This window comes from Leifsonia sp. CL147, assembly GCF_900114565.1.
Taxonomy (GTDB): domain Bacteria; phylum Actinomycetota; class Actinomycetes; order Actinomycetales; family Microbacteriaceae; genus Leifsonia.
The window spans coordinates 1-55,492 of the sequence record NZ_FOTM01000012.1 but is presented as its reverse complement, the minus strand read 5'-3'; the positions used below and the strand labels follow the sequence as shown (position 1 = coordinate 55,492).

58 protein-coding genes (1 of these 58 cut by a window edge) are annotated in these 55,492 nt (G+C 68.5%); 18 read left to right on the top strand and 40 right to left on the bottom strand.

Annotation, left to right across the window (positions count from 1 at the left end; translation table 11 throughout):
- Nucleotides 1–1,226 carry the 5' portion of a signal peptidase I gene (lepB, locus tag BM287_RS11455; protein ID WP_244528173.1) on the bottom strand. Its footprint begins 103 nt before the window's first position, so 1,226 of the gene's 1,329 nt are visible here — the first part of the coding sequence; the start codon lies at nt 1,224–1,226; its stop codon lies off the left edge, out of view.
- A gap of 272 nt (nt 1,227–1,498) precedes the next feature.
- Here lepB and BM287_RS11450 point away from each other — a divergent pair, with 272 nt between their 5' ends.
- The 6 genes from BM287_RS11450 (at nt 1,499) to BM287_RS11425 (ending at nt 5,735) form a co-directional block, all read left to right on the top strand.
- A complete protein-coding gene (locus BM287_RS11450) occupies nt 1,499–3,088 on the top strand; it encodes a SpaH/EbpB family LPXTG-anchored major pilin (RefSeq protein WP_139230662.1) in 1,590 nt (529 codons plus the stop codon).
- Nucleotides 3,089–3,174: 86 nt separating this feature from the next.
- Nucleotides 3,175–4,137 carry a class C sortase gene (locus BM287_RS11445; protein ID WP_090039629.1) on the top strand — a complete coding sequence of 321 codons (963 nt, stop codon included), beginning with the start codon at nt 3,175–3,177 and terminating at the stop codon, nt 4,135–4,137.
- A 10-nt stretch (nt 4,138–4,147) separates the two neighbouring features.
- Nucleotides 4,148–4,807: an HAD family hydrolase gene (locus BM287_RS11440; RefSeq protein ID WP_090039627.1), complete on the top strand. Its 660-nt coding sequence runs from the start codon at nt 4,148–4,150 to the stop codon at nt 4,805–4,807.
- Between the two features lie 67 nt (nt 4,808–4,874).
- Nucleotides 4,875–5,174 (top strand): hypothetical protein, encoded by a 300-nt coding sequence (locus tag BM287_RS11435; RefSeq protein ID WP_090039625.1) that lies wholly within the window; start codon nt 4,875–4,877, stop codon nt 5,172–5,174.
- The gene (locus tag BM287_RS11430) at nt 5,171–5,518 is read left to right on the top strand and encodes a hypothetical protein (protein WP_090039623.1); all 348 of its coding nucleotides are present in this window, start codon (nt 5,171–5,173) and stop codon (nt 5,516–5,518) included. Before BM287_RS11435 ends, BM287_RS11430 begins: the two co-directional genes overlap by 4 nt.
- Before the next feature lie 22 nt (nt 5,519–5,540).
- Nucleotides 5,541–5,735, top strand: coding sequence for a hypothetical protein (locus BM287_RS11425; RefSeq protein ID WP_090039621.1), 195 nt, complete (start codon nt 5,541–5,543; stop codon nt 5,733–5,735).
- A 119-nt stretch (nt 5,736–5,854) separates the two neighbouring features.
- Here the strand turns inward: BM287_RS11425 and BM287_RS11420 are convergent, their stop codons facing one another.
- Complete coding sequence (locus tag BM287_RS11420) at nt 5,855–6,202, bottom strand: hypothetical protein (RefSeq protein ID WP_090039619.1); 348 nt, start codon at nt 6,200–6,202, stop codon at nt 5,855–5,857.
- Between the two features lie 21 nt (nt 6,203–6,223).
- Nucleotides 6,224–6,439, bottom strand: coding sequence for a hypothetical protein (locus BM287_RS11415; RefSeq protein ID WP_090039613.1), 216 nt, complete (start codon nt 6,437–6,439; stop codon nt 6,224–6,226).
- Nucleotides 6,440–6,637: 198 nt separating this feature from the next.
- On the opposite strand from BM287_RS11415, the gene BM287_RS11410 reads away from it, so the two are divergent.
- Nucleotides 6,638–6,862, top strand: a complete 225-nt coding sequence (locus BM287_RS11410; RefSeq protein ID WP_090039611.1) for a hypothetical protein — start codon at nt 6,638–6,640, stop codon at nt 6,860–6,862.
- Nucleotides 6,863–6,980: 118 nt separating this feature from the next.
- On the opposite strand, the gene BM287_RS11405 is transcribed toward BM287_RS11410, so the two are convergent.
- Genes BM287_RS11405 through BM287_RS11395 form a run of 3 tightly spaced genes read right to left on the bottom strand, consistent with a single transcriptional unit; the run spans nt 6,981 to nt 8,573 of the window.
- Nucleotides 6,981–7,169: a hypothetical protein gene (locus BM287_RS11405; protein ID WP_090039609.1), complete on the bottom strand. Its 189-nt coding sequence runs from the start codon at nt 7,167–7,169 to the stop codon at nt 6,981–6,983.
- Between the two features lie 16 nt (nt 7,170–7,185).
- A complete protein-coding gene (locus BM287_RS11400) occupies nt 7,186–7,833 on the bottom strand; it encodes a TMEM175 family protein (protein ID WP_090039608.1) in 648 nt (215 codons plus the stop codon).
- A gap of 41 nt (nt 7,834–7,874) precedes the next feature.
- Entirely contained in the window at nt 7,875–8,573 is a 699-nt protein-coding gene (locus BM287_RS11395) for a TetR/AcrR family transcriptional regulator (protein ID WP_244528171.1), read from the bottom strand.
- A gap of 70 nt (nt 8,574–8,643) precedes the next feature.
- Here BM287_RS11395 and BM287_RS11390 point away from each other — a divergent pair, with 70 nt between their 5' ends.
- Nucleotides 8,644–9,363, top strand: a complete 720-nt coding sequence (locus BM287_RS11390) for a DUF4386 domain-containing protein (RefSeq protein ID WP_090039602.1) — start codon at nt 8,644–8,646, stop codon at nt 9,361–9,363.
- Here the strand turns inward: BM287_RS11390 and BM287_RS11385 are convergent.
- The gene (locus BM287_RS11385; RefSeq protein ID WP_244528169.1) at nt 9,344–9,919 is read right to left on the bottom strand and encodes a cysteine hydrolase family protein; all 576 of its coding nucleotides are present in this window, start codon (nt 9,917–9,919) and stop codon (nt 9,344–9,346) included. The two genes, BM287_RS11390 and BM287_RS11385, sit on opposite strands and share 20 nt — an antisense overlap.
- Nucleotides 9,920–10,253: 334 nt before the next feature.
- Here BM287_RS11385 and BM287_RS11380 point away from each other — a divergent pair, with 334 nt between their 5' ends.
- A complete protein-coding gene (locus BM287_RS11380; protein WP_139230661.1) occupies nt 10,254–11,372 on the top strand; it encodes a hypothetical protein in 1,119 nt (372 codons plus the stop codon).
- A gap of 129 nt (nt 11,373–11,501) precedes the next feature.
- On the opposite strand, the gene BM287_RS11375 is transcribed toward BM287_RS11380, so the two are convergent.
- The 6 genes from BM287_RS11375 to BM287_RS11350 form a co-directional block, all read right to left on the bottom strand.
- Entirely contained in the window at nt 11,502–13,007 is a 1,506-nt protein-coding gene (locus tag BM287_RS11375; protein ID WP_090039597.1) for an arabinosylfuranosidase ArfA, read from the bottom strand.
- A gap of 86 nt (nt 13,008–13,093) precedes the next feature.
- Complete coding sequence (locus BM287_RS11370; RefSeq protein WP_090039593.1) at nt 13,094–14,107, bottom strand: LacI family DNA-binding transcriptional regulator; 1,014 nt, start codon at nt 14,105–14,107, stop codon at nt 13,094–13,096.
- A 76-nt stretch (nt 14,108–14,183) separates the two neighbouring features.
- Nucleotides 14,184–14,933, bottom strand: a complete 750-nt coding sequence (locus tag BM287_RS11365) for an ABC transporter permease (protein WP_090039590.1) — start codon at nt 14,931–14,933, stop codon at nt 14,184–14,186.
- Between the two features lie 561 nt (nt 14,934–15,494).
- Complete coding sequence (locus BM287_RS11360; protein ID WP_090039586.1) at nt 15,495–16,766, bottom strand: serine hydrolase domain-containing protein; 1,272 nt, start codon at nt 16,764–16,766, stop codon at nt 15,495–15,497.
- 96 nt (nt 16,767–16,862) lie between these two features.
- Complete coding sequence (locus BM287_RS11355; RefSeq protein WP_090039583.1) at nt 16,863–17,216, bottom strand: FHA domain-containing protein; 354 nt, start codon at nt 17,214–17,216, stop codon at nt 16,863–16,865.
- Between the two features lie 40 nt (nt 17,217–17,256).
- Entirely contained in the window at nt 17,257–18,588 is a 1,332-nt protein-coding gene (locus tag BM287_RS11350; RefSeq protein WP_090039581.1) for an ATP-dependent DNA helicase, read from the bottom strand.
- A 93-nt stretch (nt 18,589–18,681) separates the two neighbouring features.
- Between BM287_RS11350 and BM287_RS11345 the strand changes: the two genes are divergently transcribed.
- Nucleotides 18,682–19,722: a hypothetical protein gene (locus BM287_RS11345; RefSeq protein ID WP_090039579.1), complete on the top strand. Its 1,041-nt coding sequence runs from the start codon at nt 18,682–18,684 to the stop codon at nt 19,720–19,722.
- A gap of 46 nt (nt 19,723–19,768) precedes the next feature.
- Here BM287_RS11345 and BM287_RS11340 read toward each other — a convergent pair whose 3' ends face one another.
- From BM287_RS11340 to BM287_RS11270, 15 genes are all read right to left on the bottom strand, one after another.
- The gene (locus BM287_RS11340; RefSeq protein ID WP_170857527.1) at nt 19,769–21,739 is read right to left on the bottom strand and encodes a bifunctional copper resistance protein CopD/cytochrome c oxidase assembly protein; all 1,971 of its coding nucleotides are present in this window, start codon (nt 21,737–21,739) and stop codon (nt 19,769–19,771) included.
- Nucleotides 21,740–21,872: 133 nt separating this feature from the next.
- On the bottom strand, nt 21,873–22,157 hold the full coding sequence (locus tag BM287_RS11335; RefSeq protein ID WP_090039575.1) for an HU family DNA-binding protein: 285 nt from the start codon (nt 22,155–22,157) through the stop codon (nt 21,873–21,875).
- A 246-nt stretch (nt 22,158–22,403) separates the two neighbouring features.
- Complete coding sequence (gene rpsN, locus BM287_RS11330; RefSeq protein ID WP_090039573.1) at nt 22,404–22,709, bottom strand: 30S ribosomal protein S14; 306 nt, start codon at nt 22,707–22,709, stop codon at nt 22,404–22,406.
- A 2-nt stretch (nt 22,710–22,711) separates the two neighbouring features.
- Complete coding sequence (rpmG, locus tag BM287_RS11325; protein ID WP_090039571.1) at nt 22,712–22,879, bottom strand: 50S ribosomal protein L33; 168 nt, start codon at nt 22,877–22,879, stop codon at nt 22,712–22,714.
- A complete protein-coding gene (gene rpmB / locus BM287_RS11320) occupies nt 22,879–23,115 on the bottom strand; it encodes a 50S ribosomal protein L28 (protein ID WP_018188988.1) in 237 nt (78 codons plus the stop codon). The genes rpmG and rpmB overlap by 1 nt, the downstream gene beginning before the upstream one ends.
- Before the next feature lie 137 nt (nt 23,116–23,252).
- Nucleotides 23,253–23,669 (bottom strand): Fur family transcriptional regulator, encoded by a 417-nt coding sequence (locus BM287_RS11315; RefSeq protein WP_090039569.1) that lies wholly within the window; start codon nt 23,667–23,669, stop codon nt 23,253–23,255.
- A gap of 6 nt (nt 23,670–23,675) precedes the next feature.
- Nucleotides 23,676–24,566, bottom strand: a complete 891-nt coding sequence (locus BM287_RS11310; RefSeq protein WP_090039567.1) for a metal ABC transporter permease — start codon at nt 24,564–24,566, stop codon at nt 23,676–23,678.
- Nucleotides 24,563–25,423, bottom strand: a complete 861-nt coding sequence (locus tag BM287_RS11305; protein ID WP_090039564.1) for a metal ABC transporter ATP-binding protein — start codon at nt 25,421–25,423, stop codon at nt 24,563–24,565. The genes BM287_RS11310 and BM287_RS11305 overlap by 4 nt, the downstream gene beginning before the upstream one ends.
- Entirely contained in the window at nt 25,420–26,337 is a 918-nt protein-coding gene (locus BM287_RS11300) for a metal ABC transporter solute-binding protein, Zn/Mn family (RefSeq protein ID WP_090039562.1), read from the bottom strand. Before BM287_RS11300 ends, BM287_RS11305 begins: the two co-directional genes overlap by 4 nt.
- A 95-nt stretch (nt 26,338–26,432) precedes the next feature.
- The gene (locus BM287_RS11295; protein ID WP_139230660.1) at nt 26,433–27,623 is read right to left on the bottom strand and encodes an MFS transporter; all 1,191 of its coding nucleotides are present in this window, start codon (nt 27,621–27,623) and stop codon (nt 26,433–26,435) included.
- An 8-nt stretch (nt 27,624–27,631) separates the two neighbouring features.
- Nucleotides 27,632–28,750 (bottom strand): YcaO-like family protein, encoded by a 1,119-nt coding sequence (locus tag BM287_RS11290; protein WP_170857526.1) that lies wholly within the window; start codon nt 28,748–28,750, stop codon nt 27,632–27,634.
- A 789-nt stretch (nt 28,751–29,539) separates the two neighbouring features.
- Nucleotides 29,540–30,979: a dihydrolipoamide acetyltransferase family protein gene (locus tag BM287_RS11285; protein ID WP_090039555.1), complete on the bottom strand. Its 1,440-nt coding sequence runs from the start codon at nt 30,977–30,979 to the stop codon at nt 29,540–29,542.
- A 73-nt stretch (nt 30,980–31,052) separates the two neighbouring features.
- Nucleotides 31,053–32,012 (bottom strand): alpha-ketoacid dehydrogenase subunit beta, encoded by a 960-nt coding sequence (locus BM287_RS11280; RefSeq protein WP_170857531.1) that lies wholly within the window; start codon nt 32,010–32,012, stop codon nt 31,053–31,055.
- A gap of 368 nt (nt 32,013–32,380) precedes the next feature.
- Nucleotides 32,381–33,520 (bottom strand): pyruvate dehydrogenase (acetyl-transferring) E1 component subunit alpha, encoded by a 1,140-nt coding sequence (gene pdhA / locus BM287_RS11275; RefSeq protein ID WP_090039551.1) that lies wholly within the window; start codon nt 33,518–33,520, stop codon nt 32,381–32,383.
- Nucleotides 33,521–33,524: 4 nt separating this feature from the next.
- Nucleotides 33,525–34,634 carry a pyridoxal phosphate-dependent aminotransferase gene (locus BM287_RS11270; RefSeq protein WP_280140945.1) on the bottom strand — a complete coding sequence of 370 codons (1,110 nt, stop codon included), beginning with the start codon at nt 34,632–34,634 and terminating at the stop codon, nt 33,525–33,527.
- Nucleotides 34,635–34,773: 139 nt separating this feature from the next.
- Here BM287_RS11270 and BM287_RS11265 point away from each other — a divergent pair, with 139 nt between their 5' ends.
- Entirely contained in the window at nt 34,774–35,160 is a 387-nt protein-coding gene (locus BM287_RS11265) for a phage holin family protein (RefSeq protein ID WP_090039548.1), read from the top strand.
- A 91-nt stretch (nt 35,161–35,251) separates the two neighbouring features.
- Complete coding sequence (purB, locus tag BM287_RS11260) at nt 35,252–36,631, top strand: adenylosuccinate lyase (protein ID WP_090039757.1); 1,380 nt, start codon at nt 35,252–35,254, stop codon at nt 36,629–36,631.
- A 103-nt stretch (nt 36,632–36,734) separates the two neighbouring features.
- Here the strand turns inward: purB and BM287_RS11255 are convergent, their stop codons facing one another.
- From BM287_RS11255 to BM287_RS11215, 9 genes are all read right to left on the bottom strand, one after another.
- On the bottom strand, nt 36,735–37,067 hold the full coding sequence (locus BM287_RS11255) for a hypothetical protein (protein WP_170857525.1): 333 nt from the start codon (nt 37,065–37,067) through the stop codon (nt 36,735–36,737).
- Nucleotides 37,064–37,666, bottom strand: a complete 603-nt coding sequence (locus tag BM287_RS11250; RefSeq protein WP_090039543.1) for a DUF308 domain-containing protein — start codon at nt 37,664–37,666, stop codon at nt 37,064–37,066. Before BM287_RS11250 ends, BM287_RS11255 begins: the two co-directional genes overlap by 4 nt.
- 112 nt (nt 37,667–37,778) lie before the next feature.
- Entirely contained in the window at nt 37,779–38,288 is a 510-nt protein-coding gene (locus tag BM287_RS11245) for a hypothetical protein (protein WP_090039541.1), read from the bottom strand.
- A 49-nt stretch (nt 38,289–38,337) separates the two neighbouring features.
- A complete protein-coding gene (gene dnaB / locus BM287_RS11240; RefSeq protein ID WP_090039538.1) occupies nt 38,338–39,711 on the bottom strand; it encodes a replicative DNA helicase in 1,374 nt (457 codons plus the stop codon).
- Between the two features lie 457 nt (nt 39,712–40,168).
- Nucleotides 40,169–40,621 (bottom strand): 50S ribosomal protein L9, encoded by a 453-nt coding sequence (gene rplI, locus BM287_RS11235; RefSeq protein WP_090039536.1) that lies wholly within the window; start codon nt 40,619–40,621, stop codon nt 40,169–40,171.
- An 11-nt stretch (nt 40,622–40,632) separates the two neighbouring features.
- Nucleotides 40,633–40,896 carry a 30S ribosomal protein S18 gene (gene rpsR / locus BM287_RS11230; RefSeq protein ID WP_055897232.1) on the bottom strand — a complete coding sequence of 88 codons (264 nt, stop codon included), beginning with the start codon at nt 40,894–40,896 and terminating at the stop codon, nt 40,633–40,635.
- 62 nt (nt 40,897–40,958) lie between these two features.
- Complete coding sequence (locus BM287_RS11225; RefSeq protein WP_090039533.1) at nt 40,959–41,465, bottom strand: single-stranded DNA-binding protein; 507 nt, start codon at nt 41,463–41,465, stop codon at nt 40,959–40,961.
- A gap of 4 nt (nt 41,466–41,469) precedes the next feature.
- Complete coding sequence (gene rpsF, locus BM287_RS11220) at nt 41,470–41,844, bottom strand: 30S ribosomal protein S6 (protein ID WP_090039531.1); 375 nt, start codon at nt 41,842–41,844, stop codon at nt 41,470–41,472.
- A gap of 269 nt (nt 41,845–42,113) precedes the next feature.
- Entirely contained in the window at nt 42,114–43,538 is a 1,425-nt protein-coding gene (locus tag BM287_RS11215) for a CCA tRNA nucleotidyltransferase (protein WP_090039528.1), read from the bottom strand.
- A gap of 95 nt (nt 43,539–43,633) precedes the next feature.
- On the opposite strand from BM287_RS11215, the gene BM287_RS11210 reads away from it, so the two are divergent.
- The 6 genes from BM287_RS11210 to BM287_RS11185 all read left to right on the top strand — a co-directional run bounded on the left by BM287_RS11210 (nt 43,634) and on the right by BM287_RS11185 (nt 51,394).
- Nucleotides 43,634–45,946: a DUF6049 family protein gene (locus BM287_RS11210; RefSeq protein ID WP_244528167.1), complete on the top strand. Its 2,313-nt coding sequence runs from the start codon at nt 43,634–43,636 to the stop codon at nt 45,944–45,946.
- Nucleotides 45,939–47,546: a murein biosynthesis integral membrane protein MurJ gene (murJ, locus tag BM287_RS11205; RefSeq protein ID WP_090039526.1), complete on the top strand. Its 1,608-nt coding sequence runs from the start codon at nt 45,939–45,941 to the stop codon at nt 47,544–47,546. The genes BM287_RS11210 and murJ overlap by 8 nt, the downstream gene beginning before the upstream one ends.
- An 83-nt stretch (nt 47,547–47,629) precedes the next feature.
- On the top strand, nt 47,630–48,616 hold the full coding sequence (gene trxB, locus BM287_RS11200; protein WP_090039523.1) for a thioredoxin-disulfide reductase: 987 nt from the start codon (nt 47,630–47,632) through the stop codon (nt 48,614–48,616).
- Between the two features lie 13 nt (nt 48,617–48,629).
- The gene (gene trxA / locus BM287_RS11195; RefSeq protein ID WP_090039520.1) at nt 48,630–48,956 is read left to right on the top strand and encodes a thioredoxin; all 327 of its coding nucleotides are present in this window, start codon (nt 48,630–48,632) and stop codon (nt 48,954–48,956) included.
- 137 nt (nt 48,957–49,093) lie between these two features.
- Nucleotides 49,094–50,419, top strand: coding sequence for an aminotransferase-like domain-containing protein (locus BM287_RS11190; protein WP_090039518.1), 1,326 nt, complete (start codon nt 49,094–49,096; stop codon nt 50,417–50,419).
- A gap of 18 nt (nt 50,420–50,437) precedes the next feature.
- Nucleotides 50,438–51,394 carry a D-alanine--D-alanine ligase family protein gene (locus tag BM287_RS11185; protein WP_090039516.1) on the top strand — a complete coding sequence of 319 codons (957 nt, stop codon included), beginning with the start codon at nt 50,438–50,440 and terminating at the stop codon, nt 51,392–51,394.
- Between the two features lie 49 nt (nt 51,395–51,443).
- On the opposite strand, the gene BM287_RS11180 is transcribed toward BM287_RS11185, so the two are convergent.
- The 3 genes from BM287_RS11180 to BM287_RS11170 form a co-directional block, all read right to left on the bottom strand.
- Nucleotides 51,444–52,409: a ParB/RepB/Spo0J family partition protein gene (locus BM287_RS11180; protein ID WP_090039513.1), complete on the bottom strand. Its 966-nt coding sequence runs from the start codon at nt 52,407–52,409 to the stop codon at nt 51,444–51,446.
- The gene (locus BM287_RS11175) at nt 52,409–53,305 is read right to left on the bottom strand and encodes a ParA family protein (protein WP_090039510.1); all 897 of its coding nucleotides are present in this window, start codon (nt 53,303–53,305) and stop codon (nt 52,409–52,411) included. Before BM287_RS11175 ends, BM287_RS11180 begins: the two co-directional genes overlap by 1 nt.
- Before the next feature lie 1,920 nt (nt 53,306–55,225).
- On the bottom strand, nt 55,226–55,492 hold a 267-nt coding region (locus BM287_RS11170; protein WP_170857524.1), incomplete at its 5' end, for a transposase.

Genomic DNA, 55,492 nt, shown 5'->3' with positions numbered 1-55,492 from the left:
ACGACGTCGGCGATCGGGACGAACCCCTTCGACGGCAGGCCCTGCGTCTTGGATGAGTCGTGTGAGTTGTATCGGTTGTCACCGAGCACCCAGAGGGCGCCCGCAGGGACCGTCACGTCGAAGGGCGAGGCCGCCGCATGCTCGCCGGCCGGCAGCACCGCGTAGTCCTCGTAGAGTTCCATCCCATTGACGCTCAGCCGGCCGTCGGTGCTGCAGCAGGTGACGTGGTCTCCCGGGACTCCGATGACCCGCTTCACGAGATAGCCGTCGTCACCCGCTCTCGCGCTCTCCTTCGACCCGGCCAGCCAGCCGCCCGGGTCGGAGAAGACGACCACGTCTCCCCGGTGGATGGAGGAGGCACCGTACCCGATCTTGTCGACCAGGATCCGGTCGCCGGTCTCGAGCGTGTTCTGCATCGAGACCGACGGCACGGTGAACGGCGCGATGATCGCGGACTGGATGAGCACCGTCACGACGAACGCGATGACGACGATGACCGTTCCGAGGACGACCCGGCGGCGGATCCGCCTGCGCCGAAGCCTCGCGCGACGCGGGTGGCTCGTCTCTGCCGGGCCACGTCGCCTGCCGCGCGTTTTCGGGGCGAGGGCGATGTGCCTCGATCGCCGGGCGTGCCTCTGATGTTCGGAATCGTCGAGCTCGGCCCTGCTGCTGCTCGCCAGGACCGGAGCAGGCACGGACTCCAGCGGGGCGGAGGATGCGGGACCGGGCTCCGCACGAGCCGGTCCCGCGATCGCGGCCTCCACCGGGTGCAGTCCGGGCTCCCTGCCCGGCGCATCCGCTCGAGCGGTCCCGGCGGCGGGCGCAGAGGCGGGCGCAGAGGCGGGCGCAGGGGTGCGCCATGACGGTCCGGCTCCGCGGGAGGAGCCGGCGGCCAGCGAGATGTGGTCCGTGGTCGGCGCGGGGACGAAGCTCGTCTGGATGGTCCCGTCGTCGTCGTCCTCCTCGCGGAAGGACCGCTTGTCCCACCAGACGACTCCGAGCTGTGGGGCGCCACCGGCGTCGGCCGTCGACGGGGTCGCTGCAAGATCTATCACCCCGTAGGGGCCGGCGTCGATCACCATCCGATCGGCTTGCGTCGTGCTCGCCGCCGTCCACGCCGCCGGGCCTTTCGGCGCTGTCGAACCGTCGAGGTGTTCGCGCCACGACAGAGCGCTCGGGACCGCGCTCGCACGGCTTGCCGGAGGCACGAATGAAGAACGTCGCACCTTGAATCTCCTCACGGGGATGCGAGGCGTAGAGGTCACCGTGCCTCCCTCCGTCACTCGGTTCGGACATGTGTTCACTGATATAGACGCACGGCGCGAGGTTCGATGACGCGATCCTCGTGGACTGCAGTTCATGAAGACATCGCCCTCGATGCCGGAGATGTCTTCATTACGACTGCGCAATCCGTCCTTCGCGTCATGACCTGGCCGGTGAACGGTCTCCATTAGTGGATCTCTCACTCCACGAGGTGGTGAGCGGAAAGGAAACCATTGTGACTTCAACCACACGGCATGGCAGGCGCTCCGCCCTGGCTGTCGGAGCAGCGCTGTCGTTGGCTGCGCTCTCGGCTCTTGCCGGGGCTACGGCGGCGAACGCGGCCTCCATCGACACGACCCAGCAGGGCCAGCTGATCATCCATAAGTTCGAGAACCCCGGAAACGGCGACCAGAACCCGTCGGGGACCGGCACGCAGCCGACCACGAAGCCGATCGCCGGCGTCGTGTTCGAGTACTGCACCATCGACGGCATCGACTTGACGGACGGCACCAACGCCGGCTGGGACGCGGTCAACGCGATCACCGCCGCTCAGAAGCAGGCCTCTGCCGCACAGGGCGTCACCACGCTCGGCAGCCACACCCTCTCCGGATGCACCAGCCTGCCCGCCACCGACGCGACGGGCACGGCCGCCTCGGCCCGGCTGCCGTTGGGCGCGTACTTCGTCCGCGAGGTCTCCGCGCCCTCGAACGTCGTCGCCCCGGCCGCTCCGTTCGTCGTCACCCTGCCCACCCCGGCCGACGCGAAGAACCTCACGGGCGACTGGGTATACGACGTGAACGTCTACCCGAAGAACACCACGGCGGTCGGACCGGTGAAGAACGTGGTCGACCAGCCCGCGAACGGCGCCCTGCTCGGCGCACCGGTGGAGTACCAGGTCACGCAGCTGGTTCCGGCACTCGCAAACGGTGAGACCTATGACAAGTTCATCCTCACCGACACGCTGGACGCCAAGCTCACCCCGCTCACCACGGCGCCTGTCACCGTCACGGCCGGCGGCACCGCGCTGGCCATCGGCACCGACTACACGAGCACGTGGGCAGGGCAGACCCTGACGGTCACCTTCACGCCGGCCGGACTCGCCAAGCTCGTCGCCGGCCAGAACGTCGTCTTCGACTTCCAGGCCGCCGCGAACGCGCCCGGCGAGATCGACAACATCGCGTACGTCAACCTCAACGACTTCACCCTCACCCCCGGCACGCCGAACGGCGCGAACGGGTCCCCCTCGACGACCGCCACCACCCGATGGGGCGACCTGACCATCCAGAAGGTCAACTCGGCCAACACCGCCGACGGCCTGGCCGGGGCGAAGTTCAGCATCTACATGGGCACCACCGACCAGCAGGGCTCCTGCACCGCCGACATCACGGGTCTGACGAAGGTCACCCAGCCCGACGGCTCGCCGTACGTCATCACCTCGGACGGTTCCGGCATCATCACGGTGCCGGGCCTCTGGATCGGTGACACCGAGCTGACCGTCGCGGCCGATGGAACGGTCTCCAACACCACCGTCGCGGGCCACGACTTCCAACAGCGCTGCTACGTGCTCGAAGAGACCGTCGCCCCGGCCGGATTCGTTCTGCCCACCGGCTCGGCCACGCTCACCCCGGTGATCGTGAAGACGGGTGCCAACGGCACGACCCCCCTCACCAAGATCGAGAACACTCAGCAGGGCGTCCCCCAGCTGCCGTTCACGGGATCCAACGTCCAGATCGCGCTCACCATCGGTGGAATCGCCCTGATCGTGATCGCGCTCGGCGGCATCCTGGTGATCCGTCGCCGCCGCAGCACCCACGAGAACGCCTGACCGGCGACCTCATCACGCAGCACACGGGGGGCGGACCGGCACGACCGGACCGCCCCCCGTTCTGACAAGGTCGGAGCCCGGATCACATGCCCCGTTACATTCCGCGTCACGCCACTCCGAGACACCGCTGGCGACCGGGCCCGCTACTCATCATCACGACGGTCCTGGCCCTCGCCGGCGCCACGACGCTGACGTACTCCCCTGCCGCGAGCTGGCTGGCCGCCTACAACCAGTCCCTCGTGATCAGCAAGTACAGCGACGCGGTCAAGAGCGTCAAGCCCACGGCCTCCCAACAGCTCAGCGAGGCTCGCCGGTACAACGCTGCACTGTCTGCAGGCGCGGTGCTCGAGAAGAACACCAACGTCCCCACCGGCGATGGCACGAGCAGCAAGCAGGACGCCTTCGACTACTGGGAGCTCCTGCGCAGCCCGAACGGCGCGATGTCCCGCATCCAGATCCCGTCGATCGGGGTCGACCTGCCCATCTACCACGGCACCAGCGATGCGACGCTGCTCAAGGGCGCCGGACACCTGCAGGGCACATCGCTCCCGGTCGGCGGGAACAACACGCACTCCGTGATCACCGCGCACCGCGGCCTGGCCGACGCGACGATGTTCACCAACCTGGACAAGGTCAAGAAGGGCGACCGGATCATCCTCACGACGTTCGGTCAGGTGCTCACGTACCAGATCTTCGACACGCGGGTCGTCGAGCCGGAAGACACGGCCACTCTGCGCCAGGAGGCCGGAAAAGACCTGGTCACGCTGGTCACCTGTACACCCCTCGGCATCAACACCCACCGCATCCTCGTCACGGGCCAGCGCATCCTCCCCACGCCACCCAAGGACCTCGAAGCGGCCAAGAAGACCGCAGCCACCCTCGAGTTCCCCTGGTGGATGGTGCTCTACGTCACGGCACTCGTCCTCATCGGCTTCTACTTCTGGTGGGCGGGGCGCGATTCCACGATTCACCCGCGGCACCAGGCACGGCCGCAGAGAGGGGGAAGACGGCGAGGCGAAAAGGAGCCTCGCCCGATGGAGGCGTGGTAGTCGTGGAGGCATGACGATCTCTGCTGCGCTCTTCGACATCGACGGGACGCTCGTCGACTCCGACTACCTGCATGTCGACGCCTGGAGCCGGGCGTTCGCCGAGCTCGGCGCGCCGGTCGACTCGTGGCGCATCCACCGAGCCATCGGGCAGGACTCGTCACGGCTGCTCACCGCACTGGCCGGCGACCGCGACGACGAATGGATGGAGCGGGCGAAGGACCTGCACTCCCGGCACTACCGGGAGCTGGCCGGGCGCCTGCGTCCGTTCGCACAGGCCGCCGACCTGCTCCGCGACCTGTCGGGGCGCGGCATCCGCGTCGTGCTCGCGACCTCAGCGCCCGCCGACGAACTGGAACTGCTGCTGCGGTGCCTGGATGCGGGAGACGCGATCCATGCCACCACCGACGCGGACGACGTGCAGACGGCGAAACCGGAGCCGGGGATCATCGAGGTCGCCCTGCAACGCGCGGAGGCGGCGCCGTCAGACGCTCTCTTCATCGGCGACTCGGTGTGGGACATGATGGCGGCGGCACGCGCCCACGTGCGAGCGGCGGCGGTGCTCTCCGGCGGGGTCGGGCCGGCCGAACTGCTGGAGGCCGGGGCTGTCGAGGTCTTCGACGACCCCGCCGACCTCCGTGCCCGGATGGGCCGGCTGATCGGCATCGACTGACAAGACTCTTGCGCAGCGGGCGCCGGAAGCGTTCGATAGGGGCGACGGCCCGGAGAGAGGAGTCGCCATGTCGGCGAGCGAACTCGAGATGTCCAGCGTGCGGTATCCCTACCGCGGCCGGATCTTCCACGTGGAGAAGAAGTCCCCCGGCATCTGGGTGGTGCTCGACGAGTCGCACGCCGAACTCGGCACGCTGATCCGCGTCGCGCCGGAAGGCGAGGAGCACGAGCCCGTGTTCGGCGCCGTGCCGCCCGGGTACCTCGAGACGCTCCACGAAGGGTCCGACTGGCGGATGCTGGTCGCATCCCTCATCAACGAGTCGCTCGACGCGGAGCCCGCGTCGACCGGGAACCAGGGAGGGTCATGAGCGTCCGCCTGAACAAGAAGGCGCTGGAGCACGCGCGAAAGCTCGTGAAGCAGGGGAAGGTCGTCCACGACGAGCGCGACGACTGGAGCGAGGATGCGCCCAGCACCGATGACGAGAACCGATTCATCGACAAGCACGGCTGGGACGAATACGCGCTGTGGCACCTCGGAGAGGACCCGGACGCGAGCGAGGAGACCAAGGGGAGGTTCAGCTTCCCGTACGGCGACTTCTCGAAGGTGCACCGCTGCGCCGTCATCTCGCTGGAGAGCCGCGCCGCGCAGAACGACCACGACGACATCGCAGAAGAGACCAAGCGCCTGCTCGAACGCATCGACGGTGAGTAGCCGCCGGGCTACGCTACCCGAGATGAACGCGACGCTGCGCACGACTCTCGGCTGGCTTGCGGCGGTGCTGCTCAACGTCGGCGCGCTGCTGTTCCTGGCCGGGCTGCTCCTCCCCCCGACCGGCGGCGACGCCCCCGTGCTCGGGGTGGGAGTCGCCCTGTGCGCGCTCGGACTGGCAGCGGGCGCGGTCTGGCTCGCGGGCCGGCCGCCCGCCTGAAGGCGCTCAACACCGGCACGCCGAGATCATCGAGGCGCCCGGACGCCAATCGACCCCGCCTGGGATGAGGGGGCGGGGCCGATTGGCACCGGCGCCTGGCCGGTGGCTGGGATGGTCGATCAGTCCGGTGGCTCGGTGCGGGCCACGAGGTCCGGATTCGACGGATGGTCCGCCGGATCGAAGCCGGCAGGCGGAGGCTCAGCCGTGTCGCTTTCGCCGCCGGCGCTCACGTCCTCGGCTCCTCCGGGCGACGTGGCCGGCGCGCCCGGGTCCGTGAGATCGCCCGCCTGGCCGGGCTCGGTCTCGGCCGGCTCCGCCGCCTGTGCATCGCGGTCACCGGCAGCACCCTCCGCGTCGCCGGCAGCGCCCTGCTCATCGCCGGCAGCACCCTCCTCGAATCGCTCCGGCCGGTCCTCGGCGGGAACGCCCTCGGCATCCGCGTTCGGAAGTCCGCTGGTATCGCTCATGCTCCGCTCCTTCCTGGCGCCTTACGGCTTGCCCTCTTCGCTGTACGGGGTGGCTGAGTCGTCGCCCTCGTCGTCCGGTCGGCGGGCGTCGTCCAGGTCCGGGATCACATCCAGGATCACGTTCTCGTCCGCCGTGGGCTCGATGGCGCCGCCATCGTCGCCCTCGAGGTCACCGGCCAGCCCGTTGGTGGGGTCGTTGCCGGTGATCGGCTCCTGTTCTTCGCGCGAATCGGTCATGCGATCCACGAAACGCCGAACCGTCTACGCCCGCAAGGGGGTCGCCGACCGGCGCCGGGGTGCGCGTCGCCGCTCATCCACCCGCCCCTCGTCGGTCTGACGGGCGCAGACCGCTCGCGCCTGTGGGCGGGCGACTACGTTATCCACAGGTCGCGGAGGCTATGGCCGAGCGACCCGGCGCGGCGTAGTGTCCCTCGTATGAGCAACCCAGAGCAGCCGAGCGGCGACGCACGCAAGAACCTCGAAGGCAGTTACACGGAGGTCGACGGGGAGGCGCCGCACGAGCGGACGGTCCACGGCCAGTACACCGAGACGGAGGGCGTCGGTCCTGAGGCTGCGACGGAGGGCAGCTACACCGGAGTGGACGAGCCCGCCGAGGCGGCCGAGGGCGAGTACACCGAGAGCGATTACGACAAGCCCTGAGGCGAGGTCGGTCATCGCGGCGAAGTCGGTCATCGCGGCGAAGTCGGTCGTCGAGGCGAAGTCGGTCGTCGAGGCGAAGTCGGTCGTCGCGATCCCGGCCCGGCGCCGAGCGGCCGGGTCAGGCGTAGCGCCTGCGGGCCTTCTCGGCCTCCGCCTTCGCCTTCTTGCGGGCCTTCTTCACGTCCGGGGAGTTCCAGAACGAGCTGACGGCACCGGTGATCTGCTCGTAGCGCTCGCGGCCTGCGCGCGCACCGAGCAGGTAGGCGAAGGCGACGATCGCCAGGATGAAGAGGGTCTTTGGTCGCATGACCCGAACCTAGACCTCAGCTGTCCGTTCGGGAAGCCCGCCGGCCGGCGGCCGGCCCATAGACCACGCGGCGGAACAGCCCGTGGAGCGGACCGGCGAGGAACAGGAGGAAGAGCCAGAACATCCCCACGGCCGGGACGAGGGTGGCAAGGACCAGCGCCGCCGCCATGAGGATGAGTTCTGCGATGCCGCTCGTGCGGTCGCGCGTCGCACGCGCCTCCTCGGACATGAGACCGGGGTGGCGGACGAGCACGAGGCCCATGAGCTGAGAGGCGATCGCCGCGAGCAGCAGGTTGCCGATGTACAGCGCGTTGATGTCGGTCCGCTGGCCGCTTCCGTTCGAGAGCACGTTCGCCGTGAACGGGATGATCACGATCGAGAAGAGCCACAGGAAGTTCGCCCAGACCAGCGAGGACGAGTAGGCGCGGACCGATTCGAAGATGCGGTGGTGCACCACCCAGAACCGCGCGATCACGGCGAACGAGACCACGAACGCCAGGATCTCCCACTGGTACTTCGCGTAGAACGCGTCGAAGGGCTCCCCACCGATGTGCGTGGCCGCGTCGACCAGCGGCAGGATGAGCAGCGTGATCGCGATCGCGACCGTGGCGTCCGAGAAGTTGACCAGCCGGTCGAGACCCCGCTCACTCCGCAGCTGCGCCATGCCGACATTCTGCCCCACGAGCCGGCTGCTGTGGAGGACTCTCAGGCCGGCGTGGCCTCGGCCGTCGCCCAGCCCGGACGCGCCCGCTCGACCGCGTCGAGGATGAGGTCGAGGCCGGTGACGAACTCCTCGTCGTAGTCGTAACCGGCCCGGGCCAGCTCGGAAACCACTTCGAGGAGGTACGGGAAGTGCTCGGCGAATCCGGGCGGGGTCGCGTCGAGCTTCTGCTCGGCCACCGCACCGGACTCCTCCGGGGTGTCGAACGGCAGCGTCTTCTCCTGCAGGGCGAAGCCGTAGACGTACGCATCGAGCGCCGAGGTCACGTGCACGGTCGTGCGGAAGGAGAATCCCGAGCGCCGGAGGCATCCCATCATGGCGTTGTGCTGGTGGAGGTTCGCGAAGCCCGGGCGCAGCCGCGACTCCATGAGGCCGACCGCCCAGCGGTGCCGGAGCAGCGCGCGGCGGAGCGAGAGCGAGCGGCGGCGCATCCCGTCCCGCCAGGTGTGGTCGGCCGATGGCGCCTCCACCTCCGCCCAGACCCGATCGACCATGCCGTCGAGGAGATCGTCCTTGTTGGCGACGTGCTTGTAGAGCGCCATCGGAACCACGCCCAGCCGCTGCGCGAGCGTTCGCATGCTGAGTCCGTCCAGTCCTTCGCTGTCCGCGAGGGCGAGCCCGGCGTCGATCACACGGTCGGTCGTGAGGCCGGGTCGCGGCGTCGACGATCCTTCCCTTGACATGGTGTACAGCGTACACCTACAGTCATCTCCGAGTGGTGTACGCCGTACACCTCCGCCCGAGAGGACCAGCATGCATCCCTACGACCGCCGCCGTTCGCTCGCCGCGGGCGTCTTCTTCCTGCTCACCTTCGCCACGTCGATCCCCGGCGCGCTGCTGTACGGCCCCATCCTGACCGACCCCCACTACGTCGTCGCCGGTCCTACCGCCCCGGTCCTCGCCGGCGCCCTGCTGGAGATCGCCCTCGTCATCGCCAACCTCGGCACCGCTCTCGTTCTCTATCCGGTGCTGCGCCGCACGAGCCCGTCCCTCGCGCTCGCCTACGTGGTCGCCCGCGTGATGGAGTCGGCCCTCATCGCCGTCGGGATCCTCAGCCTGCTCGCCGTCGTGACCCTCCGCGAGAACGGCGCGGCGTCGGGCGGTACGGAGGCGGCCGCGGTGGTGGTCGCGCAGGCCCTGGTGGCGCTGCACGGATGGACGTTCCTGCTCGGCCCCGGTTTCGTCGTCGGCCTCGGCAACGGCCTGATCCTCGGCTGGATGCTGTTCCGCGCCGGACTCGTGCCCCGCGGCTGGGCGGTCCTCGGCATGATCGCCGGCCCGCTGGTCTCCCTCTCGGGCGTCGCCGTGCTGCTCGGCGCCTACGATCAGGTGTCGCCGTGGTCGGCGGTCGCCACCCTCCCCGAATTCGTCTGGGAGGCGTTCCTCGGCATCTACCTAAGCGTGCGCGGATTCCGGGCAGGGTCGCCGGACGCGACGCGGGCGCCGACGACCGTCACCGCAGCGACGCGCTGAACTCCTCGAGGGAGGCGACCGTCACGCCGCCGCGCGGGAACACCTTCTCGGTGAGGACGCGGTGCACCTCGGCGTCCGAGTCCCAGCATCCATCCTCGAGGACGACCAGGCGGAAGTCGCGGTCCGAGGCGTCGCGGACGGTCGAGAGCACGACGCCGGCGGTCGCGATGCCGGTGAGGACGAGGGTGTCGATTCCTCGCTCCGCAAGCCGGGCGGCCAGGTCGGTGGTGCTGAAGGCGCCGACCCGCCGCTTCCGGACCACGATCTCGCCCGAGGCCGGCGCGAGGCGATCGTCGAACTGCGTGGCCGGACTCTCGGCGTCCAGCCGGGCGGCCGATCCGGCGAAGCGCGAGGCCGCCGGGATGCGCTCCGCCTCCTCCGCGGTCAGAGCCACGCGCACGTAGCCGACGGCCAGCCCGGCGTCGCGGGCGGCGTCGCGGGCCCGCACGAGTCCGGCCACGAAGGCGTCGGGATCGGGATGACGCGAGAGGATGCCCTGCTGGACATCCATGATGAGGAGCGCGGTGCGCCCGGGGTCGAGCCGGAGATCGTTCACATCCGTAAACTATCCGGCGCTCCCTGTGCGTGAGGTCAGAGGCATGCCGGCCGACGCGGCTGACCGCGTCCCGCTGTGCGCGGCCCGTTAGGGGTGGTGGGCGTCATGTCCGCGACACGCTAGCGTCTTCTTCTGGGGGAGCTGCGCGCTGGGATGCGGCGGATCCGCACCAGACGACCACGAACCGGGGGGACCAGCAGTGACCGATGCGGAGACGACCGAGCAGGCACCGGAAGCACAGCCCGCGCCAGCGCAGCCGGCGGAAGCACAGGCACCGGAAGCACAGCCCGCGGCAGCGCTGCCGGCGCCTCGCACCCGGAGATGGCGCCTCTGGGTGACGATCACCGCAACCGTGCTGCTGGCGGCGGGGGCGGTGACCGGCGCGGGATACGCCTGGCAGGCGATCGCAACCGTGCAGTCGACCTCCGCCTATCGCGAGGTGGTCGCCGCCTCGAAGGCGCTGACCGACGTGACGGACGAACGCGAGATCGCCCTGGACAAGGCCCGCGCGTCCCTGTTCTCGATGGCCGTGTTCACCGACCATCCGCGTCCGGACTACCTGGCAGCGGCGACGGCGAAAGCTCTCTCCGATGCCGAGGCGGACCTGGAGGCGAAGAGCGTCAAGCTCCCCTTTGCCGTGTTCACGCCGCCGAAGGTCACGGCGGCCAGCGCGGATCTGATGCCCTGGACCGTCATCGGCGATGTGCAGCACAAGGCGCAGCTCGCCCACGACGAGCACCGCCTCGCACGAACCCGGGCCGCGGAGCTGAAGGCGCTGGATGCGGCGCAGGCGGTGTTCTCGACCAGCGCACACGACGTGTACCGCGAACTGGCCGCCCACGGCGAGCAGGTGCTGACGGCGGACGATTCGGCGACCTACGCGAGCAAGGTCGACCTGCGGCACGCCATCGACGCCGGGGCCGGCGGCGTGGTGACCGGGGCGTTCGGCGGCACGGGGCTGGTGTACCTCATCCAGGCGACGGATGCAGTGACCGCTTCCCAGGCGGCGGGCGAGGCGGAGAAGCAGGACCCGGCGTACCCGATCCGGGCGCAGATCGAGGCGTACGCGCGCTCGATCGCGCACGGGGTCACGCTCGACTTCGAATGGCACGCCGAGGTCAGAGGCTTAGGCGAGGGCTGGTACTCCGGCACCACGCAGTACCACGAGGGAGACGGCGGCTGGGCCACGATCGACCTGAACTTCCCCATCCAGGACGGCTGGGAACGCGGGGATGTGAATGCGAAAGCCCTGATCACGCACGAGGTCGGTCACTCCCAGGTGGTGCGGCCGGCGTGCAAGGCGCTCTTCGACGGCCCTGCGTTCCGGGACGACGACGAGATGTGGGCCACCGCCTGGGCCATCTCGATGGGCTTCGATGTGGCCGGGTCCGGCATCGAGGCGTACGGCCGGCCGAGCGACGAGCAGATCGCGGTCGCCGGCCAGTGCCGCTGATCGCGGCCGCGAGCAGCCGACCGGCGCCCGGCCCAGCGCCCGGCGCCCGGCGCGGCGCCCGGCGTCCGGCGCGGCGCCCGTGCGCGCCCAGCCGGCCGCGTCCTCCGCGGCCGGCTGAGCCTGCGGGGGTCAGCCGAGGGAGACGCCGGTCCAGGAGACCGGGGGGAGCTCCAGGGTGAGGACGCCGTCGGCCAGGGAGGCGACGGGCGTCGGGCGCAGGCCCACCCGCTCCTGGTCCTCCAGCGTGTTCTTCGCGTACACGTCCTCGTCCCAGAGGGACAGGGCTTCGCGCACCCGCTCCACGCCGAGGTCGCGCACATCCACCTGGACGGTCTGGGTCTCGGTGCTGCTGCGGTTGACGACGAAGAGTGCGGCGGAGCCGTCCGCCTCGTCGAAGGTGGCGACAGCATCCACGAGGTCCGCCGCCCCGTACACCGCGGTCTCGTAGGTGCCCGTCGTGATGTCCGGCCGGAGCACCTCGCCGCGAGCGAGGCGACTGGTCACCGAGAACGGGAAGAAGGTCGACTGCCGCCACGCCGCTCCGCCGGGCTCCGTCATGATCGGAGCGATGACGTTCACCAGCTGGGCGAGGGATGCGCTGGTCACCCGGTCGTGGTTCTTCAGCAGGGTGATCAGCAGGTTGCCGAGGACGACCGCGTCGGCCACCGAGTAGACGTCCTCCAGCTGGCGCGGCGCGTGCCGCCACTCGTGGTTGACCTCCTCGGAGTCCTTGTGCTCGTCGAGGTACCAGATGTTCCACTCGTCGAACGAGATCTGGATCTTCTTGCGGTTCTTCAGCTTGTTCCCGACGTGGTCCGCCGTCGCGACCACGGTGTCGATGAAGTACTGCATGTCGACGGACGAGGCCAGGAAGGACCCGAGGTCGCCGCCGCGCTCCTGGTAGTACGCGTGGGCGGAGACGAAGTCGACGTGCTCGTAGGCGTGCTCCAGGACGATCCGCTCCCACTCGCCGAACGTGGGCATCCCGGAACCGGACGAGCCGCAGACGACGAGCTCGAGATGCTCGTCGGCCATCTTCATCGCCGCTGCGGTGCGGGCGGCCAGCTTGCCGTAGTCGTCGGCCGTCATGTAGCCGGTCTGCCACGGGCCGTCCATCTCGTTGCCCAGGCACCACATGCGGATGTCGTGCGGCTCGGGCGTCCCGTTCGCGATCCGGAGGTCGCTCAACGCCGTGCCGGAGGGATGGTTGGCGTACTCGAGCAGGTCCAGTGCCGCCTCGATCCCCCGCGTCCCGAGGTTGACGGCGAGCATCAGCTCGGAGTCCGTCAGCTTCAGCCAGCGGGCGAACTCGTCCAGGCCGACCTGGTTCGACTCGAGCGAGTGCCAGGCGAGGTCGCGGCGGACCGGGCGCTTCTCGCGGGGCCCGACCGAGTCCTCCCAGCGGAACCCGGAGACGAAGTTGCCGCCCGGGTAGCGGATCGTGCTCGAGCCGAGCTCCCGCACCAGTTCCACCACATCCAGCCGGAATCCGTCCTCATTCGCCGTGGGGTGCCCCGGCTCGTAGATGCCGTCGTACACACACCGCCCCAGGTGCTCGACGAACGAGCCGAAGATGCGGCGGTTGACGGTCGCGACGCGCGCAGAGCGGTCGAGGGCGATTCGTGTCTCAGACATGGTCTCCTGGGTTTCCTACAACGTTATAGAACAACGTTGCAGACACCATGATGCTGGGAGAGCCGGGATGATGTCAACCGGACTCGTCAGCTCGCGCTCGACTCGCGCTCCACCAGGCGGAAGGGCACCTCGATGGCCTCGGGGACGAAGGGCGCGTCGTCTCCCTCGATCCGCCTCACCAGGAGGTCGACAGCGGCCCGCGCGATCTCGTCCCGGCCGGGATCGATCGTCGAGAGGGTCGGGATCGAGTAGCGGGTTTCGTCGATGTCGTCGAAGCCGATGACGGCGACGTCCTCCGGGACGCGGCGGCCGGCCTCCTGGAACGCGCGCAGGGCGCCGAGTGCGATGGCGTCGTTGAAGGCGACCACGCCGTCGAACGAGGCGCCCGCGGCGAGGAAGTCCCGCATCCCCTCTGCGCCGTTGTGGCGGTGCCAGAAGCTGACCGGGACCACGAGGGACGGGTCGAACGGGATGTCGGCCGCGGCGAGCGCCTGCCGGTAGCCCTCCAGACGCAGCGCGGCCGAGCCCGTGACCTCGCCGGGATGCGCGCCGAAGGCCACGATGCGCCGCCGGCCGGACGCCAGCAGGTGCTCGGTCGCGGCCCGGGCGCCCTCCGTGTTCTGGATGATGACGTGGTCGCGCGGCGAGGCGAAGTTCCGGTCGCCGAGCAGGACGACCGGTGTGGTCAGATCCCCGATCAGTCCGGCGCCGGCCTCGTCGAGGGCGAGCACGCTGTGCAGGACGCCGTCGACCATCCGGGCGTGAGGATGCCGCAGGACGCCGAGCTCATGCGGGCGGTCGTCGCCGAACTGCTCGATCAGCACGGCGAGTCCGGCGTCGGCTGCGGCCTGCATGACCGAGTCCGCGAGTTCGGCGAAGTAGGCGTTCCGAAGGTTCGGGATCATGAGCGAGATCACGTTGGTGCGGCCCGAGCGCAGGCTGCGCGCCGAATGATTGGGCGTGTAGCCGAGCGTCTTGATGGCCTCGAGCACCTTGTGCCTGGTGTGCTCGCGGACGTGCGGGAAGTCGTTGATCACGTTCGAGACGGTCTTGATCGACACGCCCGCCAGAACGCTGACATCCTGCATGGTCACAGCCACGGTGTTCCCCTCTCACGTGCCTCTCGGTCGAGATTACAACGTTAGAGGCCGGGATGTGGCGGCGATGTCCCCCAGGTCAGCGCAGAGCGGCGGGACGGACCCGCACGGGCGCCAGCCACGCGGACACGATGACCGCCGTGATCGCCCCCGCCGCCATGATCGCCGCCAGCACGACCACCTGGAACCGGCCGGCCTCGAGCGGCGAGACACCGCCGAAGATGGCGCCGACGAAGGCGCCCGGGAGGGTGACGAGCCCGGTCGTCTTGGTCTGATCCACCGAGGGGATGAGCGCCGAGTACACCGCGCCGCGGGCCAGTTCCAGCGTCGACTGCCGGGGCTTCGCGCCGAGGGCGAGCCACCCCTCCACCTCCTCCCAGTGGTCGCGGACCGCCTCGGTGAAGCGTCGCCCGGCGAGGGTGGCGATGCTCATCGAGTTGCCGATCACGATGCCTCCGATCGCGAGGGCGTAGCGCGCGCTGAACTGGATGGCACCGGTCAGGAAGACCACCGAGAACGACACGATCACCCCGGTCGCCATGGCGGTCGCCATCATGAGGGCGTGCTCGCGCGACCAGCCGATCCGGTGCGTAGCCGTCCCGGCGGCCACCGAGAACATGACCAGGAGCGCCAGGGCCACCCAGCGCGGGTCCGTGATGACCCCGGCGAGGACCAGGCTGATGACGGCGAGCTGCGCTGCGCCCCGCAGGATCGCCAGCGCCGGCGCCCAGCGGTGCGGCACGCCGTAGCCGGCGAGCACCGCCACCGCGGCGAGCGCGAGCACCGCCACCCCGAGCAGGGTCGGCGCCAGCTCCTGGACGATCGGCACGCCACGAGCCTACGTGCTGGCCGCCTCAGCGGGCGCGGCGGCGTCGCGCACGACGGAAACGGAGGCGCCCCCGCGCGGGCCGGCCCGCATCCACCTCCGTTTCCCGCCGTCACCCGACGCGTCGGCCCGAATCTCCTCCCTTCCCACGCCCGGAAGCCGCGCTGGGCGACGATCCGGCTGGTGAACTCCCGAGACAGGTCCACGTTCGACAGCTCGAGGGTGCGGTCACGGCAGAGCGTCCCCGGGATGTGCTGCTGCCGATTTCCCACACGGCCATCCACAACGTGTCGCCCAATGTGAATTACACCGGTGTGCTTTCGAAGAGACCTTCGATTATGAATGCATTACGACAGAAGCCCCGGTCAGGAGCCATTTATTAAACCTGGGAATCTGTGAGTCCACAAATCTCGCGCGTGTCCTCCACACGATACTGCTGCGTATCCACGGATTTTCAACAGGGTTATCCACAGGTGGAGAAGTGTGGAGTCTCTCAGCCGAGCAGATCGAAGAACACCAGGTGCGCCCCGATAGCGGCCCCGGCCACCGCCCAGCGCCGTCCGGTCACCCGGCCTTCTTCGCGGGGCAGGGCGCCGCCTTCGTCATGGCGTCGATGGTCTGCTGCTCCGACCAGGGGAGCGAGGCGACGACCTTGGCGCCCTTCTGCTCCGCCGGGATCTTGGAGACCACCGAGGCGAGCCGCTGGGCGAGAGACTGCGCGAAGCCGGGACCCGGAGTGGAGTTGTTGAGGGCCACCACGATCGTCAGGCCCGAGGCCGGGTCGGCGAACAGCGCCGAGCTGTAGCCGGGGATGGCGCCGCTGCTGCCGCGAAGCGGCCCGAGCAGCTGCACGCCGAGGCCGTAGCGCTGCCACGACTCGCCGTCCACGACGGCGTCCAGCTGGTCGGTGCGCGACTTCTTGCTCAGGAGGCTGCCGGTGGCGAGCGCCTGCGCGAAGTTCTTCAGATCGGGAACGTTCGACACAACGCCGCCGGCGGTCCAGCCCTGTGACGGCGACAGGCGGCTGACGTCGCGCATCGGTGCGCACACGATCGCGCCGGCCGCATCCACCCCGGCCGAGTACCCGCCGGCGTGCGGACCGGGCACGCTGAGCTGGGAACTCGACGGAAGGGTGCTCGCCGTCATGCCCAGCCGGTCGAAGACGTACTGCTTGTACAGGTCCGGCCAGCTGCGGTCCGTCGCGTTCTGCAGCGCCATCCCGACCAGTACCGCGTTCGTCAGGGAACGGCCGTACTTCTCGCCGGGGGTCCCGTAGCGCTGCGTCGCAATGCCGTCGCTCGCCAGTTCGAGGGGCGGCCACTGCCGTGCCGGGTTCATCAGGAACTCGGCGTTCAGCTGGCCGGCGTAATCGCCGATCCCCGAGGTGTTCTGGCAGAGCTCCCGCATGGTGACGCCCTCCACCCCGACCAGGCCCGGCACCCACTTGGCGACCGGGTCGTCGAGACCCAGGCGTCCCTCGTCCACGAGCTCCAGCAGCACGGTGCACGTCATCGGCACGGTGTTCTGGCCGATGCGGAAGGTCATGTCCGCCTTCACCGGAGTGGAACCTCCACGCGTCGTGGTGCCCAGCGCCGCGGTCCAGCTGCCCGCCCACGGAGCCCACACTCCCGCGAAGCCGGCGGAGGCATCGGCCAGGCCCATCGCGTCCGTGACAGCCGTCGACAGACGCGTCTCGACATCCTTCGAGAAGCCTCCGGGCTGCTGCTGGGGGAGGTCGGCGCGGCCCACGGTCGACGTGCATCCGGTCAGTACCAGTGCCACGAGTCCCGCGGCGGCGGCGAGCGCGAACCGCCCGAACTTCGTGTCACGTCGCATCGCTGCATCCCCCGACGGTCGCCCTGCGTGGTCCAGCGATTGTAGCGTGCGGCGGAAAGCGGACCGGGATGGACGCGCTCAGCGGCGGGTCAGTGCTCAGCGGCGGGTCAGTGCGAACGAGACGGATCCGAAGCGCACCACCGACCCGGGATCGACCTCGTGCCGCGTCTTGGGGTCGCAGGCGAACGTCCCATCGCCCGGGTAGGTGATCGTCGTCCCGTTGGCGGAGCCCAGGTCCATCACCCAGAAGACGCCGTCGAACTGGCCGAACGCCAAGTGGGCGCGCGACACCGACTTGGCGTCATCCTCCACGGTGATCAGCTCGACGTGGCCCGGATCCTCCAACTCGGTCCCCGGAGTGTGCACGGCGGGGTTGCGGCCGATCACACCGTTCCCGCTCGTCTCCAGGTGCTGGCCGTCGCTGAAGTCCAGCACGAAGGTCACCGCCACGTCCGTCCCCTTTTCCCACTCGCCGCGTCCGCACGGCCGCTCATCGCGCCGCCGCCCCTGCCGCTGCCCCCGCCCCCGTGACCGGCATGGAAACCGGCCGCGCGTCGCGCATGAAGCGCTCGACGTCCTGGTCCACCATGATGTCGCTCGGCCGCAGCGGCCTCGTCAGGTACAGACCCTCGAGCGTCGTGATCCGGCTGAGGGCGACGTAGGTCTGACCGGACGTGAAGGCGCGGGTGCCGAGGTCGACGATCGCCGCGTCATACGTCTTGCCCTGCGACTTGTGGATGGTGACCGCCCACGCCAGCCGCAGCGGGAACTGGGTGAACTCGGCCACGACATCCTTCGTCAGCTTCTTGGTCGCCGGCGACCAGGTGTACCGGAACTTTTCCCAGATCGCCGGCTCGACCTCGTGCACCTCGCCGTCGACGTCCACGAACACGGTGGAGTCGATCTTCGTCACCGTGCCGATCGTGCCGTTCACCCACCGCGGCCCGTCGCCCTGGCCGACGTCGTTGCGCAGGAACATCACCTGTGCGCCGACCTTCAGCTCGAGGGACTCGTCCGCGGGATAGTTCCGGCCGCCGAAGTCGCCGCTCACCTCGGCCTTCGCCGTGAGCACGCGGCCGGGCAGGCGCCCGAGGGCCTGCGCGTTGATGCGGTTCACGGTGTCGTTGCGCGTGGCGAGCGTGATGGTCCCGTCCTCCGGCGCCGGACGCGAACCGACTTCGTTGAGCCGGTCGGCGATCTCCTTGGTCACCTGCCCGTGACGCACTGCGTTGAGCATGAACCGGAAGTCCGACTCGTGCTGGCGATGCACCTGAAGCAGCTCGACGATCCGCAGATCGGCCTCCTGCCACACCTTCGCGTCGAAGAACCACATCGAGCGGTAGGTGTCCGCGAAGTAGGCGCGCTCCTCGGGGCCGCCGGGGACGGGCGCCAGCTGGTAGGGGTCGCCGAACAGCACCACCTGCACGCCGCCGAACGGTTCCCCGGCGCGCTGCCTGGCCTGGCGGAGGCTGCGGTCGATCGCATCCATCAGGTCGGCGTTGACCATGGAGACCTCATCGATCACCAGCGTGTCGATGCTGTTGAGGAGCTTGCGCAGCTCGGCCGTCTGGTCGATGTCGTGGTCGGCGATCACTCCGATGGGGAGGCGGAACAGCGAGTGGATGGTCTGGCCGCCGACATTGAGCGCGGCCACGCCCGTGGGCGCTGAGATCACGATCGACTTCTCGGTGCTCCACGCCAGATGGTTGAGCAGCGTCGACTTGCCCGTACCGGCACGACCGGTCACGAAGACGTGTTCTCTGGTGTGCTCGATCAACTCGAACAGCGCCTGCTGCTCCGGCGAGAGGGAAAGCCGCCCCATCCCCGCCCCTTCCGTATCGCCCGACCTGACGCACTACTCTAACCCTGCGCGCGGGCGCCGGACCGCTTATCCACAGAACCTTAGGATGGCCTCATGGCTGAGGCGGACGCGCGCACGCGCCGACGGGCCGTCCTGCTCTGGTCGGCTGTCGGCGTGCTGCTCCTCGCCGCCTTCGCTGCCGGACTCGGCGCCGTCCAGCGGACGTACTACAGCCCGAGCGGGTTCGTGCAGGCGTTCGCCGGCTCGATCGCCTCCCACGACGTCGCGGCCGCGCTGGCCATGCCCGGCGCCGCTCCGACGGCAGCGGCGCTGGAGAGCGCCCACCTGCCGACGGGCGCATCCCGTGAGCTGCTGCGCTCCGATGTCCTGCCCTCGATCGAGGACATCCGGATCACGTCGGATTCGGCCGGGACGGACGGGGTGCACACGGTGGTGGTGCACGCCGTCGCGGACGGGCGCTCGGTCTCGGCGAGCTTCCGCGTCCGTCAGACGGGATCCGTCCTCGGGCTGCTGCCGACCTGGTCCTTCGCTTCCACTCCGCTCGCCATCTCGCGGATCGCCGTCGCGCACGCGACCACGTTCAGCGTTCGCGGCCATGTCCTGAGTCCGCGCGCCGCCTCGCCGAAGCAGCCGGCCGGTGCGTTCACCGTCTCGGCCGACTACCTGGTCCTTCCGCTGGCGCCCCTCGAGCTGTCCCATACCTCGGCATTCCTCCGGGCCGCCCCGGTGGTCGCTGCCGTGAGCCCGGGGAGCATCACCGAGACCACCGTGGATGCCGAGCCGACCCCATCCTTCACCTCCGCCGTGCAGAAGGAGGTGAACGCCTTCCTGGACCGGTGCGCCGAACAGCATGTGCTGCAGCCGGCGGGATGCCCGTTCGGCATCGAGATCGACGACCGCGTCCAGGGCGATCCGACCTGGTCGATGAGCACGTACCCGGTCGTGCGTCTCCGCCCGGGCGACACCTCGTGGACCACCGACCGCATGACGGGCGTCGCCCATCTGAAGGTGACGGTGCAGTCGCTCTTCGACGGGTCGGTCAGTACCCGCAGCGATGCCGAGCCGTTCGCGATGAGCCTCAGCAGCGTGACGATCCGCAGCGACGGCTCCCTCGCCATCGTCGTCGCCCAGTAGGGCTGGCGGGAGGCCCAGTCAGGCCTAGGGGGAGACGCGGGCGCGGCTAGCGGGAGACCCGGTCGCGATCCGCCATCCGGGCCAGGCGCGCGTTGTACTCCTGGAGTTCCGCGTCGCCGGTGCGGTCGGCGTTCCGGTCGCGACGCTTCGTCTCGCGCTCGTCGCTGCGGCTCCACTGGATGGCGACGACGATGGCGAGCGTCACGGTCGGGATCTCGCCGATGCTCCAGGCGATCCCGCCCGCGGCCTGCTGATCGATCAGCGGCGAGTCGCCCCAGGTGCGGCCCATCGCGCCGAACCAGTCGGCCAGCATGAGCCCGTGCATCTGCATGATCGAGAGGCCGAAGAAGGCGTGGAAGGCCATCGTCAGCAACAACAGGAGCAGCCGGAACGGGTACGGCAGCCGGTACTTGACCGGATCGATCCCGATCAGCGACTGCACGAACAGGTACCCCGTGATGAGGAAGTGCACGACCATCCACTCGTGCCCGATGTGGTCGGTCGTCGCCCAGCGGAACACCGGCGTGTAGTAGAACACCCAGAGCGACCCGGCGAAGAGGATGGCGGCGACGATCGGGTTGGAGAGGAACCCGGCGATGCGCGAGTGGACCGCGAGCAGCAGCCACTCGCGGCCCCCGCGCGAGCCGTCGTGCCGCTTGCGGATGGCACGGGCGGCGAGTGTCACGGGAGCGCCGGGGACCAGGAGCAGCGGGACCGCCATCGTGAGCACCATATGCGCGGACATGTGCGCCGAGAACAGGTACTTCTCGTAGACGTTCACGCCGCCGTTGGTGATGTAGAAGAGCAGGACGATGCCGAGCGTCCAGAGCACCGTGCGGTGGATCGGCCACGCGTCGCCGCGGCGCCGCAGCCGCCAGACTCCCGCGAAGTAGAAGAACAGCGCGAAGGCGCAGACGAGCACCCAGAGCAGGTCGAAGTTCCACGAGGTGAACAGCCGTCCCCACGTCAGTTCCGGAGGCAGCTTGTCGCCGGTCAGGATCTCGGCGGGCGTCGGGATGGCCGCGCGGGTCTGCGGCACGGGGGTCACGGTCCGCGCGAGCGCCGCGGCCACGCCGGAAGCGATGCCCATGAAGGCGAGCTCGGCCACGACGATCCACCAGAAGCTGCGCGGCTCGCCGGTCGCCTTCAGCCGGCCGATCAGGTACCGCCGCTGCGTCACGCCGAAGAGCCCGAGCGCCACGAGCGCGGCGACCTTGACGAGAACGAGGATGCCGTACGGCGTCGCCAGCTCGGCCAGCGTGCCGACGCGGAGCTCCGCGTTCACATAGCCGGAGGCCGCCACGACCAGGAAGCAGATCAGCGCGAACGTGGAGTAGCGCTCCAGGACCGTGACCAGCCGGCCCTTCCCGAAGGTGTGCTTGACGACGACCAGCGTCAGGAGCCCGCCTAGCCAGATGCCGGCGAAGAGTACGTGCAGGCCGAAGGAGGTCACCGCGGCGTCATGCCCGGACGCCTCGGCGCTGTGCCCCTGCTGCGCCATCGGCACGACCGCCGCCATCGCGAGGACCGCGACGAATGCGACCGCCGTCTGGTTGCGCACGGCGAAGCACAGCACGGTGACGACGGCGGCGATGAGCGTGATGCCGAACCAGGCCTGCCCGAGCGACACGCTGGTGATGAAGGAGCTCAACCCGTTGCTGAACGTGGAGTCGAACGACCACGGCACATTGGAGACGCTCACGAAGGTGAACAGACCTGTCGCAGCGGACGCCACGGTCATGACTCCGGCACTGCCGGCCGCGAAGTCGAGGGCCTTTCCGTACTCGTCGCGCTCGGGGCTGAATGCGAAGCAGGCGAGCACGAGGGCGCCGACCGTTCCCGCCAGGCTCAGGTTGACCACGAGGGTCGCCGCAGGGAGCCCCCAGCGCACCAGCGCGCCGGGATCGGCGAGCAGGGGAGCGCTGGCGCCGCCACCGAACGCGAGCGCGCCGACCATGGCCGCCGCGGCTGCGAGAAGCAGGGCGGCGGGGCCGATCACGCGGAGGATTCGTGGCACTTCTCCAGCCTACGTCCCACCCCCTGGGCGGGCGCCCACAGCCGTCGATGCTGTGGAGGGACGAGGAGCTGTGGAGAACGAGAAGGGCGGCACCGCGAACCGCGGTACCGCCCTCGGGCAGAGCTGGGAAGGACTACTTGACGGCAGCCTTGAGCTTGGAGCCCGCGGTCAGCTTGACGCGGTGACCGGCCGGGATGGAGATCTCGGCGCCGGTCTGCGGGTTGCGGCCGGTGCGGGCAGCGGTCTCGCTGCGCTCGGCGGCGAGCCAGCCCGGGATGGTGACCTTGCCGCCCTTGGCGACGGTCTCGCTGATGGTGCTGAAGAACGCGTCGACGACGCTGGAGACGGTGGCCTGGCTCTGACCAGACGCCGCAGCGACGGCAGCAACGAGCTCGGTCTTGTTCAGGTTGTCAGCCATTGAGTGTCCTCCTCGGACCTTGTGCTGGATCTACAGCTTTTTTGTGGAACGGTTGAGGCCACACGGGCCATTACGTTTGGTCGGACGACCGCCTCGAATGTATCAGAATCCCGCGGAAACACGCGGATCTTCAGACCGTTTAGTGGATATCCGTCGTGATCGTGGTCTCCAGGCATGCCCGGGGACCACGACGAAGGGGCGCCCGGCCGAAGCCGGACGCCCCTCGAGTGCGTCGATCGGGCTGGATTACCAGCTCGACTTGGTGATGCCGGGCAGCTCGCCGCGGTGCGCCATGTCGCGGAAGCGGACCCGCGAGATACCGAACTTGCTGAGGTTTCCGCGGGGACGGCCGTCGACGGCGTCGCGGTTGCGAACGCGGATCGGGGAGGCGTCACGGGGAAGCTTCTGCAGGCCGATGCGGGCGGCCTCACGGGACTCGTCGGTGCCGTTCGGGTCGACGAGTGCCTTCTTGAGCTCGGCACGCTTCGTGGCGTAGCGCGCGACGATGACCTTGCGCTGCTCGTTCTTGGCGATCTTGGATGTCTTGGCCATGATTAGCGCTCCTCTCGGAAGTCGACGTGCTTGCGCACGACAGGGTCGTACTTCTTGAGCACGAGGCGGTCGGGGTCGTTGCGACGGTTCTTCTTGGTCACGTAGGTGTAACCGGTGCCCGCCGTCGAACGGAGCTTGATGATCGGACGGATGTCCTGCTGCTTCGCCATTAGATCTTCTCCCCACGGGCCAGGAGGTCCTTGACCACGGACTCGATGCCACGGGCGTCGATGACCTTGATGCCCTTGGCACTCAGGGTCAGGGTGACGTTACGGCGAAGGGACGGAACGTAGTACGTCTTCTTCTGGATGTTCGGGTCGAACCGTCGCTTGGTGCGGCGGTGCGAGTGCGAGATGTTGTGACCGAAGCCGGGAACGGCTCCTGTCACCTGGCACACTGCTGCCATTGCTTTCTTCTCCAATACCGTGGTGCCGGACGGCACCACCCAAGGTCACTTGTCGGCGCACGACTTCCCCAAGCGATTCGTCTGGGGGGTTCGTACACGATCTGAGTGGGAGGAGCCCACTCAGCCAAACATCCATGCTACGGCATCGGGGCGGTGCCGGCCAAATCACTCAGGGCTGTGCACGCGGCGCACAGCCCGAAGACGTCGACCACGTGCTGCGCCTGCGTGAACCCGTGCGCTGCCGCGGCCTGACGCGCCCACTGCTCGACCGCATCCGCCTCGATCTCCACCGTGAGCCCGCAGTTGCGGCAGATCAGGTGGTGGTGATGGCCGGTCGTGCACGCCCGGTAGAGGGCTTCGCCCTCGGGCGACTGCAGCGAGTCGGCATCGCCTTCCGCCGCCAGGTCGGCGAGCGCGCGATACACCGTAGCCAGGCCGATCGGGGAGCCGGCCTCGTGGAGGCTCAGGTGCAGTCCCTGCGCGCTGATGAAGCCCTCCGTCGAGGTCAGAGCCTCGCGGACGGCCTCCCGCTGCCAGGTGTTCCGCTTCACGATCCCAGGCTAGCCCGCCTGGCTCACGAGTCGCCGAGAGGTCTTCGCCGCGGTCCGCCGGCGGGCACGACGACCCCCGACGACGCGGCAGACCGCGTAGATGAGGAACGAGATCGTCGTCACGTAGGGACTGATCGGCAGGGCGCTTCCGAGAGCGAGCAGGATGCCGCCGACGACCGATACCAGCGCGAAGCCGACGCTGATCAGCGGGACTCCGAGCGGCGAGGACGAGATCCGCATCGCCGCCGCGGCCGGCGTGACCAACAGCGACAGCACCAGCAGCGCGCCCACGATCTGCACCGAGACGGCGACCGCGAGGCCGAGCAGCACCATGAACGCGAGCGCGACGAAGCGGGTCGGGACGCCGCGCGAGGCGGCGACGTCCGCATCCAGGCTGTCGAAGGTCAGAGGCCGCCAGATGAGGAGCAGCGCCACCAGGACGATCGCGCCGATGACGAGCAGCGACCCGAGCTGCGGGTCGTCGACCGAGACGATCTGGCCGGTCAGCAGGCCGAACTTGTTGGCGCTGCGGCCGGGATAGAGCGCGAGCGCCAGGATTCCGAGACCGAGACCGAACGGCATGAGGACCGCGATGATCGAGTTGCGGTCGCGTGCTTTCGCGCCGAGCAGGCCGATGAGCATCGCGGCGACGAGCGAGCCGACGAGGGACCCGGCCACGACGTTCACGCCGAGCAGCAGGGCCACCGCCGCACCCGCGAAGGAGAGCTCACTGATCCCGTGCACCGCGAAGGCCATGTCGCGCTGCATCACGAAGACCCCGATCAGGCCTCCGATGATGCCGAGCACCGCCCCGGCGAAGATCGAGTTCTTGACGAGGAGGAGCAGCTCGCCGTAGTCGGTGAAGTCGAACAGCTGCGACCACAGATCCAGGTGCGTCATGCGACCGGCTCCGGGTGCGCCTCGCGAATGTGATCGTGGTGGTCGTGGGTCTCGGCATCCGGGATGCCGACCACGACGATCCGGCCGCGGCTGCGGATGACGTCGACGGGCGTCCCGTACAGGTCGGTCAGGACCTCGCTGCGCAGCACCTCGTCCGGGGTCCCGGTGCGGAACCGGCCGCCGGCCAGGTACAGGACGCGGTCCACCATCCCGAGCACCGGGTTCACATCGTGCGTGACGAAGACGACCGCGCTGCCGTGGTCCCGTCGGCGACGGTCGATCAGCTCGCTGACGCCGCGCTGGTGCTGCAGGTCGAGCGAGAGCAGAGGCTCGTCGCACAGCAGCAGGGCCGGGTCTCCGGCGAGCGCCTGCGCGACCCGGAGCCGCTGCTGCTCGCCGCCGGAGAGCGATCCGACGGCCGTGTCGGCGTAGCGCCGCGCGCCCACCGCGTCGATGAGCCGCTCCACCTGGTCCCGGTCGGTCCGGCGGGGGAGAGGCAGGCCCCAACGGTGACCGTTGACGCCCAGGGCGACGAGGTCGCGCGCGCGCATCGGGGTGCCGGCCGGGATGAGCTTCTGCTGGGGGATGTACCCGATGCGGCGGTCGCCGCGGCGCACCGCGCGGCCCTCGAAGGCGATCTCGCCGTCGTCGAGCTGCTGCTGGCCGAGGATGGTGCGCAGGAGGCTGGTCTTCCCGGAGCCGTTCGGGCCGAGCACGGCGACGAACTCGCCGGCGTGCACATCGAGATCCAGGCCGCTCCACAGCGTCCGGTCGCCGAAGCCGAGGGACGCATCCCGCAGCCGGAGGACGACCTGGCCCTCGACCGGCGGTGCGACGAGTTCGAGTGGTTCGGTCATCCGCCCAGCGCCTTTCTGACGGCAGCGAGATTGGCACGCATCCAGCTGAGGTAGTCCTCGCCGCTGGGCAGCGTCTCGGTCATGGGCACGACCGGGATGCCGGCCTGCTTCGCAGAGGCGAGCACCCGTTCCGTCTCGGCGCCTGTGGTCTGCTCGTTGTACGCCAGGAGCTTCACCCGGTGCGCGCTGAAGAGTTTCAGGGTCTGCTCGAGCACGACGGGGGAGACATCGTTCTCCCCTTCGATGGCGGCGCTGAACTTCTCCGGAGTCTTGTTGACGAGCCCGATCGCGTCGAGCAGGTAGAGCGGAACGGGCTCGGTGATCGCGACACCCTCCCCACCGTGCGACGCCTTCAACTGCGCTTCGGTGGATTCGAGGGCGGCGACCTTCTGGCTGAACGCCTGCGCGTTCGCTTCGAATGTGGCTTTATGCGCAGGATCGGCCTTACCGAGCGCTGTCGCGAGTGCGGTCGCGAGGGTGCGGATCGTGGGGAAGTCGTACCAGACGTGCTCGTTGAGCTCGCCATCGACCGGCTTCTTGCCGGACAGTTCGACGACATTCAGCACCTGGGCGTCCTGGTTCTTGGCGCCCGTGACGAGCGTGTGCATGAAATCGTCGTAGCCTCCGCCGTTCTCGACGACGACGTCGGCCTTGGAGACGGCCAGCTGGTTCTGGGCGCTGGCCTCGAAGGAGTGCGGGTCCTGTGCGGGGTCGGACATCAGCGACGTGACGTGGACGGCGTCGCCGCCGATCGTCTCGGCGATGTTCCCGTACACGTTGGTGCTGGCGACGACACGGACGGTACCGTCGCCGGATCCTGCGGAGGGCGAGGCGGAGCAGCCGGCGAGCGCCGCTACGGCGGCGGTTGCGGCGGCGGCTGCCGCGAGGGCGGAGACGATGGAGCGCGTCTTCATGGATGAGCCTGTCTAAGTCGCGAACGACACGAAGGGTGTGCCCGCGGTCGCGGGCACCGGCTCAGGCTACGTCTTATTGAAAATGATTGTCAAATTCAATCCAGGAGCAGCGCGGGCTCCTCGGTGTCCCGCACCCCGCCCGCCTTCCGCCGCGCGCGGATTCCGCTTCCGATGGCGATAGCGAGAACAAGCCCATACAGAAGCAAGCTCGGGACGACCGCGGCGAGCGCAGACTGCTCTGCAAGCATCCCGACCGCGATCGCGGCGAGCGCGGTGAGACCGGAACCCAAGAGCGAGACCACGGACGAGGCGCCGGCCCGGCGACTGTCCGGCACGACCTCGTGGAACTGCGCCGAGCAGTAGACGCTGATGGCGACATGCGCCACCACGTGCGCGCCGAACGAGGCGACCACGATGATGCTGTTGCCGGCAAGGGCAAAGACCGCGATCGCTGCGGCGTTGCCGCCGATCAACAGCGGAAGGAGGCCGCGCGGTATTCGGCGCCCGGCGATCAGTCGGCCGCCCACGACGCCCGCCACCTTCATGACGGCGAACCCGAGAAGGACCGTGGCGATGACACTTCCACCGAGCCGCAGCTGCCACAGGATGAGGGGGCCGACCAAGGCCGCGTTGGCGATGACCGACATCCAGGCCCGAGGGTGCGCCGCGAGAACACCCAACCCGCGAAGGTAGTGACGCAGCGGCTCCACCTCGCCTTTCGCGAAGCTTGAGCCTGACCCTCGACCCCGGTGGCCGAGCAGCAGGGCCGCCCCTGCGACCGCCATGCACACGGCCCCTCCGAGCCAGATCGATCGGGGCGAGACGCTGAACGACCACGCGCCCACGAGACCACCGAGAAGCGAGGCGGCGGCCCCGAGCCACGCGATGCGACCGAGCGCTCGCCTCTGCTGTGCGGGATCGCCGTTGAGGCGGTTGAGAACGTAGGCGTAAGAGGTGCCGCTCATGGCCGCGGCGCCGACACCCGCCAACGCTTCGGCCGCGACATCCGCCACCAGTCCCAACGACAGGAAGAAGAGAACGAGGGCCGCCGTCCGTGTGAGATTCCCTAGCTGGATGGCCAGCCAATACGATCTTCGGTCGAAGACGATGGCAGCCGGGATCTCGGCCACCGCCACGGCGATATTGAACACTGCGACGAGACCGCCGATCACAGCGGTCGAGTATCCGCGGCTCTGGAAGTAGAGATTGTCGGCAACCGTGAAGCATCCCACTCCCAGTCCGGACAGAGCAAGGAAGGCCCAAATGGCAAAACCAGTTCTTCGCACGGAGAGCCTCACATGAAGAGCGGTCCACCATAGGACCATTGGCCGTGCGTTATGCCCGGGTCCCAGTCGGCGAATCGATTCAGCGCCGGAAAGTAGTGGTCGTCGAGCGGAAGAATGCGGTCGGCGATGCATCGGACCGCCGCAAACCCTGCCTCCGCCGCGAACACGTGCCGGTACAGCTCAACGCCGGCTCGATTCGCACGTTGTATGAGGGAGTCAAGGACCGCATCCGGAGATCCAGCTTCTCCCGGCGAGCCTTCCAGCCCCCGCCAACTGATAGCAGGCGGATCGTCGGGGGCGAAAAGGTGCGGGAATGCATCGCGAGACGTGCCATCGAACCAGAGAGCTCGCATGTCGGTCAGGGAGGGTTTTATGTCGATGCCCGTGTCCAGCGAACGGAGCATCTGCATGGCTTCGATCAGACCCTTTTGCGTTGCCCCTGCGAGCGTGGTCGACGCTCCGATCCCTCGCGCGGTTCGCGCGCCACCCGCGATGGAGGGACGAGTCAGTGTGATGTGGACGACGGGGATAGAGAACGGGTTGTCCATGACCGCCGCGTGGATCTGAACTCCACTTGCTTCGGCGATTTGCTGAGCAAGCGGATGATCATCCAGGCACAATTTTGTCGTTGCCTTCAGGCAACGGCTGTAGTACCAGAAACTGTCCCGTTCGATGAGTTCGAGAACGGCTTGAATGGTCGCTTCGTCCAGCGTCCTTCCTACCGCCGCCCCGGTCGTGCTGCTGGGCGTTGGCGAACGATGGCCCTCCTCAGGCGTGTAGGGGGCGTACACGAGGCTTGCAGGAAAGAGCCGGCCGCCGCCGTTCGACAGCGAATCCAACGTGAGAAGCGACACGAAGTCACCTGCCCCAAGTTCTACGCGCGTCCCATCGAAGTCCACAGCGTCGCGCCATGGTGCCGTTGCGCACTCGGCATCATCTCCGCGGGCCGTTACCGGCAGTGGGTTGTCAAGCCCTCCCGCGATCGCAAAGCGCTCGATTCCCTCACCGAGGCAACTCGCAAGAGCTTGTTCAGCGCTTGTGCCTTTGCCCCCGACGGGCGCCAGCGGTTCTCGCTCGTCGAGGAACATCGCGGTGTCGGCGGTGAAGACACCTCCACCCTCGCTCATAATCGGGTTCAGGAGTACCCCTGCGAACCCGAACCAGCCGCGGTGTTCCCTTACGAATTCGTGCGCACTTCCGGAACGGGGAATCCCACTACCCCACGTGAGACCCTCCGCAATGGGAAGCGCCTGTTGTGGCGCCCGGGCGAGTCCGACGGGCGTCGTGCGGCGCCCACGTCTCGCGCGGCATGGGCGGCAGTCCAGCCACGGAACGACCACGGACCAGTTCTGCCCCACCACCGCGTTCGTTATCGCAAGAGGCACTCCGGCCCGCCCCGCTTCGACAACGGCCTCCGTGAAACCGTCAGGCGATAGCGAAGTATCCGCTCTGTCGACCCGCTCCATGAGTAGATCGACTTTGCGTTGGAGGCATCGAACACAGCCCGCATCGTCTCCGATGCCGACGCAGCCGACAACGAAGAGCTCCGCCCTCTCCGGGTGTGTGAATACCGCCGTTCGGATGGTGTCTGAAGGAAAGCGCGAAGCGGCGTGATCAACGTGAATATGCGGTCGTATCTGATCGAACAGGGAGTTCATGAGCTCGTAAGGAGATATACGGACCAGCGCGGAGCCGCACTGGTCCGCACGTTCCCTTATCGCGTGGTGTATCCGCCGGCCTGACGGGTCGTGTAGCCGCCTGCCTGGCGAGTCGCTGCCTGAGGCGCAGCGACGTCGTCAAGGATGTCGGAGTTGATCATGTGCTTCCTCTCGATAGGAGGGCGGGTTTGCCCTCCTACCGACGGTAGCAACTGAGATGTACCCAAGAAAGGTTTGTATTTGGGTATATATGCCTCATTAATCCAGGAGCAGCGCGGGCTCCTCGATGATGGAGGCGACATCCGCCAGGAAACGGGAGGCGACGTCGCCATCCACGACGCGATGGTCGAAGGATGCGCCGAGCGTGGTGACGAAACGCGGACGCACCTCGCCGTCGACCACCCACGGCTTCTGCTTGATGGTGCCGAGGGCCACGATGCCGACCTCACCGGGGTTCAGGATGGGCGTGCCGGTGTCCATCCCGAACACACCGATGTTCGTGATCGTGATCGTCCCGCCGCTCATGTCGGACGGCGGGGTCTTGCCGTCGCGGGCGGTGAGGGTCAGCTGCTCGAGCTGCTTCGCGAGCTCCAGCAGAGTCATGCCCTGCGCCTCTTTGATGTTGGGCACGATGAGGCCGCGCGGCGTGGCCGCGGCGATCCCGAGATTGACGTAGTGGCGGACGATGATCTCCTCGTCCGTCCACGACGAGTTCACCGTCGGGTTGCGGCGGACGGCCCAGATCATGGCCTTGGCCATGATGAGCAGGGGAGAGACCTTCACTCCGGCGAAGTCGGCCGAATTCTTGAGCCGCTTGACGAACTCCATGGTCCGCGTCGCGTCCACATCGACGAACAGACTGACGTGCGGGGCGCTGAACGCGCTCGAGGTCATCGCGGTCGCGATCGCCTTCCGGACGCCCTTGACCGGGATGCGGTCCTCGCGGTCGTTCGGCCATTCCGGCGTCTGGATGTTGCGGAACACGGTCACCTGGGTCGCCTCGCGCAGGACGTCGTCGCGGGTGACGTCGCCGATCGGGCCGGTGGGGGTCACAACGGTGATGTCGACGCCGAGGTCCTTGGCGAGCTTGCGCACCGGCGGCTTGGCGAAGACCGGCCCGGACGGCGCCGCGTGGGCGGACGGCGCCGCGTGGGCGGACGGCGCCGCGTGGGCGATCGCCGAAGCGTGCGCCGCGGGGGAGGCCGCGGTGCCGGATGGTGCGGCGGCGGTCTGCGACGACGTGGCGGCGGGTGCGATCGATCCCGAGAACGATACGGGGATCGAAGCCGTTCCGGGATGCGTCACGCGGCGGCGACGGCTCGTGCCGTGCCCCGAGGAGCCGTAGCCCACCAGGACGGCGCCCGGCTTCGGATCCTCCTCGTGCGAGACGGTCGCCGCAGCGTCGGCGGCGACCTCCTCCGCCGGCTCCGGCTCGGGCTGGGGCCCGGCCGTCTCACTGCCGCTCGTCACGGTGAAGATCGGCGTGCCGACCTCGACCGTCTGACCCTCGGAGACGAGGAGCTCGCCCACGGTTCCCTCGAACGGCGACGGCAGCTCGACCAGCGACTTGGCGGTCTCGATCTCGACGATCACCTGGTTCACCGCGACCTGCTCGCCCGGCGTGACCTTCCACGAGACGATCTCCGCCTCGGTCAGGCCCTCGCCCACATCGGGCAGGAGGAACTGGGACTCGCTCATCTGCGACTTCTCTCTGTCTGTTGCTGTGGGTCGGCGCCGGCCGGGTCCGCCCCTGCCGGCAAGGGCGGGGCGCTCAGTAGGCCAGCGCCCGGTCGACGGCCTCGAGGATGCGGTCGGCGTCCGGCAGGTAGAGCTCTTCCAGGTTCGCCGGCGGGAACGGCACGTCGAACCCGGAGACGCGCAGCACCGGTGCCTCGAGCGAGTAGAACGCCTTCTCGGCGAGGGTCGCCGCCACCTCGGAACCGACGGACACGTTGCCCGGCGCCTCCTGCGCGACGATCAGGCGGCCTGTCTTCTGGACGGACGCGATGACCGGCCCGTAGTCGACGGGCGAGAGCGACCGGAGGTCGATGACCTCCAGGCTGCGTCCCTCCTCGGCGGCGAGCTCGGCAGCGCGGAGCGCGACGCTCACCATCCCGGCCCAGGCGACGATGGTCGCATCGGTGCCCGTGCGCACCACGCGGCTCGCGTGCAGCGGCGTACCGTTCTCGACCAGGTCGACCTCGCCCTTGGGCCAGTAACGGCTCATCGGCTCGAAGAAGACCACCGGGTCGTCCGAGCGGATCGCCTCCTGGATCATCCAATACGCGTCATGCGGGGTCGACGGCGCGACGACCCGGAGGCCGGCGGTGTGCGCGAAGTACGCCTCGGGCGCCTCCTGGTGGTGCTCCACGGCGCCGATGTGGCCGCCGTGCGGGATGCGGATGACGACGGGGAACGCCAGCTTGCCGCCGTGCCGGTTGGTCATCTTGGCGAGCTGTGTGGTGATCTGATCGAAGCCGGGGAAGACGAATCCGTTGAACTGGATCTCGAGCACCGGCCGGTAGCCGCGCATCGCCAGCCCGATCGCCGTGCCGATGATGCCGGCCTCGGCGAGCGGGGTGTCCATGACGCGCTGGGGACCGAACTCCTTCTGCAGTCCCTCCGTCACCCGGAAGACGCCGCCCAGGGGCCCGATGTCCTCTCCCATGAGAAGGACGCGCGGGTCATCCGCTAGGGCGCGCCGCAGTCCGGCGTTCAACGCCTTCACCATCGGCAGCGACTGGATGCGCGGCTCGGGCGGGGCGTCGACTACATCTGGAGCGGGACCCGGGTCCTCGCCTGGCTCGTCCTCGACCACGAACTCGCGGGTCCACTCCTGTTCGGCGACGTGCTCTTCGAGCACGCGCGCGCCGGGGTCGCTCTCGATGATCTCGACGACGTCGATCGCCTGCGTGTCCAGCAACGTCGAGTCGAAGTCGGCCGAGTCGTCGTTCGTCGAGTCGGGGGACGCAGCATCGGGAGACGATTCGTCGTCGCCCTGGCCCTCGTTCTCGTCCGCGTCGCTCTCGGGCTCGCCGTCGATCAGCTCGGCCTCCACGTACTCGGCCTCGCTGTACTCGGCCTCGCTCCTCACCTCGCTCATGCGTCACCTCCGAAGGACGACTCGTACTCCTCGAACCAGCGCTGCTGCTCCTCCGTGACGGGATGCGGCTCACTGTAGACGTGCTGGAACATGGATGCGACCGGCGGCGGCGTCAGCGCGAGCGTCCGCCTGCGGACATCGGCGGCGAGATCCGCCGCCTCCTCATCGGCACTGTCGAAGAACGCCTGCCCGACGCCCTGCTCCTCGAGGAACACCCGGAAGCGCCGGATCGGGTCGCGCTCGGCCCAGTAGGCGAGCTCGTCGTCCGAGCGGTACTTGGACGGGTCGTCGCTGGAGGTGTGCGCGCCCATCCGGTAGGTCAGGGCCTCGATCATGCTGGGACCTTCGCCGCTGCGCGCGTCGTCGAGATGCTTCGCCGTGACCGCATAGGCCGCCAGCACATCGTTGCCGTCGATCTGGACGCCCGGGATGCCGAAGCCGCTCGAACGCAGATAAAGAGGAGTGCGCGACTGCGTCGAGACCGGCACTGAGATGGCCCAGTGGTTGTTCTGCAGGAAGAACACCTGCGGCGTCTGGTAGCTGGCGGCGAAGACGTACGCCTCGTTGACGTCGCCCTGGCTGGTCGCGCCATCGCCGAAGTAGACGATCGTCGCCGCGTCCTGCGTGGGGTCGCCCGTCCCGACCTTGCCGTCGAGCTTCATGCCCATCGCATAGCCGGTCGCGTGCAGCGACTGCGATCCGATGACCAGCGTGTAGAGGTGGAAGTTGCCGATGGCGGGATCGGTCGGGTCCCACCCGCCGTGCGCGACACCGCGGAAGACACCCACGATGCCGACCGGGTCGACGCCGCGGATCAGACCGACGACGTGCTCCCGGTACGAGGGGAACAGGTGGTCCTGCGGCTTCGCCGCGCGAGCCGACCCGACCTGGGCGCCCTCCTGGCCGTGGCTCGGCACCCAGAGGCCGAGCTGCCCCTGGCGCTGCAGGTTCGCCGCCTCGTCGTCGAAACGACGGACGCGGACCATGTCGCGGTAGAAGGTGCGGTAGTCGTTCTCGTCGAGGTTCTCCAGGTACGGGAGGTACTCCGCCGACGTCTCGCTCGGCTGGAACCGGCCGTCAGCGGTGAGCAGCTGGACCGTGTTCGCCGGGCGCGGGATCTCGTTCGTCGCAACCACCGTTCTAACCTAACCGCTTGGCGGGGTGGCCATTTGGTAGGTTCTGCACAATATCCCCACTGACCTGCAGGAGTTTGTCCACAGATTCCTCCTCGCCGACACTGATGCGGATGCCCTCCGGCGGAAAAGCCCGCACGGTCAGCCCGGCGTCGAAGAATGCGTCGTTGGCGTCTGCCGTCTCCGCCCCCGTGGCCAGCCACACGAAGTTCCCCTGAGCCTCCGGGACGGCCCAGCCCTGCGCGAGCAGCGCATCCCGGAGCCGGTCCCGCCGCATGGCGACACGTGCCACACGCTCCAGCAACTCGTCCTCCGCGTCGATCGAGGCCAGTGCGGCAATGCGGGAGGCGTCCGTGACCGAGAGCGGGATGGCCGCCGAACGCGCTGCGTCGAGCACCGCCTGCGGACCGATGGCATAGCCGATGCGCAACCCGGCGAGCCCGTAGGCCTTGGAGAAGGTCCGCAGCACCACGAGGTTGGGGTAGCGCGAGAGGAGGGGGATGCCGTCCACCGCCGCGTCATCGGTGACGAACTCGAAGTACGCCTCGTCGAGCAGCACCAGGAGGTCGGAGGGCACGCGAGCCATGAAGGCCTCGAAGTCAGCCGCCGTGACGATCGTGCCCGTCGGGTTGTTCGGCGTGCACACGATCACGACGCGGGTGCGGTCCGTGATCGCCGCGGCCATCGCCTCCAGGTCGTGGCTTCCGTCCGGGAGGTTCGGGACCTGGACGCTCGTCGCCCCCGTCACGGTCACCAGCCCCGGGTAGGCCTCGAAGGAGCGCCAGGAGTACACGACCTCGTCGCCCGCTCCGGCCGCCGCCGAGATGAACTGCGAGAGCAGTGCGACCGAGCCGCTGCCCAGGTGCACCTGGCCGACGCCCACACCGTGCCGCTCGGCGAGGCGCTGCCGCAGGTCCCCTCCGCCCGCATCCGGGTAGCGGTTCAGCTGCCGCAGCGTCGCGGCCACCGCATCCACCACCGAGGGCAGGGGGGTGAAGGGATTCTCGTTGCTGGACAGCTTGAAGCCATCGACCGGCGCCGGTCGCCCCTGCTTGTAGGGCGGCACCGCGACGATTTCAGGGCGTAGTCTCACGCCGGGCAGGTCATCGGAACTCACAGACCCAACTTAGCCGCGCCCGCATACTTCCAGGGGAATTCCGCAAACCTGTGGATGGACGCCGCCTGGGGATCAAGCGCATCACGCGTAGGCGGCCGCACCCCTGTACCCCGGCCCCGCTCCCTGGAAGGATGAGGCCATGCGATTCCTGCTCAGGCTGATCATCAACGCCTTCGCCCTCTGGCTCACGACGCTGATCGTCAGCGGCGTGAGCGTCCGTCCCTACGCCTCGGGAACCACGGCCACGGTGCTCACGTTCCTGCTCATCGCCCTGATCTTCGGCATCGTGAACGCGGTCATCGGCACGATCATCCGAATCGTCGCCCTCCCGCTCTACATCCTGACGCTGGGGCTGATCTCGCTGATCGTCAACGCCTTCCTCCTTCTCATCGTGTCCTGGATCAGCGGAGCGATGGGGTTCGGACTGTACGTCGCAGGGTTCTGGTGGGGCGTGCTCGGTGCGCTCGTCCTCGGTATCATCGCCTGGCTGCTCGGGCTGCTCGTGCGTCCCACCCGGCGCACCTGAGGTCCGCGGCCCGCACGCGTGGGGTCCGCGGCCTGCAGTCGCGTGCGGGAGAATGGTGGGGTACCCGCCGCTCGACCTCGCGAGGAGCACCATGACCGCCCTGCCTCCCCAGCCGCTCAGTCCCCTCGACGGCCGCTACCGGCCCGTCGTGATCGGGCTCGGCGACCACTTGTCGGAGGCGGGGCTGAACCGGGCGCGCGTCCAGGTGGAGGTCGAGTGGCTCGTCTTCCTCACCGAGCACAGGATGTTCGGGTCCTCCCCGCTGTCCGCCGAGCAGACCGAAGCGCTGCGGGCTCTCGCGGACGACTTCGGCCAGCCCGAGATCGACCGGCTGGCGGAGCTCGAAGCGACCACCCGGCACGACGTGAAGGCGGTCGAGTACCTGGTCCGCGAGCGACTCCACGCGCTGGGCCTGGACCACATCGCGGAGCTGACCCATTTCGCCGCGACGAGCGAGGACATCAACAACCTCTCGTACGCACTTACGGTGAGTGCGGCGGTCCGCGAGTCGTGGCTGCCGAAGTTCCGCGCCGTCATCGCCGAGCTCCGCGTGCAGGCGAAGCAGTACCGCGGCGACGCGATGCTCGCACGCACGCACGGCCAGCCGGCGACACCGACCACCATGGGCAAGGAGCTCGCGGTCTTCGTGCACCGCCTGGAGCGGGTCCTCGCCCAGATCGAGGGCGGCGTCCACCTCGGGAAGTTCAGCGGCGCGACGGGCACCTTCGCCGCCCACCTGGTCGCCGACCCGGAGGCCGACTGGCCGCGCATCTCGCAGGAGTTCGTCGAGAGCCTCGGCCTCGACTGGAACCCGTTGACCACTCAGATCGAGCCGCACGACTGGCAAGCGGAGCTGTATTCGCGCATCTCGCACGCCAACCGCATCCTGCACAACCTGTGCACGGACATCTGGACCTACATCTCGCTCGGCTACTTCCGGCAGGTTCCCGAGCCGGGCGCCACCGGTTCGTCGACGATGCCGCACAAGGTCAACCCGATCCGATTCGAGAACGCGGAGGCCAACCTCGAGCTCTCCAGCGCCGTGCTCGACTCGCTCGCCGCGACCCTGGTCACCAGCCGCCTCCAGCGGGATCTGACCGACTCGACCACGCAGCGCAACATCGGCGTCGGACTCGGGCACTCCCTCCTGGCGCTCGACAACATCGAGCGCGGCCTCGGCCAGATCGCCATCGACCGGCAGGCACTCGCCGCGGACCTCGACGCCAACTGGGAGGTGCTGGCCGAGGCCATCCAGACCGTCATCCGCGCGGAGGTCACGGCCGGTCGCTCCAGCATCTCCGACCCGTACGCACTCCTCAAGGAGCTGACGCGCGGCAAGCGCGTGGACCACGCTGCCCTGACGGAGTTCGTCGACGGGCTGGAGATCGGGCAGGCGGCGAAGAACCGCCTGCTCGCGCTCACCCCGGCGAGGTACATCGGCCTGGCGTCCGAACTGGTCGACTACCTGTAACCGGCGGCCCGGGGGTCGGGCGCCCCGTCGCGGTCGGCCTCTCCAGCGACCCGTCGGGCATCGGCCCCGGCTCCGGGTTCAGGCCCCGGCTCCGGCTCCGGGTTCAGTGCCCCTGCGGCCGGTCGTCACCCTCGGCGCGTTGCCGGGCGGCTTTGGCGCGCGCCTCGGCATCCTGCTCGTGGATGTCCTCCACCTCGGCTTCGGTCGGCTTGAAGGCCAGCGCGAAGAGCGCGAGGAGCACGAGCGACACGATGAAGGTGATCCCGAGGGCCACTCCGGCGAGGACGAACTCGCGCGTCGCGACGAGCACGATCAGACCGACGAAGACGGCGAGGCCGGCGGAGATGCCGATCAGCTCGACCGGGAGGAACCGGTCGCGACGGCTGGGCTGGAGGTTCTGGGTCACTCGAGGGTCCTTCTTGTCGCCGGAGGTCATGATCCGGTCTCCGCTCCGTGCGACTGCGCCCGGGTGCGCGCGGCACCCCGCAACGTCGCCGCCCCGATCGCCTGGAAGACGCCGACGATGACGGCCCAGGCGCCGAACAGCCCGATCGCCAGCACGGCGTCGGCGGGCGAGAACAGCAGCGCCAGCGCGAGCACCGCCGTGATCGCCCCGGTGATGAGCCAGTCGCGGGCTGCCGCATCCCGGCGCCGCTCGCGGATGCCGTTGTAGAGCTCCAGGAAACCGGTGAGCGCGGCCCACACCGTCACCAGGTAGAGGAAGAGCCCGAGCCCGCCGCCGGTGAGGGCCAGCGCCAGCACGCCGGCGAGGAGGCCGATCCCGCCCTGGACCGCGAAGAGCGTGCGGGTCAGCCGGGGTCCGGCGAAGAGGGCACTGAGGATGCCCGTGGCCAGGCCGTCGACGATGGCGAAGAGACCGAAGACGATGAGTCCGAAGACGGGAGTGTGCGCATCCCGGGTGAACGTGATGACCGCCCCGGCGGCGAGTGCCACGATGGCGCGAACGGCGGGGACGAGCCAGTACCGGCTGTGCGCGTGGGCGTTCGGATGCGGGGCAGGGACGGCGGTAGCCACTCGGCGACCTCTTTCATCGGGGATTCGCCATCCAGTCTAGTCGCGGCCTTCTGCGCGTTCGCCGCATCCACCGGCCTCCGATCGACCGTCGCCGCGTCCCACCCTCGCCCCGTCAGGCGCGGGTGGGATGCGCCTCCGGCTCCCCCTCGCGAGCCCAGAAGATCACAGCGGCGACAGCTCCCACGGCGAGCAGAAACGCGCCGGTCGGGGTGACCCTGTCGGCGATGTCGTACTGCGCGAGCACGGCGGCAGCGACCCCGGCTAGCGCCCCCGTCACAGCGACCACGGCGAACGCGAACGAGATCGCGCGGACAGCGCCATCCATCACGATTCCGCGCACGACCAGGGCGACCGCCCCGAGGAGCCAGAGCGCCACCACAGGCACAGAGAGCAGCAGCCCCATGGGATCTCGCAGGAGCAGGCCCGGCGTCAGATAGACGGCCGACGCTGCCAGCACCAGCACGATGCCGAGTCCGGCGAAGGCGGCGAGGCGCGCCCCGTCCCTCCGGACACCGACGATCGACGGAAGCAGGGACGGCCACGTCACAGCGAGGGCGAACGCCACGAGAGCGAGTGCCGCGCTGGCCGCGCCCTGCAGCACCGGAAGGAGGATGCCGATCATGCTTGCCAGTGCACCACGTCCGGCGATCGGTCCGCGTCCTCCCGGAGGATTAGATCGGGGCCATGTCCGCGAAGCGGGAGTACATGCCCTGGAACGCCACCGTCACGGTTCGGGTGGGGCCGTTGCGGTGCTTGGCGACGATGAGGTCGGCCTCGCCCGCTCGCGGGTTGTCCTTCTCGTAGGCGGACTCGCGGTGAAGCAGGATGACGACGTCGGCGTCCTGCTCGATCGATCCGGACTCGCGGAGGTCGCTCAGGGCCGGGAGCTTGTCGGCGCGCTGCTCGGGGCCACGGTTCAGCTGGGACAGTGCGATGACCGGGACCTGGAGCTCCTTCGCCAGGAGCTTCAGGGCTCGGGAGAACTCGCTGACCTCCTGCTGGCGGCTCTCTACACGCTTGCCGCTCGTCATCAGCTGGAGGTAGTCGATGACGACCATCTTCAGCCCGACGCGCTGCTTCAGGCGGCGGCATTTGGCGCGGATCTCGACCAGCGTCATGTTCGGGCTGTCGTCGATATAAAGAGGAGCGTCGTTGATGCGGCCGCGCGTGGATGCGATGGTCGTCCAGTCGCGGTTGTCGACCGTTCCCTTGCGCATGTTCTGCAGGGGGACAGAGGATTCGGCGGACAGCAGGCGCATCGCGATCTCGCTTCGGCCCATCTCGAGGGAGAAGAAGATGGTGGCCATGTCGTGCTTGATGGCGGCAGCACGGGCGAAGTCGAGCGCGAGGGTCGACTTTCCGAGCGCCGGCCGGGCCGCCACGATGACCATCTGACCGGGATGCAGGCCGTTGGTCAGCTCGTCCAGTTCGGCGAAGCCGGTGGGGACTCCGGTCATGGAGCCGTCCTTGTGCTTCGCGGCCTCGATCTCGTCGATCGCGACGGTCACGGCCTCGGTGAGCGGGACGTAGTCCTCGACCTCCTGCGTGCCGGTGACCGAGTAGATCTCGGCCTGCGCGCTGTTGACGAGGTCGAGAACCTCGCCCTCGGCCTTGTAGCCCATCTGCGTGATCCGCGTGCCGGCTTCGACGAGGCGGCGGAGGAGGGCCTTCTCGGCGACGATGTTGGCGTAGTAGCCGGCGTTGGCGGCGGTGGGGACGAGGCTGGTCAGGGTGTGCAGGTACTCGGCTCCGCCGGCCCGAGAGAGTTCGCCGATCTTGGTCAGCTCGTCGGTGACGGTGATCACGTCGGTGGGCTCACCGTGCGAGTACAGCGACAGGATGGCGTCGTAGACGATCTCGTGCTTCGGGATGTAGAAGTCGGTCCCACGGACGACTTCGACGACGTCGGCCACCGCATCCTTGCTGAGCAGCATGCCGCCCAGGGCGCTCTGCTCCGCCAGGAGATCATGCGGAGGCGTCCGCTCCGGGGAACGGGCCTCGCCCGGGTCACGACCGTCGGCCAGACCGATATGGGCGATCGACACGTTCTCTCCTCACTTCACGCTCCGGGCATGACGGAACAGCCGTGGGACACCTTCCCGCGTTCATCACGCGGAAAGCCCCCCGGTTCGATTGTCGGGACGACCTCCGACATCGCCGCTCATCCGCGGCTGCCGTCCATCAACGTCCGTCCACCATATGAACCCCTGTCCACTCTCACAACTCAGCCTGTGGATAAAACTGGGGATAATCTGCGCGAAACGCCGTAGAGCGTGTGTAGAAGGTGTGTGGAAGCCTGTGGACAAGAAAGAAGTTTCTGCAGACATGTCGGCTCTGACCAGGTGTTTTACTTTCCCCACCCTGTGGGTAAAAACTTCCTTGAAGTCGGTGTTCAACCTTGGCTCGCGGCGTCGCGGACCTGTGTACAGAACGGGGGAAAAGTCGCTTAACGAGGTGTAGCGGCGGGCCTTCGCCCACCGCTACACTCCGTTGTGCGTGCGCCTACTTGGCGGCGACCACCTGGAGGCTGATGACGGCCGAGAGGTCGTCGTGCAGACGCACGGTCGCCTCGTGGTCGCCGACGACCTTGATCGGGTTGGGAAGCTCGATCTTCCGCTTGTCCAGCTCGCCGATGCCGGCCGCCTTGACGGCGTCCGCGACATCACCGGTCTTGACCGAACCGAACAGACGGCCCTCGCGGCCCGCCTTGACGGTCAGCTTGACCTTGGTCGCCTCGAGCTTCGCCTTGAGGTCCTGAGCCTGCTCGACGGTGTGCAGCTCGCGGGCGACGCGGGCCGCCTTGATCTGCTCGACCTGCTTCTCGCCACCGCGGGTCCACGCGATCGCGAAGCCCTTCGGGACGAGGAAGTTGCGGGCGTAGCCGTTCTTGACGTCGACGACGTCACCGGCCGAGCCGAGGCCGGTGACCTCGTGCGTGAGAATAACCTTCGACATGTCGCTTCTCCTTAGCGGCCGGAGCCGGCGTAGGGGAGCAGTGCCATCTCGCGCGCGTTCTTGACCGCGCGGGCGATGAGGCGCTGCTCCTGGACGGAGACACCGGTGATCCGGCGGGCGCGGATCTTTCCACGCTCCGAGATGAACTTGCGCAGGGTGGCGACATCCTTGTAATCGATGACGCCGACGCGAATGGACTTCGCCGGGGCGGCGTTCTTGCCGTCCTTGCCCTTGCGGATCGGCTTGCGGCGGTCGCCGCTCGACTTTCCAGCCATGATTTCCTTTGCTTTCCGCCCGTCCGGTGCTGCCCGGCGGGCTGATGAGTGTGAGGGGCCCTTTAGAAGGGGGTCTCGTCGTTGTAGGAGCCGGGGGTGTTCCACACGTCGGCGCCCGCGGACGGGTCTGCCGGTGCGGAGGCCGCCCACGGCTCGTCGACGGCGGGTGCGCCGCCGCCGAAGCCGCCGGGACCACGTCCCGAGGACTGGGCACGCGTGACCTGTGCGGTGGCGTAGCGCAGCGAGGGCCCGATCTCGTCGATCTCGAGCTCGATGCTGGTGCGCTTCTCGCCTTCCTTCGTCTCGTAGGAGCGCTGCTTCAGGCGACCCTGCGCGATGACGCGCGAGCCCTTGGTCAGCGATCCGGCGACGTGCTCCGCGAACTCGCGCCAGACACTGGCGCGGAGGAACAGAGCCTCGCCGTCCTTCCACTCGTTCGCCTGACGGTCGAACGTGCGGGGAGTGGACGCGATCGTGAAGTTGGCAACCGCGAGCCCGTTCTGCGTGTAGCGCAGCTCGGGGTCAGCCGTGAGGTTGCCCACCACGGTGATGATGGTCTCGCCGGCCATCGGACTAGGCGCCGACCTTCTCGGCGGCGGTGGCGGCCTTGCGGGCAGCCTTCTCGTCAGCGCGCTGCTGAGCGGCGGCGACCTGAGCGATCGCCTCCTCGGCGCGGAGCACCTTGGTGCGCATGACAGCCTCGCTGAGCTTCAGCTGGCGGTCGAGCTCCTTCGTGGTGTCACCAGTCGCGGTGAGCTGCACGACGGCGTAGATGCCTTCGGTCTTCTTGTTGATCTCGTAAGCCAAGCGACGACGTCCCCAGATGTCGACGTTGTCGATCGTTCCGCCGTCGTTCCGGACGACATTGAGGAACTTGTCAAGGCTCGGAGCCACGGTGCGCTCATCGATCTCTGGATCGAGGATGACCATCAACTCGTACTGATGCATGACTAACCCACCTCCTCTGGTCTCAGCGGCTGCAGACGTTCTGCAGCAGGAGGGTTGTTTCACATCGGTTGCATGGGCAGGGCTCCGCCCGGGCAACTTACCTAGGGTAACGGATGTGGATGCGGGGCGCCAGCCGGCGGTGATCTCGGTCATGAACCCACTGTCGCCGAGCGCACGCGTCCGTCAGCCGCCGGACGACGAATCCGTGGAGAACCCCGGCCCATCCGCCCCTGTGGACGGAATCACGCGAATAAGCGAGACGACGACGGTCAGCGATCCGCCCACCAGGCGAGCAGCCGCCGCGCGGCCTCCTCCTCGCCGAGCGGACCCTCATCGAGACGCAGCTCCAGCAGGAACCGCATCGCCTGACCGACCTCGCGCCCCGGGCGGAGGCCCAGGATGCCCATGACCTGCTCTCCGTTCAGGTCCGGCCGCACGGCATCCAGCTCTTCCTGCTCCTGCAGTTCGCGGATGCGCGCCTCGAGGTCGTCGTACGCGAAACTGAGACGGTCGGCCTTGCGGCGGTTCCGGGTCGTCACATCGGCGCGGGTGAGGATGTGCAGCCGGTCGAGCTCGGGCCCGGCGTCGCGGACGTACCGGCGGACGGCGGAGTCGGTCCAGTGTCCATCGGTGTAGCCGAAGAACCGCAGGTGGAGCTCGATCAAGCGGGCAACGGCATCGATCGTCGCCTTGTCGAACCGCAGGGCGGTCAGCCGTTTCTTCGCGAGCTTCGCGCCGACGATGTCGTGGTGGTGGAAGCTGACCGCGCCACCGGGCTCGAAGCGGCGGGTCGCCGGCTTGCCGATGTCGTGCAGGAGGGCCGCCAGCCGCAGGGTGAGGTCGGGCGCTTCGCCGGGGTGGCGCTCCTTCTCGTAGCCGATCGCCTGCTCCAGCACCGTGAGACTGTGCTGGTACACGTCCTTGTGGTGGTGATGCTCGTCCGCCTCCAGCCGCAGGGCCGGGATCTCGGGGAGTACGTGGTCGGCCAGGCCGGTCTCGACCAGGAGCTCGAGTCCCGCTCGCGGTTCGTCGGCGAGAAGGAGCTTGCTCAGCTCATCCCGGACCCGCTCCGCGCTGACGATCTCGATCCGGTCGGCCATCGCGGTCATCGCGTCGCGTGTCTCGGCGTCGACCGTGAACCCCAGCTGCGCGGTGAAACGTGCTGCCCGCATCATGCGGAGGGGATCGTCGCCGAACGAGATCTGCGGAGTGCTCGGCGTGGTGATGGTACCGGCGATCAGATCCTCGACGCCGCCGGACGGATCGACGAGGCGGACCTCCGGAAGGCGGAGAGCGAGCGCGTTGACGGTGAAGTCGCGGCGCAGCAGGTCGCCCTCGAGGCTGTTCCCGAACTCCACCTCCGGCTTGCGCGTGGTGCCGTCGTAGCTGTCGCTACGATACGTCGTGATCTCGACGGTGTCGTCGCCGAAGCGCGCGCCGATGGTGCCGTACTGCCGGCCAACGTCCCAGACCGCGTCGGCGACGGGCGCGACGATGCGGAGGATGTCGTCCGGCCGGGCGTCCGTCGTCAGGTCGAGATCGTGGACGACCCGGCCGAGCAGCGCATCCCGGACCGGGCCGCCGACGAGCGCGAGCTCGAAGCCGGCGGTCTGGAACGCGTCGGCGAGCCGGGCGACCGAAGGCGTGCGTGCGAGGTCGCCGAGGCGTTCGAGGGATTCGGCGACGCTCTGCATGGTGCCCCAGTTTAACGGCACCGCTCGCCGGCCTCTCAGGGGGTGGCCTCTACAATCGAGGTCATGGAGGCCGAGCAGGGATCGCGCGTCGACGCATGAGCGCAGCCTCCCCCACCCTCGGCAGGGGTGCGCGGCTCCACGCCCGCCTGCGGCGCGCAGCGGCCTCCGCCGTCGTGGCGGCCGTCACCGCCGGTCTGGCGATCGCAGGCGCGGTCGCGCCCGCCGCCGCTGCGACGCCCACCCCGACGCCGACTGCTTCCGCCCCGGCTCCGCACGGATCCCATCCCACGGCGGCCATCACGGCGGACGCGGGAGGAGTCCTCGAGCCCGGGAAGGATCTGGGCGTCTCGATCACCGTATCCAATCCGACCGCGACGGCCTATGCATCCGGGACGGTGACCCTCTGGCTGGATCCCTCCCCGCGCAGTGATCGGAAGGCCCTCGCCGGCTGGTTGACCTCCACGGACAAGGTCTCCGATGCCATCACCCTCGGCCAGGCGCAGCTCAACAGGCTCGAGCCGGGGTCCAGCACGATCGTGCGGGTCGCCGTTCCCGCAGCCTCGATCCCGTTCGCAGCCCGCGCGGACTCCGGGGTGTTCGGCATCGGCGCGTCGGTCCATGCCGGTGCGGCCGACGCGGAGGCCAGGGGATCGGTCGTCTGGTACCCCGGCGGCGCACCGAAGCAGGCAGGCGTCGGCGTCGTGCTCCCGATCGTCACCCCGTCCGGCTCGGACGGACTGATCGCCGCCAACGATCTGGCCACCTACACGGCGCCGAACGGCATCCTGACCCGGGAACTGGATGGTCTGGCCGGCCACACTACCGTGACGCTGGGGATCGACCCGATGATCATCGCGTCCATCCGCATCCTCGGCAACGCAGCACCCGCCACGGCGGTGGAGTGGCTGAACCGCCTCGCCGACCTCCCCAACCCGAGCTTCCCCCTCGGCTACGCGGACGCGGATGTCGCCGGGCAGATCCAGGCAGGGCTTCCCGCGCCGCTCGCACCGACCTCCCTCGGCTACGCGATCGACCCCAAGAACTTCACCCCGGCGCCGACACCCGTGGGCGAGCCGCCGACCGGCACTCCCGCTCCCACCCCCGGAGCGGTGACCTCGACGCCCTCCCCGACCCCGACCGCCGGACCGGTGCTGCCGACGATCCAGAGCCTGCTCGCCTGGAATTACACGCTCAGCGGGATCGGCTGGGCGGGCGACAAGACGCTGCGCCACGCGGATCTCGCACCGCTCGCCACCGCCGGCCTCACCACCACCATCGTCTCCGGAAGCAACACCAACGCTGCCACGCTCGAGACGACGCCGAACGCGGCGATCGTCTCCGGCCAGGACCACCTCCTCGCCTCCGACCAGGCGATCAGCGAAGCCCTGCGGCAGGCGGTGTCGGCCCCGAGCGACACGGCCTGGAACGCCGCCATGTCGAAGGTGAACGCTCAGCTGGAACTCATCGCCCAGGAGCCGGGCGAGAGCCGGCGGCTGCTCGTGGCGCTGGATCGGTCCTGGCCGTCCAGTGGGACGCAGCTGGAGCGAACGCTCAACACCCTGCTCTCCTCGCCGTGGGCATCGCCCGCGACCTTCGCGACGGTCCGCGGTGGGACTCCCACGTCGGGCTTCGACCTCGTCGACGCACCGGAGACGAGCGACCGCGTCGCGAACATCCGCGCTCTCGTCCAGGACGAGGGGTCGATCGGGCAGTTCGCCACTGTCCTCGACGACCCGACCCGGCTCACGGGACGGACGCGGGCGAGCCTCCTGTCACTGCTCGCCGTCTCGTGGCTGAACCCGCGGGCGGACTGGAACGCCGCCGTCGTGAAGGAGCGGCGTGCGACGGATGCCACCCTCCACTCCATCCACATCCTGCCCACCGAGAACGTGAACCTCGTCAGCGCGCAAGGCTCCATCCCGTTCACCGTGAGCAACGAGCTGCCCGACGACGCGGCGACCGTCGTGCTGTCCGCCGCGCCCTCCAACAGCCGTCTCGAGGTCGACCAGTCGACCACCAAGCGCATCCTGCAGGACTCCCGGTCGGCCGTGCTGATCCCGGTCAAGGCCAAGGTCGGCAACGGTCAGGTCGTCCTGTCGCTCCACCTCTACAGCCCGACCGGCGTCCCGATCGGGGACCCGACATCGGTGACCGTGGATGTGCACGCCGACTGGGAGGGCATCGGCGCGCTGGTGTTCGGCATCCTCCTGGTGCTGCTGTTCGGGTTCGGGATCGTGCGCAACATCCTGCGGCGCAGGTCGAAGGCGGCAGAGGACGACGACGACGCGTTCGGCGACGGGACCGAGGAGGGCGGGACCGAGGAGGGCGGGCCCGAGGAGGACCGGACCGAGGAGGACCGGACCGGCCCGGTCGGGTCGGGCGAGCCATCGGAGCGTCCGGGTGGCTAGCGTCGGCCGCGCGAGCGCGATGCTCGCCTCCGGCACGCTGGTGTCGCGGCTCCTCGGCTTCGCCAAGGCGTGGCTGCTGGTCCAGGCCATCGGCGCGATCAGCTTCGCGGCCAACGCGTACGGCACGGCGACGCTCGTGCCCAACAGCATCTACGCGATCATCGCGCAGGGCATCCTGAATGCCATCCTGGTGCCTCAGATCGTGCGGGCTTCGGTCAACGCCGATGGCGGCCGGGCCTACATCAACAAGCTGGTCACGCTCGGCATCGTGGTCTTCGCTGCTGTCGCCCTTGTGGCGACCTTCCTCTCCCCGCTGCTCGTGGCGCTCTACGGTCTGCGCCGCGAGCAGGCTCAGCTGGCGACGGCGTTCGCCTACTGGTCGCTTCCGCAGATCTTCTTCCTCGGCCTCTACACACTGCTCGGCGAGGTCCTCAACGCCCGCAAGTCGTTCGGGCCGTTCACCTGGGCGCCCGTCGTCAACAACATCGTCGCCATCGTGCTGCTCGGCGCCTTCATCCTGGCCTTCGGCGCGTACTCGTCGAGTAACCACCACAGCCAGTGGTCGTTCGGGATGATCGCACTGCTCGCCGGGGGAGCGACCCTCGGCATCGCGGTGCAGGCGCTCATCCTTTTCGTCTTCTGGCGGCGAGTGGGGCTGCGGTTCCGCTTCGACTTCGGCTGGCGCGGGGTCGACCTGGGGACGGCGGGCAAGGCGGCCGGATGGACCTTCGGGATGCTCATCGCGACCCAGCTCGCCGGACTCATCGAGACCAACGTCGCCAACTCCGCCGGCCAGGATTTCGCGGGTCCGTTCGTCATGGCGAACGCCTGGCTGATCTTCATGCTTCCGCACGGCATCATCGCGGTCTCCATCGTGACGGCGTTCTACACGCGCATGGCGGAACACGCGCACCGGGGATCGGTGACCGAGTTCCGGCAGGACTTCTCGTCGGCCGCGCGCTCCATCATGTTCTTCATCGTGTTCTCGTCGGCCGCCCTGATCGTCGTTGCCTATCCGGTGGCGCGCGTCTTCACCTCCGACTACCAGGCCATGGGCCTGGTCCTGGTCGCGTACCTGGTGGGCCTGGTTCCCTTCTCGCTGGTCTTCATGGCGCAGCGCGCGTTCTACTCCCTCGGCGACACCCGCACGCCCTTCCTCTTCACGCTCGCGCAGGTCGCCGTCATCGTGGTCGGCGTACTGGTCTGCTTCGCCGTCCCTCCGGCCACTCGTGCGGCAGCGGTCGCCCTCGTCGTCTCGCTCGCGAGCGTGGTGCAGGCGGTCCTCGCGTTCGCCCTCTTGCGCCGCCGCACCGGGGGAGTGGATGGAGGCCGCATCCTCGGTTCGCTGTGGCGTTTCGTCCTGGCCGGGCTGGCCGCCATGGCAGCCGGCGCGGGCTTCCTGGTCATCCTGGGCGGCGTCGAGGCCGGTGCGTTCCCGGTGAGCGGTCCTCTCGCCGCGATCGCTGCGACCGCGGTGATCGGCGTGGTCATGCTCGTCGTGTACGTCGGGTTCCTCGCCATCCTGCGCTCGCCCGACCTCGAGAGCGGTCTCGCGCCCGTCCTGAACCGTCTGGAAGGCCGCTCGCGCGCGCCCAGGTGACACGGAATAGCATCCGCTTAGGATGTGTTCTACAGGTCGATGCCTCCGGTCAGGGGTGTCAGAACAGGTCAAGGAGTTCCTCCGTGCGGCAGATCATCATCATCGGTTCCGGCCCAGCCGGTTACACCGCGGCCATCTACGCGGCCCGTGCCAACCTGAAGCCGCTCCTGATCGCCTCGTCCGTCGAGGCCGGCGGCGAGCTCATGAACACCACAGAGGTCGAGAACTTCCCGGGCTTCCCCGAGGCCGTCATGGGACCGGACCTGATGTTCAAGATGCAGGCGCAGGCCGAGCGGTTCGGAACCGAGATCGTGCTCGACGACGTCGTCTCGATCGACCTGACCGGCGAGATCAAGAAGGTCACGCTCGGCTCGGGTGCCACCCACGAGGCGCTCGCCGTGATCTTCGCGACCGGTTCCGCCTACCGCAAGCTCGGCCTGGAGGACGAGGAGCGCCTGTCCGGTCACGGTGTCTCCTGGTGCGCCACCTGCGACGGGTTCTTCTTCCGTCAGCGCACGATCGCGGTCATCGGCGGCGGCGACTCGGCGATGGAGGAGGCGAACTTCCTCACCCGCTTCGCGGACAAGGTGTACGTCATCCACCGTCGCGACTCGCTCCGGGCATCCAAGATCATGCAGGACCGCGCGTTCGCCAACGACAAGATCGAGTTCATCTGGAACTCGGAGGTCGTCGGAATCGGCGGCGACGAGCAGGTGCAGAACGTCACGCTCCGCAACCTCGTCACCGGCGAGGAGAGCGAGCTGCAGCTGCAGGGCCTGTTCATCGCGATCGGCAACGACCCGCGCGTCCACCTGGTGCACGGTCAGCTCGACCTCACGGCGGAGGGGACCATCGCCGTCGAGGGACGTAGCTCGAAGACCAACCTGCCCGGTGTCTTCGCCGCCGGCGACGTCGTCGACCCCACCTACCGCCAGGCGGTCACCGCCGCGGCGTCCGGAACGGTCGCCGCGCTCGACGCGGAGCACTACCTGGCATCGCTTCCCCAGAACCTACTCGACGCTGCAGCGGATGGCGCGTCGGGTGATCTCGAACTCACGACCACCGCATAAGGAGATACAGATAATGTCAGCAGCACGTTCGGTCACGGACGCCAGCTTCGAGCAGGACGTCCTCAACAGCGAGAAGACCATTCTGGTGGACTTCTGGGCCGAGTGGTGCGGTCCGTGTCGCGCCGTCGGACCGATCCTCGACCAGATCGCCGCAGAGCACTCGGAGAAGATCGAGATCGTCAAGCTCAACGTGGACGAGAACCCGCAGACCGCTGCGAAGTACCAGATCACCTCCATCCCCGCGATGAAGGTGTACCAGGGCGGCGAGGTCGTCAAGACCGTCATCGGCGCGAAGCCGAAGCCTGCCCTCGAAGCCGACCTGGCCGCCTACCTGGCGTAGCGCGACCCGTCCTCTTCAGACCCGTCCGGCGCTCACCCGCCGGGCGGGTCTTTTCGTACCCCGGACGCCGCAGCGATTTTCGCCGCGGCGCTCCACCCGCATAGCATGGCTGAACGGCAGAGAAACGGAACTCACACGTGATCGAACAGGGCACTCCGCAGCAGCGGGGCAACAATCTGGACCCGTGGTATCACCACTACGCACAGCGCACCAGCGGCCTGGCCGCCAGTGAGGTCCGAGCTCTGTTCGCCGTGGCCAGCCGCCCCGAGGTGGTCTCGCTGGCCGGCGGGATGCCGTTCGTCTCCGCCCTCCCGCAAGATCTCGTCGTCGGCGCGATGGATCGGGTCATGCGCGAACGCGGTGCCGTCGCGCTCCAGTACGGGTCCGGCCAGGGCGTGCCGGTGCTCCGTGAGCAGATCCTCGAGGTGATGGCGCTCGAGGGCATCAGCGGGAGCGCCGACGACGTCGTCGTCACGACGGGTTCGCAGCACGCGCTCGAACTGTTCAGCAAGCTGTTCATCGACCCGGGGGATGTCGTGCTCGCCGAAGGGCCGAGCTACGTCACGGCGATGGTCATCTTCAAGTCGTACCAGGCCGAGGTCGACCACGTCCCGATGGATGCGCACGGTCTCATCCCCGAGGCACTGCGCGAGCACATCGCCCGGCTCAAGGCAGCCGGGCGACGGGTGAAGTTCCTCTACACCGTCCCCACGTTCCACAACCCGGCGGGCGTCACCCTCACCTGGGAGCGGCGGCTCGAGATCCTCGAGATCGCGCGGCAGAACGACATCCTCGTGCTCGAGGACAACCCCTACGGACTCCTGTACTTCCAGGAGAAGCCGCCGGCAGCGATGCGCTCGGTGGAGAAGGACGGCGTCGTGTACCTCGGCACCTTCTCCAAGACGCTGGCGCCCGGCTTCCGCGCCGGCTGGGCGCTGGCGCCGCATGCCATCCGCGAGAAGCTCATCCTCGCCAACGAGGCGGCCGTCCTGAGCCCGAGCTCCTTCAGCCAGCTGGTGATCTCCGAGTACTTGCAGGATGCCGACTGGCGAGCGCAGATCGATACGTTCCGCGGGGTCTATCGGGAGCGCAAGGAGGCGATGATCTCCGCTCTGAACGAGCACCTGCCCGAGCTGAGCTGGACCGACCCGAACGGCGGGTTCTACGTGTGGCTCACCCTTCCGCCGCACCTCGACTCGAAGGCGATGCTGCCACGCGCCGTCACCGAGTTGGTCGCCTACACACCGGGAACGGCCTTCTACGCGGACGGTTCGGGCGCGCAGAACATCCGTCTGTCGTTCTGCTACCCGACGCCGGAGGACATCAAGGTCGGCATCCGCCGGCTCGCCACCGTCATCGGCGGAGAACAGGACCTGCTCGACACGTTCGCCGGCACGGGACCGCTCTCGGCGTCGGGAGTACGGAACCGGACCAGCGCCAACCCGCCCACCGACCTCCGCTAGAACGAGAAAGACCTGATCATGGTTGAAAACAAGGCACTCGACATCGTCGTTCTCGCCGGGGGCATCTCACACGAGAGGGATGTGTCGCTGCGCACGGGCCGCAGGGTCGCCGACGGTCTGAACGGTCTCGGCCATCGGGTCGTGTTCCGCGACCCGGACGCGTCCCTGCTCGCGTTCCTCGAGGAGACGCGTCCGGACGTGGTCTGGCCCGCACTCCATGGTGCGAGCGGCGAGGACGGCGCGCTGCGCGGCCTGCTGGAGATCACCGGCGTGCCCTTCGTCGGCTCCCGCGCCGACGCATCGCGGCTCGCCTGGTCGAAGCCCACCGCCAAGACGATCGTGGAGCGCGCCTGCGTCTCCACTCCGCAGTCCATGACCCTGCCGCAGGAGACGTTCCGTGAGCTCGGTGCGGGGAGCGTGCTGGCGACGGTGCTCAGCGGTCTCGAGCTGCCCGTGGTGGTCAAGCCCGCTCACGGCGGATCGGCCCAGGGGGTCACCATCGTGACGACCGCCGAGGAGCTGCCGCGCGCCATGGTCGATGCGTACACCTACTCGGATGTGGCCCTGATCGAGCGCAAGGTGGACGGGGTGGAGGTGTCCGTGGCCGTCATCGACACCGGCGACGGCCCGGAGGCCCTTCCGGCCGTGGAGATCGAGCCGGTCGACGGCGCCTACACGTTCGACGCGCGCTACAACGCGGGGGAGACACGGTTCTACGTGCCCGCCCGACTGGACGAACACGTGATGGCGGCCGTCGCCGAGGCGGCCAGGTCGGCCCATATCGCGCTGGGCCTGCGGCATCTCTCGCGGATCGACCTCATCGTCGACGCGGGCGGACAGCCCTGGTTCCTGGAGGCGAACGTACTCCCCGGCCTCACCGAGACGTCGATCATGCCGCAGGCGATCACCGCATCCGGCCGGGAGCACGGCGAGGTGTATGCGGCTTTGGCGATCGCCGCGATGGCTGACGCCTGACCGGTCGTCTCGTCCACGGCGCGAGCCCTCCATCGCGCCGATCACGCGGTCAGGAGTAGCTGGGCTGCCCGATTTCGTCGAGGATGCGGTTGAGGTCCTGGATGGTGGCGAAATCCACCACGATCTGGCCTTTTCTCGCTCCGAGCGAGATCTTGACCCGCGTGTTGAGGCGGTCTCCGAGCTGTCCGGCGATCTCGTCGAGATGACCGCGATGGCGTCCGGCTGTCGCCTTCGTGCGTGCCGGCTTCGGCGTCTTGCTCGCCGCCGCCTCGGCGGCGCGAACCGAGAGGTCCTCGTTGACGATCTTGTCGGCCAGGCGGATCATCGCCTCCTGATCGTCGCCCAGGGAGAGGATCGCCCGAGCGTGGCCGGCGCTCAGGACGCCGGCCGCAACGCGCGACTGAACCGCGGCGGGCAGCTTGAGCAGGCGGATGGTGTTGGTGATCTGGGGACGGGACCGCCCGATCCGGCCCGCCAGCTCCTCCTGCGTGATCCCGAAGTCCGCCAGCAGCTGCTGGTACGCGGACGCCTCCTCCAGCGGGTTCAGCTGACTGCGATGCAGGTTCTCGAGCAGGGCATCCCGCAGCATGTCCTCGTCTGCGGTGTCTTTGATGACCGCTGGGATGCTGTCGAGACCGAGCTCCTTGGTGGCACGGAGACGCCGCTCGCCCATGATGAGCTCGTACTGACCCGGCTCGTCGGGAAGCGGACGGACCACGACCGGCTGCAGGACACCGACCTCACGGATGCTGGCGATCAGCTCGTCGAGGGCGTCACGGTCGAACTCGACGCGCGGCTGCACGCGGTTGGGAACGATGTCCGCAGGGGAGAGGTTCGCCAGGCGCGCGCCCGGAACGGCGATGAGGTCCGGCTCACGCTCGGCGAGAGCGAGAGCGCCGCCGAGGGCGCTGGCACTGTTGTCCGGGAAGAACACGTCGACCGGTCGTGTCGCCTGGTCGCTCGTGGGGATGAGGGCGCCGATGCCTCGGCCCAGTCCAGTGCGCTTCGCTGCCATTAGCGGGGTGCTCCTCTTCGTGCGATCTCTGCGGCCGCCTCCATGTACGAGAGGGAGCCGCTGGAGTTGGTGTCGTAGCTGATGACGCTCTGCCCGTAACTCGGCGCTTCTGAGATGCGGACCGAGCGGGGGATGATCGTCTCCAGCACCTCGGCCGGGAAGTGCTCGCGCACATCGGCGGCCACCTGGTGCGCCAGGTTGGTGCGGGAGTCGTACATCGTCAGAAGGATGGTCGACACCCGCAGCTTGGGGTTGAGGTGCCGCTCGATGAGCTGGATGTTCTTGAGCAGCTGGCTCAGACCTTCGAGCGCGTAGTACTCGCACTGGATGGGGATGAGCACCTCACTCGCTGCGACGAAGGCGTTGATCGTCAGTAGACCCAGGGAGGGCGGGCAGTCGATGAGCACATAGTCCATGTCGTACTCGTCGAGGAAGCGATTGAGCGCGCGGGACAGCCGCTGTTCGCGCGCCACCATGGATACGAGTTCGATCTCTGCTCCGGCGAGGTCGATCGTCGCCGGGATAACGAAGAGTCCCTCGAATTCCGGGCTCTTCTGGATCACCTCGTCGAGTTCGCGGTCGTTCACGATGACGTCGTAGACGCTCGGGGTTCCTTCGCGGTGCTCCACACTCAATGCCGTGGACGCGTTGCCCTGAGGGTCGAGGTCGATCACGAGTACTCGAGCGCCCGACTTCGCCAGCGCAGCGCTGAGGTTGACGACCGTCGTGGTCTTGCCGACCCCGCCCTTCTGGTTGGAGATCGTGAAGATGCGCGTCCGGGAGGGGAGCGGCAGCGTCGTCGCGGCGATCACCTGACGTCGACGCGCGAGTTCTTGGATCTCTTCAGCGAGGGGAGTCCCCCCATCGAATGCCGCCTCCGACGTCTCGGACTCCATCACCGTGTCGATCTCACCTACTCCGCCGTGCTCGTCCTGGTGGGGTTGTTTCACGTGAAACCTCGTCGCTCGATGGTGCGTCGCACCGGCTTTCCGTCGGTCGTTGGCACACCCTCAGCGCACCCGTTCACCAACTCTAACTCGGATATCCGACGCTTCCCGCGCGGCACGCGTCTCTGTGGATAGCCCGCTTCGCTCACACCTACGGATGGCGGGTCTTGCGGACGAGCCGAACTCGACGTCGTGGTGAGATACCTCTACGCGTGGTGCGTTTCTGGTCGGAGGCGTTGGTCTGTTTGGGCGGGACCGCAATTGATTTCAGGGAGGCCATGTCTCGAGGGTTTCACGTGAAACCTCGTTGTCCGTTCGGGCCGACGAGAGTTCAGACAGTACTCGCCGGGCGGGTGGTCGAGGTCGGATCGCGAACAGTCGGCTGGGGGAGTTCCCGCGTGTATTGCGGCGGGCTGCGAGCGCCTGGTGGCGTGACGGGATCAGGCGGGGTTCGTCCGCAACGGGGATTTCGTGAGACGAGAGCACCTGGAGGTGTCCGGTGACCTGCCGGCGCTGGACTCGCACGACCTCGTGACTCGACCGACGCCTGGAAGCACTCGGGTGGCCTGCAGCTGCGAGCTGGACCACCGGAGCGAAGGTCCCGGCACGGGCGGGTTCGGGGGACTGCGTTGCATACGTCGACCGCCGTGGACGCAGGTGCGTTTCGAAGCTGACCCATTCGAACATTCAGGTGATTTCTGTGACCGCTGGCGCCGGCGCTTCCAACGGGAAGTGCGAAAGCCCATCATGCAAAGTCATCCGTTGACGCGAGTGCTTCTCGACGTCTTGGGGAGAGCACCGCGCCTGCAAGCCACACTCGCGGTGCCGTCAGTAGATCCTAGGAGGTCGCTGTCGCGAACCGACGTCATTCAGGTCTGGGAGCGGGTGGACATCATCGACCTTCACGTTCAAGGTCGATAGCTCACGCCGGACGGGACTGCGATCGCGGACACATTCATCGAATGAGCCGATGATGCTCCGCCTTTCGTGCCCAGCGGGCATCGTGGCTCGGGAAGTGCCTCGGTGCGTTTCGCGCGAAGAGACCCCTCCCGCCCTCGCCGGGGTTTCACGTGAAACACCTCCCGCATTCCAACCGGCCGACTAGCTCGTCCCTGATCTGCGCTCGAGATCAGAGACACCCCACGGCTATGCGACGACGGCTTGGCCGGGTGCACGTGTGCTTGCCGCGTAGGGGTTGATGCGTCAGGGCCAGCCGGAGCTGGGCTAGGCGAATTACCCGCTCATAGTGCGTCCGGCGCTATCCGCTCGCCTGCACCCCGTCCGAGTGGGATTCTTCCACGCAGTCAGCCCAGTGGAAGGAGTCCTAGAGCCGCCCTTGTCCGCGGACGGATTGTCCAGAATCCAGTGCCGGGGGCGTGGTTTCACGTGAAACCTACGCTGGTGTGGGTCTGCCGACGGCTTCAGTCCCCGCTTAGGTGGCCGGGAGCAGTCCTCGACGCCGAGCGCCGAGACAGCCCGGCGTCGAAGTTGCCCTAGCTCCAGCACGTCGTGGGCAACCTCATCGCGGCCACCCAGCGATTGCGAGCCTGCACGTGGCGACATTCGAGATGGACGCGTTTCACGTGAAACGACGGTCTTCTTCGAGCGGACCGACCTGCTTGATGGGGAGAACCGGGGATCAGGGTCGACTCACCACCTCGTTGCCGGACACGGCACGGCCAGCGCTGGCGGCGGCCAGCGGCAGCGACGGCCAGCAGCGGCGGCGACCAACGCTGTCGACGGCCAGCGGCAGCGGCGACCAACGCTGTCGACGGCCAGCGGCAGCGGCGACCAACGGCTGCAGCGACCAGCCGCGGCGGGTCAAGTCCCGGGACGTGGTGTAGTCGTTGTTGATCCTTCTGGGTGTTGTTAGGCGCTGAGTTCGAGGATCGTGTCGGTGTTCACCTCGGTTCCTGTGCCGGTGACGAGGGTGAGGCGTGACTTGGTGAGGATGTCGAGGCCGAGGTAGCGGCGTCCTTCGGCCCATTCGTCGGTCTGTTCGGCGAGGACGGCGCCGACGAGGCGGATGATCGCGTCGCGGTTGGGGAAGATGCCGACGGAGTCGGTGCGGCGGCGGATCTCCCGGTTGAGACGTTCGTTGGGGTTGTTGGACCAGATCTGTTGCCAGAGCCCGTC

Excerpts from the sequence above, each read along its gene's own strand:
- BM287_RS11225 (WP_090039533.1), bottom strand. The coding sequence starts at position 41,465 with ATGGCCGGCGAGACCATCATCACCGTGGTGGGCAACCTCACGGCTGAC.
- purB (WP_090039757.1), top strand. The coding sequence starts at position 35,252 with ATGACCGCCCTGCCTCCCCAGCCGCTCAGTCCCCTCGACGGCCGCTAC.
- BM287_RS11350 (WP_090039581.1), bottom strand. The coding sequence starts at position 18,588 with ATGGGGCGGCTTTCCCTCTCGCCGGAGCAGCAGGCGCTGTTCGAGTTG.
- BM287_RS11335 (WP_090039575.1), bottom strand. The coding sequence starts at position 22,157 with ATGGCTGACAACCTGAACAAGACCGAGCTCGTTGCTGCCGTCGCTGCG.
- rpmB (WP_018188988.1), bottom strand. The coding sequence starts at position 23,115 with ATGGCAGCAGTGTGCCAGGTGACAGGAGCCGTTCCCGGCTTCGGTCAC.
- BM287_RS11305 (WP_090039564.1), bottom strand. The coding sequence starts at position 25,423 with ATGACCGAACCACTCGAACTCGTCGCACCGCCGGTCGAGGGCCAGGTC.
- BM287_RS11415 (WP_090039613.1), bottom strand. The coding sequence starts at position 6,439 with ATGACCGATTCGCGCGAAGAACAGGAGCCGATCACCGGCAACGACCCC.
- BM287_RS11420 (WP_090039619.1), bottom strand. The coding sequence starts at position 6,202 with ATGAGCGATACCAGCGGACTTCCGAACGCGGATGCCGAGGGCGTTCCC.
- rplI (WP_090039536.1), bottom strand. The coding sequence starts at position 40,621 with ATGTCGAAGGTTATTCTCACGCACGAGGTCACCGGCCTCGGCTCGGCC.
- BM287_RS11345 (WP_090039579.1), top strand. The coding sequence starts at position 18,682 with ATGGCTGAGGCGGACGCGCGCACGCGCCGACGGGCCGTCCTGCTCTGG.
- BM287_RS11400 (WP_090039608.1), bottom strand. The coding sequence starts at position 7,833 with ATGGCGCAGCTGCGGAGTGAGCGGGGTCTCGACCGGCTGGTCAACTTC.
- rpsF (WP_090039531.1), bottom strand. The coding sequence starts at position 41,844 with ATGCATCAGTACGAGTTGATGGTCATCCTCGATCCAGAGATCGATGAG.
- BM287_RS11425 (WP_090039621.1), top strand. The coding sequence starts at position 5,541 with ATGAACGCGACGCTGCGCACGACTCTCGGCTGGCTTGCGGCGGTGCTG.
- rpsR (WP_055897232.1), bottom strand. The coding sequence starts at position 40,896 with ATGGCTGGAAAGTCGAGCGGCGACCGCCGCAAGCCGATCCGCAAGGGC.
- BM287_RS11280 (WP_170857531.1), bottom strand. The coding sequence starts at position 32,012 with ATGGTGAAGGCGTTGAACGCCGGACTGCGGCGCGCCCTAGCGGATGAC.
- BM287_RS11360 (WP_090039586.1), bottom strand. The coding sequence starts at position 16,766 with ATGCGACGTGACACGAAGTTCGGGCGGTTCGCGCTCGCCGCCGCCGCG.
- trxA (WP_090039520.1), top strand. The coding sequence starts at position 48,630 with ATGTCAGCAGCACGTTCGGTCACGGACGCCAGCTTCGAGCAGGACGTC.
- BM287_RS11175 (WP_090039510.1), bottom strand. The coding sequence starts at position 53,305 with ATGGAGTCCGAGACGTCGGAGGCGGCATTCGATGGGGGGACTCCCCTC.
- BM287_RS11265 (WP_090039548.1), top strand. The coding sequence starts at position 34,774 with ATGCGATTCCTGCTCAGGCTGATCATCAACGCCTTCGCCCTCTGGCTC.
- BM287_RS11395 (WP_244528171.1), bottom strand. The coding sequence starts at position 8,573 with ATGTCAAGGGAAGGATCGTCGACGCCGCGACCCGGCCTCACGACCGAC.
- BM287_RS11180 (WP_090039513.1), bottom strand. The coding sequence starts at position 52,409 with ATGGCAGCGAAGCGCACTGGACTGGGCCGAGGCATCGGCGCCCTCATC.
- BM287_RS11430 (WP_090039623.1), top strand. The coding sequence starts at position 5,171 with ATGAGCGTCCGCCTGAACAAGAAGGCGCTGGAGCACGCGCGAAAGCTC.
- rpsN (WP_090039573.1), bottom strand. The coding sequence starts at position 22,709 with ATGGCCAAGACATCCAAGATCGCCAAGAACGAGCAGCGCAAGGTCATC.
- BM287_RS11300 (WP_090039562.1), bottom strand. The coding sequence starts at position 26,337 with ATGAAGACGCGCTCCATCGTCTCCGCCCTCGCGGCAGCCGCCGCCGCA.
- rpmG (WP_090039571.1), bottom strand. The coding sequence starts at position 22,879 with ATGGCGAAGCAGCAGGACATCCGTCCGATCATCAAGCTCCGTTCGACG.
- BM287_RS11215 (WP_090039528.1), bottom strand. The coding sequence starts at position 43,538 with ATGCAGAGCGTCGCCGAATCCCTCGAACGCCTCGGCGACCTCGCACGC.
- BM287_RS11410 (WP_090039611.1), top strand. The coding sequence starts at position 6,638 with ATGAGCAACCCAGAGCAGCCGAGCGGCGACGCACGCAAGAACCTCGAA.
- BM287_RS11390 (WP_090039602.1), top strand. The coding sequence starts at position 8,644 with ATGCATCCCTACGACCGCCGCCGTTCGCTCGCCGCGGGCGTCTTCTTC.
- BM287_RS11375 (WP_090039597.1), bottom strand. The coding sequence starts at position 13,007 with ATGTCTGAGACACGAATCGCCCTCGACCGCTCTGCGCGCGTCGCGACC.
- BM287_RS11445 (WP_090039629.1), top strand. The coding sequence starts at position 3,175 with ATGCCCCGTTACATTCCGCGTCACGCCACTCCGAGACACCGCTGGCGA.
- BM287_RS11440 (WP_090039627.1), top strand. The coding sequence starts at position 4,148 with ATGACGATCTCTGCTGCGCTCTTCGACATCGACGGGACGCTCGTCGAC.
- BM287_RS11285 (WP_090039555.1), bottom strand. The coding sequence starts at position 30,979 with ATGAGCGAGTCCCAGTTCCTCCTGCCCGATGTGGGCGAGGGCCTGACC.
- BM287_RS11405 (WP_090039609.1), bottom strand. The coding sequence starts at position 7,169 with ATGCGACCAAAGACCCTCTTCATCCTGGCGATCGTCGCCTTCGCCTAC.
- BM287_RS11310 (WP_090039567.1), bottom strand. The coding sequence starts at position 24,566 with ATGACGCACCTGGATCTGTGGTCGCAGCTGTTCGACTTCACCGACTAC.
- BM287_RS11210 (WP_244528167.1), top strand. The coding sequence starts at position 43,634 with ATGAGCGCAGCCTCCCCCACCCTCGGCAGGGGTGCGCGGCTCCACGCC.
- BM287_RS11185 (WP_090039516.1), top strand. The coding sequence starts at position 50,438 with ATGGTTGAAAACAAGGCACTCGACATCGTCGTTCTCGCCGGGGGCATC.
- BM287_RS11290 (WP_170857526.1), bottom strand. The coding sequence starts at position 28,750 with ATGAGCGAGGGTGGAGGTGTCTTCACCGCCGACACCGCGATGTTCCTC.
- BM287_RS11435 (WP_090039625.1), top strand. The coding sequence starts at position 4,875 with ATGTCGGCGAGCGAACTCGAGATGTCCAGCGTGCGGTATCCCTACCGC.
- BM287_RS11245 (WP_090039541.1), bottom strand. The coding sequence starts at position 38,288 with ATGATCGGCATCCTCCTTCCGGTGCTGCAGGGCGCGGCCAGCGCGGCA.
- BM287_RS11255 (WP_170857525.1), bottom strand. The coding sequence starts at position 37,067 with ATGACCTCCGGCGACAAGAAGGACCCTCGAGTGACCCAGAACCTCCAG.